54 protein-coding genes, 3 tRNA genes and 1 pseudogene (1 of these 58 running past the window's edge) are annotated in these 57,296 nt (G+C 64.1%); 32 read left to right on the top strand and 26 right to left on the bottom strand.

Features of this window, described 5'->3' with window-relative positions:
* A protein-coding gene (locus E3O47_RS04405) for a hypothetical protein (protein ID WP_134419613.1) crosses the window boundary here: on the top strand, positions 1–296 show its 3' portion. The gene continues 31 nt to the left of window position 1, outside the view; 296 of the gene's 327 nt are visible here — the last part of the coding sequence; its start codon lies beyond the left edge, outside the window; its stop codon occupies positions 294–296.
* A 232-nt stretch (positions 297–528) separates the two neighbouring features.
* Here E3O47_RS04405 and E3O47_RS04400 read toward each other — a convergent pair.
* Positions 529–612, bottom strand: a tRNA-Leu gene (locus tag E3O47_RS04400).
* A 239-nt stretch (positions 613–851) separates the two neighbouring features.
* On the opposite strand from E3O47_RS04400, the gene E3O47_RS04395 reads away from it, so the two are divergent.
* The 7 genes from E3O47_RS04395 to pknB all read left to right on the top strand — a co-directional run bounded on the left by E3O47_RS04395 (position 852) and on the right by pknB (position 9,730).
* Complete coding sequence (locus E3O47_RS04395; RefSeq protein WP_104100621.1) at positions 852–1,601, top strand: DUF3662 and FHA domain-containing protein; 750 nt, start codon at positions 852–854, stop codon at positions 1,599–1,601.
* A complete protein-coding gene (locus E3O47_RS04390; RefSeq protein ID WP_134419611.1) occupies positions 1,598–2,182 on the top strand; it encodes an FHA domain-containing protein in 585 nt (194 codons plus the stop codon). The genes E3O47_RS04395 and E3O47_RS04390 overlap by 4 nt, the downstream gene beginning before the upstream one ends.
* A gap of 4 nt (positions 2,183–2,186) precedes the next feature.
* Complete coding sequence (locus E3O47_RS04385; RefSeq protein ID WP_104100623.1) at positions 2,187–3,416, top strand: PP2C family serine/threonine-protein phosphatase; 1,230 nt, start codon at positions 2,187–2,189, stop codon at positions 3,414–3,416.
* A complete protein-coding gene (locus E3O47_RS04380; protein ID WP_104100624.1) occupies positions 3,400–4,806 on the top strand; it encodes an FtsW/RodA/SpoVE family cell cycle protein in 1,407 nt (468 codons plus the stop codon). Before E3O47_RS04385 ends, E3O47_RS04380 begins: the two co-directional genes overlap by 17 nt.
* A complete protein-coding gene (locus E3O47_RS04375) occupies positions 4,806–6,257 on the top strand; it encodes a penicillin-binding protein 2 (protein ID WP_104100625.1) in 1,452 nt (483 codons plus the stop codon). The genes E3O47_RS04380 and E3O47_RS04375 overlap by 1 nt, the downstream gene beginning before the upstream one ends.
* Entirely contained in the window at positions 6,254–7,957 is a 1,704-nt protein-coding gene (locus E3O47_RS04370; protein WP_104100626.1) for a protein kinase, read from the top strand. Before E3O47_RS04375 ends, E3O47_RS04370 begins: the two co-directional genes overlap by 4 nt.
* 63 nt (positions 7,958–8,020) lie before the next feature.
* Positions 8,021–9,730 carry a Stk1 family PASTA domain-containing Ser/Thr kinase gene (gene pknB / locus E3O47_RS04365; RefSeq protein WP_134401973.1) on the top strand — a complete coding sequence of 570 codons (1,710 nt, stop codon included), beginning with the start codon at positions 8,021–8,023 and terminating at the stop codon, positions 9,728–9,730.
* Between the two features lie 24 nt (positions 9,731–9,754).
* Here the strand turns inward: pknB and E3O47_RS04360 are convergent, their stop codons facing one another.
* Genes E3O47_RS04360 through E3O47_RS04355 form a run of 3 tightly spaced genes read right to left on the bottom strand, consistent with a single transcriptional unit; the run spans position 9,755 to position 11,400 of the window.
* Positions 9,755–10,393 (bottom strand): gamma-glutamyl-gamma-aminobutyrate hydrolase family protein, encoded by a 639-nt coding sequence (locus E3O47_RS04360; RefSeq protein ID WP_104100628.1) that lies wholly within the window; start codon positions 10,391–10,393, stop codon positions 9,755–9,757.
* A complete protein-coding gene (locus E3O47_RS15870) occupies positions 10,390–10,551 on the bottom strand; it encodes a DUF4175 domain-containing protein (protein ID WP_146067669.1) in 162 nt (53 codons plus the stop codon). The genes E3O47_RS04360 and E3O47_RS15870 overlap by 4 nt, the downstream gene beginning before the upstream one ends.
* A gap of 9 nt (positions 10,552–10,560) precedes the next feature.
* The gene (locus E3O47_RS04355) at positions 10,561–11,400 is read right to left on the bottom strand and encodes a class E sortase (RefSeq protein ID WP_134419609.1); all 840 of its coding nucleotides are present in this window, start codon (positions 11,398–11,400) and stop codon (positions 10,561–10,563) included.
* Positions 11,401–11,483: 83 nt separating this feature from the next.
* Here E3O47_RS04355 and E3O47_RS04350 point away from each other — a divergent pair, with 83 nt between their 5' ends.
* The 5 genes from E3O47_RS04350 (at position 11,484) to E3O47_RS04330 (ending at position 15,739) form a co-directional block, all read left to right on the top strand.
* Positions 11,484–11,729 carry a cell division protein CrgA gene (locus tag E3O47_RS04350; RefSeq protein WP_104100630.1) on the top strand — a complete coding sequence of 82 codons (246 nt, stop codon included), beginning with the start codon at positions 11,484–11,486 and terminating at the stop codon, positions 11,727–11,729.
* A gap of 267 nt (positions 11,730–11,996) precedes the next feature.
* Complete coding sequence (locus E3O47_RS04345) at positions 11,997–12,491, top strand: DNA starvation/stationary phase protection protein (RefSeq protein ID WP_104100631.1); 495 nt, start codon at positions 11,997–11,999, stop codon at positions 12,489–12,491.
* 76 nt (positions 12,492–12,567) lie between these two features.
* Complete coding sequence (locus tag E3O47_RS04340; RefSeq protein WP_134401971.1) at positions 12,568–13,644, top strand: acyl-CoA dehydrogenase; 1,077 nt, start codon at positions 12,568–12,570, stop codon at positions 13,642–13,644.
* Positions 13,638–15,023 (top strand): bifunctional PIG-L family deacetylase/class I SAM-dependent methyltransferase, encoded by a 1,386-nt coding sequence (locus E3O47_RS04335; RefSeq protein WP_134419607.1) that lies wholly within the window; start codon positions 13,638–13,640, stop codon positions 15,021–15,023. The genes E3O47_RS04340 and E3O47_RS04335 overlap by 7 nt, the downstream gene beginning before the upstream one ends.
* Positions 15,020–15,739 carry a glycosyltransferase family A protein gene (locus tag E3O47_RS04330; RefSeq protein WP_104100634.1) on the top strand — a complete coding sequence of 240 codons (720 nt, stop codon included), beginning with the start codon at positions 15,020–15,022 and terminating at the stop codon, positions 15,737–15,739. Before E3O47_RS04335 ends, E3O47_RS04330 begins: the two co-directional genes overlap by 4 nt.
* A 355-nt stretch (positions 15,740–16,094) precedes the next feature.
* On the opposite strand, the gene E3O47_RS04325 is transcribed toward E3O47_RS04330, so the two are convergent.
* Together E3O47_RS04325 and E3O47_RS04320 are read right to left on the bottom strand one after the other, a co-directional pair.
* Positions 16,095–16,925: a rhomboid family intramembrane serine protease gene (locus E3O47_RS04325; protein ID WP_104100635.1), complete on the bottom strand. Its 831-nt coding sequence runs from the start codon at positions 16,923–16,925 to the stop codon at positions 16,095–16,097.
* Between the two features lie 12 nt (positions 16,926–16,937).
* Complete coding sequence (locus tag E3O47_RS04320) at positions 16,938–17,477, bottom strand: peptidylprolyl isomerase (RefSeq protein WP_104100636.1); 540 nt, start codon at positions 17,475–17,477, stop codon at positions 16,938–16,940.
* Between the two features lie 125 nt (positions 17,478–17,602).
* On the opposite strand from E3O47_RS04320, the gene E3O47_RS04315 reads away from it, so the two are divergent.
* A complete protein-coding gene (locus E3O47_RS04315) occupies positions 17,603–18,142 on the top strand; it encodes a hypothetical protein (RefSeq protein ID WP_104100637.1) in 540 nt (179 codons plus the stop codon).
* 78 nt (positions 18,143–18,220) lie between these two features.
* Here E3O47_RS04315 and E3O47_RS04310 read toward each other — a convergent pair whose 3' ends face one another.
* The 11 genes from E3O47_RS04310 to dnaA all read right to left on the bottom strand — a co-directional run bounded on the left by E3O47_RS04310 (position 18,221) and on the right by dnaA (position 29,555).
* Positions 18,221–18,550, bottom strand: a complete 330-nt coding sequence (locus tag E3O47_RS04310; protein ID WP_134401969.1) for a hypothetical protein — start codon at positions 18,548–18,550, stop codon at positions 18,221–18,223.
* 106 nt (positions 18,551–18,656) lie between these two features.
* Positions 18,657–18,729, bottom strand: a tRNA-Ala gene (locus E3O47_RS04305).
* Between the two features lie 47 nt (positions 18,730–18,776).
* Positions 18,777–18,850: transfer RNA gene (locus E3O47_RS04300), tRNA-Ile, on the bottom strand.
* Between the two features lie 84 nt (positions 18,851–18,934).
* Entirely contained in the window at positions 18,935–19,342 is a 408-nt protein-coding gene (locus E3O47_RS04295; protein ID WP_104100639.1) for a DUF3566 domain-containing protein, read from the bottom strand.
* Positions 19,335–21,893, bottom strand: a complete 2,559-nt coding sequence (gene gyrA, locus E3O47_RS04290; RefSeq protein ID WP_104100675.1) for a DNA gyrase subunit A — start codon at positions 21,891–21,893, stop codon at positions 19,335–19,337. Before gyrA ends, E3O47_RS04295 begins: the two co-directional genes overlap by 8 nt.
* A gap of 49 nt (positions 21,894–21,942) precedes the next feature.
* On the bottom strand, positions 21,943–23,919 hold the full coding sequence (gene gyrB / locus E3O47_RS04285) for a DNA topoisomerase (ATP-hydrolyzing) subunit B (RefSeq protein ID WP_134419605.1): 1,977 nt from the start codon (positions 23,917–23,919) through the stop codon (positions 21,943–21,945).
* Positions 23,920–24,040: 121 nt separating this feature from the next.
* Complete coding sequence (locus E3O47_RS04280; protein WP_233191367.1) at positions 24,041–24,529, bottom strand: DciA family protein; 489 nt, start codon at positions 24,527–24,529, stop codon at positions 24,041–24,043.
* Positions 24,522–25,709, bottom strand: coding sequence for a DNA replication/repair protein RecF (gene recF, locus E3O47_RS04275; protein WP_134342737.1), 1,188 nt, complete (start codon positions 25,707–25,709; stop codon positions 24,522–24,524). The genes E3O47_RS04280 and recF overlap by 8 nt, the downstream gene beginning before the upstream one ends.
* Before the next feature lie 5 nt (positions 25,710–25,714).
* Positions 25,715–26,602, bottom strand: a complete 888-nt coding sequence (gnd, locus tag E3O47_RS04270; protein ID WP_134419603.1) for a phosphogluconate dehydrogenase (NAD(+)-dependent, decarboxylating) — start codon at positions 26,600–26,602, stop codon at positions 25,715–25,717.
* 22 nt (positions 26,603–26,624) lie between these two features.
* On the bottom strand, positions 26,625–27,773 hold the full coding sequence (gene dnaN, locus E3O47_RS04265; protein WP_104100644.1) for a DNA polymerase III subunit beta: 1,149 nt from the start codon (positions 27,771–27,773) through the stop codon (positions 26,625–26,627).
* 363 nt (positions 27,774–28,136) lie between these two features.
* Positions 28,137–29,555 (bottom strand): chromosomal replication initiator protein DnaA, encoded by a 1,419-nt coding sequence (gene dnaA / locus E3O47_RS04260; protein ID WP_104100645.1) that lies wholly within the window; start codon positions 29,553–29,555, stop codon positions 28,137–28,139.
* 400 nt (positions 29,556–29,955) lie between these two features.
* On the opposite strand from dnaA, the gene rpmH reads away from it, so the two are divergent.
* The 8 genes from rpmH to E3O47_RS04220 all read left to right on the top strand — a co-directional run bounded on the left by rpmH (position 29,956) and on the right by E3O47_RS04220 (position 34,934).
* Positions 29,956–30,093 carry a 50S ribosomal protein L34 gene (rpmH, locus tag E3O47_RS04255; protein ID WP_104100646.1) on the top strand — a complete coding sequence of 46 codons (138 nt, stop codon included), beginning with the start codon at positions 29,956–29,958 and terminating at the stop codon, positions 30,091–30,093.
* 8 nt (positions 30,094–30,101) lie between these two features.
* Entirely contained in the window at positions 30,102–30,491 is a 390-nt protein-coding gene (rnpA, locus tag E3O47_RS04250; protein ID WP_134419601.1) for a ribonuclease P protein component, read from the top strand.
* A 3-nt stretch (positions 30,492–30,494) separates the two neighbouring features.
* Complete coding sequence (yidD, locus tag E3O47_RS04245) at positions 30,495–30,806, top strand: membrane protein insertion efficiency factor YidD (RefSeq protein WP_104170913.1); 312 nt, start codon at positions 30,495–30,497, stop codon at positions 30,804–30,806.
* Between the two features lie 7 nt (positions 30,807–30,813).
* Positions 30,814–31,785, top strand: coding sequence for a membrane protein insertase YidC (gene yidC / locus E3O47_RS04240; RefSeq protein WP_104100649.1), 972 nt, complete (start codon positions 30,814–30,816; stop codon positions 31,783–31,785).
* Between the two features lie 31 nt (positions 31,786–31,816).
* Complete coding sequence (locus tag E3O47_RS04235) at positions 31,817–32,314, top strand: R3H domain-containing nucleic acid-binding protein (protein ID WP_174722133.1); 498 nt, start codon at positions 31,817–31,819, stop codon at positions 32,312–32,314.
* An 11-nt stretch (positions 32,315–32,325) separates the two neighbouring features.
* Positions 32,326–32,958 carry a 16S rRNA (guanine(527)-N(7))-methyltransferase RsmG gene (gene rsmG, locus E3O47_RS04230; protein WP_134419597.1) on the top strand — a complete coding sequence of 211 codons (633 nt, stop codon included), beginning with the start codon at positions 32,326–32,328 and terminating at the stop codon, positions 32,956–32,958.
* An 87-nt stretch (positions 32,959–33,045) separates the two neighbouring features.
* Positions 33,046–33,984: a ParA family protein gene (locus E3O47_RS04225; RefSeq protein ID WP_277870364.1), complete on the top strand. Its 939-nt coding sequence runs from the start codon at positions 33,046–33,048 to the stop codon at positions 33,982–33,984.
* Positions 33,984–34,934 (top strand): ParB/RepB/Spo0J family partition protein, encoded by a 951-nt coding sequence (locus E3O47_RS04220; protein ID WP_134375281.1) that lies wholly within the window; start codon positions 33,984–33,986, stop codon positions 34,932–34,934. The genes E3O47_RS04225 and E3O47_RS04220 overlap by 1 nt, the downstream gene beginning before the upstream one ends.
* A 2,076-nt stretch (positions 34,935–37,010) precedes the next feature.
* Here E3O47_RS04220 and E3O47_RS04215 read toward each other — a convergent pair.
* The 6 genes from E3O47_RS04215 to E3O47_RS04190 all read right to left on the bottom strand — a co-directional run bounded on the left by E3O47_RS04215 (position 37,011) and on the right by E3O47_RS04190 (position 44,892).
* Positions 37,011–37,967 (bottom strand): ATP-grasp domain-containing protein, encoded by a 957-nt coding sequence (locus E3O47_RS04215; protein WP_134342732.1) that lies wholly within the window; start codon positions 37,965–37,967, stop codon positions 37,011–37,013.
* 50 nt (positions 37,968–38,017) lie between these two features.
* Complete coding sequence (locus E3O47_RS04210; protein ID WP_134401965.1) at positions 38,018–39,337, bottom strand: PLP-dependent aminotransferase family protein; 1,320 nt, start codon at positions 39,335–39,337, stop codon at positions 38,018–38,020.
* 118 nt (positions 39,338–39,455) lie between these two features.
* Positions 39,456–39,779 carry a thioredoxin gene (trxA, locus tag E3O47_RS04205; RefSeq protein ID WP_104100656.1) on the bottom strand — a complete coding sequence of 108 codons (324 nt, stop codon included), beginning with the start codon at positions 39,777–39,779 and terminating at the stop codon, positions 39,456–39,458.
* 43 nt (positions 39,780–39,822) lie between these two features.
* Positions 39,823–40,785: a thioredoxin-disulfide reductase gene (gene trxB / locus E3O47_RS04200; RefSeq protein ID WP_104100657.1), complete on the bottom strand. Its 963-nt coding sequence runs from the start codon at positions 40,783–40,785 to the stop codon at positions 39,823–39,825.
* Positions 40,786–40,886: 101 nt separating this feature from the next.
* Positions 40,887–42,506, bottom strand: a complete 1,620-nt coding sequence (locus E3O47_RS04195) for a lipid II flippase MurJ (protein ID WP_347232378.1) — start codon at positions 42,504–42,506, stop codon at positions 40,887–40,889.
* A complete protein-coding gene (locus E3O47_RS04190; RefSeq protein ID WP_134401964.1) occupies positions 42,499–44,892 on the bottom strand; it encodes a DUF6049 family protein in 2,394 nt (797 codons plus the stop codon). The genes E3O47_RS04195 and E3O47_RS04190 overlap by 8 nt, the downstream gene beginning before the upstream one ends.
* A gap of 80 nt (positions 44,893–44,972) precedes the next feature.
* On the opposite strand from E3O47_RS04190, the gene E3O47_RS04185 reads away from it, so the two are divergent.
* The 10 genes and pseudogenes from E3O47_RS04185 to E3O47_RS04140 all read left to right on the top strand — a co-directional run bounded on the left by E3O47_RS04185 (position 44,973) and on the right by E3O47_RS04140 (position 54,907).
* The gene (locus E3O47_RS04185) at positions 44,973–46,403 is read left to right on the top strand and encodes a CCA tRNA nucleotidyltransferase (protein WP_104100659.1); all 1,431 of its coding nucleotides are present in this window, start codon (positions 44,973–44,975) and stop codon (positions 46,401–46,403) included.
* A gap of 226 nt (positions 46,404–46,629) precedes the next feature.
* Positions 46,630–47,634: a hypothetical protein gene (locus tag E3O47_RS04180; protein ID WP_134419595.1), complete on the top strand. Its 1,005-nt coding sequence runs from the start codon at positions 46,630–46,632 to the stop codon at positions 47,632–47,634.
* A 268-nt stretch (positions 47,635–47,902) separates the two neighbouring features.
* Positions 47,903–48,250: pseudogene (gene rpsF, locus E3O47_RS16860) on the top strand (30S ribosomal protein S6); the annotation flags it as partial.
* Between the two features lie 216 nt (positions 48,251–48,466).
* Positions 48,467–48,970: a single-stranded DNA-binding protein gene (locus E3O47_RS04170; RefSeq protein ID WP_104100662.1), complete on the top strand. Its 504-nt coding sequence runs from the start codon at positions 48,467–48,469 to the stop codon at positions 48,968–48,970.
* Between the two features lie 56 nt (positions 48,971–49,026).
* The gene (rpsR, locus tag E3O47_RS04165; RefSeq protein ID WP_035835236.1) at positions 49,027–49,290 is read left to right on the top strand and encodes a 30S ribosomal protein S18; all 264 of its coding nucleotides are present in this window, start codon (positions 49,027–49,029) and stop codon (positions 49,288–49,290) included.
* Positions 49,291–49,298: 8 nt separating this feature from the next.
* Entirely contained in the window at positions 49,299–49,748 is a 450-nt protein-coding gene (rplI, locus tag E3O47_RS04160; RefSeq protein WP_104100663.1) for a 50S ribosomal protein L9, read from the top strand.
* Between the two features lie 443 nt (positions 49,749–50,191).
* On the top strand, positions 50,192–51,583 hold the full coding sequence (gene dnaB / locus E3O47_RS04155) for a replicative DNA helicase (RefSeq protein WP_104100664.1): 1,392 nt from the start codon (positions 50,192–50,194) through the stop codon (positions 51,581–51,583).
* Between the two features lie 299 nt (positions 51,584–51,882).
* A complete protein-coding gene (locus E3O47_RS04150) occupies positions 51,883–52,254 on the top strand; it encodes a hypothetical protein (RefSeq protein WP_134419593.1) in 372 nt (123 codons plus the stop codon).
* Positions 52,247–52,573: an ATP-dependent DNA ligase gene (locus E3O47_RS04145; RefSeq protein ID WP_104100666.1), complete on the top strand. Its 327-nt coding sequence runs from the start codon at positions 52,247–52,249 to the stop codon at positions 52,571–52,573. The genes E3O47_RS04150 and E3O47_RS04145 overlap by 8 nt, the downstream gene beginning before the upstream one ends.
* A gap of 249 nt (positions 52,574–52,822) precedes the next feature.
* Positions 52,823–54,907, top strand: coding sequence for a fructose-specific PTS transporter subunit EIIC (locus E3O47_RS04140; RefSeq protein WP_134419591.1), 2,085 nt, complete (start codon positions 52,823–52,825; stop codon positions 54,905–54,907).
* 204 nt (positions 54,908–55,111) lie between these two features.
* Here E3O47_RS04140 and E3O47_RS04135 read toward each other — a convergent pair whose 3' ends face one another.
* From E3O47_RS04135 to E3O47_RS04125, 3 genes are all read right to left on the bottom strand, one after another.
* On the bottom strand, positions 55,112–55,798 hold the full coding sequence (locus E3O47_RS04135) for a hypothetical protein (protein ID WP_134419589.1): 687 nt from the start codon (positions 55,796–55,798) through the stop codon (positions 55,112–55,114).
* Between the two features lie 399 nt (positions 55,799–56,197).
* On the bottom strand, positions 56,198–56,713 hold the full coding sequence (locus E3O47_RS04130) for a hypothetical protein (protein WP_134419587.1): 516 nt from the start codon (positions 56,711–56,713) through the stop codon (positions 56,198–56,200).
* Positions 56,714–56,852: 139 nt separating this feature from the next.
* On the bottom strand, positions 56,853–57,296 hold a 444-nt coding region (locus E3O47_RS04125), incomplete at its 5' end, for a helix-turn-helix domain-containing protein (RefSeq protein WP_166785318.1).

Here is a 57,296-nt window from a genome sequence, read left to right as displayed (position 1 = left end):
TCACCAGACCCGTCACACCAGCGACCGTCACCATCCCGATGGATGCCGGAGCCCCAGCCGAACGGAATCAGGACCCCCGGTTGGCTGTGAAGCACCTCCAGAAGTTCGCCTTCAATTACCTCGCGGCGACCATCGCCGCCGTGTCATCGAACCTGCGGAAGATATTCGACTTCTTCGTGAAGACCGCCGAACGTGACAGCGGCGAGAGTCTCTCCCGAGGACGCCGACGCAAAGAAGCCACCGGAATACCGTTGAATAAACACAGCGCACTTCCCGCCCTGGCACCGCCGCAGTAGCGGAAACCAACGCCAATTCCGAACGTCACCCCGCGCACCGAACGCTTCAGCTTGCCCACCAGCAGGCTGATTGGCGTTTAAAGCGCAAACCCCCGAGCGGCGAGCGTTAAAACGGCCACCGAACGCGCACTGAGTCGTTAAAAGAAGAAGGCCGGCTGAGCATTTCTGCTCAACCGACCTGTCCACTTGGATTTCATGACAACCATTCCTGGATTTCCTGAAACATCCACTGTGCGCGAGGGGGGACTTGAACCCCCACGTCCTTTCGAACACTGGCACCTGAAGCCAGCGCGTCTGCCAATTCCGCCACTCGCGCGAACTTAGGCAGATTAGCACTTTCCGAGGGCACAACGCCATTCGAGACAGGCAGGCCGCGCGAACACAGGTCTTCGCGGCGTGCCGAACATCCTGAACACGCGCCCGATATGCGCCCGACATGGTGACCCGGACTGGCTCCCGTAGGATGACAACCCTCACCGGGTATTGCCCGGCGGGTGAGTTAACACTTGAGACAAGTAACATGCTCATAGCCGAAAGGATCGGATCGGGAGACCTGTGGGCATTCTGGATAGTTTTGAAAAGGGTCTCGAACGCGCCGTCAACGGTGCGTTCGCCAAGACCTTCAGGTCGGGGCTGCAACCGGTTGAAATCACCTCAGCACTGCGTCGCGAACTCGACACAAAAGCAGCGGTCGTGTCCCGCGATCGCATTCTCGCGCCCAATCGCTTCACGGTGCGAATGAGCCATGCCGACTTCCAGCGCATGTCCGCCCTTGGCCAGACCCTCCTCGACGAACTCACCGAACTCGTGCAGCTGCACGGCCGCGAGCAGCGTTACCAGTTCGCCGGCGGCGTCTCGATCACCCTGTCCGCGGATCGCGGCCTCAGTGAGGGCATGGTCCAGATCGACTCCAGCACGATCAAGGGCAGCGTCGCCTGGATCCCCGTGGTCGAGGTCAACGGCAAGCGCTATCCCCTGACGCAGTCGCACACCGTCATCGGCCGCGGGAGCGACGCCGACATCACCATCGACGACTCCGGCACCTCTCGCCGGCATGTCGAGATCCTCTGGGACGGCTCCCGTGCCCAGGTGCGCGACCTCGGCTCGACAAACGGCTCCCAGCTCAACGGTTCACCGGTCACGCAGGCCATCCTCGAGCCCGATTCAGTCGTCACCATCGGCCGCACCCGCATCGTCTTCCGGGTCATCGCGCAGGCATCCTCTTCCGAGCCGGTGACCGAGCGTCACCGCGACGGCGGCCGCGAACGTCACGACATGGACGGATTCTGGGGACCCACCGCATGAGCGTCAGTGAGCTCACCCTGCTGGTGCTGCGCCTCGGCTTCCTGCTGGTGCTCTGGCTCTTCATCTTCGGCATCGTCTATGCCCTGCGCAGCGACCTGTTCGGCCAGCGCGCCCGCAAGATGCAGGCGGATGCCGCTGGCTCGGCCGGCGCGCCCGCCGCGTTCCCGAGCGCCACGCCCGTGCCGAGCGCCACCCAGCCTCCCGCCGCCGCGGCCTCCGCGCCGACGGAGCAGTTCACGGCTCGGCCTGGCCCGGCGTTCACCGCCGTGGACGACAAGGCCACCAGCCAGAACGCGACCCGCCTCGTGATCACCTCCGGCCCGAAGTCCGGCACTGAGTTCCCGCTCACCGGCGACTCGATCACGATCGGGCGGTCGGGCGACTCGAGCCTCGTCATCCGTGACGACTACACGTCCACCCACCACGCGCGTCTGATGCTCTGGCATGACAAGTGGATGATCCAGGATCTCGATTCGACCAACGGCACCTTCCTGGATGGCAACCGTTTGGCCGTGCCGACCCCGGTCCCCCTGAACACCACCGTCAAGATCGGCGCAACCAGCTTCGAGCTTCGGCGGTAGCTGCATGGCGACAGTCAGTCACAGCGCGGCCGCGTCCCACGTTGGAAAGATTCGGTCCAACAACCAGGACTCCGGCTATTCCGGGCGCCATCTCTTCCTGGTTGCCGACGGCATGGGCGGGCACGCCGGCGGCGACGTCGCTTCGGCGATCGCCACCAAACGCATCATGGATGCTGACCGGGACTTCCAGTCCCCGCAAGACGCCGAGTTCGCCCTGCAGGCGGCGCTGATCGCCGCGAATTCGCAGCTCGCCGAGACCGTGTTCGAGCACGCCGAACTCACCGGCATGGGCACCACCGTCAGCGCGCTGATCGTGCTGGAAGACGAGGTGGCGATCGCGCACATCGGTGACTCGCGCATCTACCTGCTCCGCGAGGGCGAACTCTCCCAGATCACCATCGACCACACCTTCGTACAGCGGCTCGTCGACAGTGGCCGCATCACCGAGGCGGAAGCCATGGTGCATCCGCGCCGCTCGGTGCTCATGCGCGTGCTGGGCGACGTCGAATCGGCGCCGGAGATCGACACCTCCATCCTTGCGACCTTCCCCGGTGACCGCTGGCTGATCTGCTCCGACGGGCTCAGCGGCGTGGTCTCTAATTCGGGCATCGCCGCGGCCCTGCTCAGCCCACTTGACGCCCAGGGCGTGGCCGATCGCCTGGTCAAGGAAAGCCTCGACGGCGGAGCCCCTGACAACGTCACCATCGTCGTCGTCGACATCGGCTCACCCGCCGAACGCATCGACATGCCCACCGTGGTTGGGTCGGCATCCGCTCCCCTCGCCTTCGGCGAGGAGCCCACCCGCGGCCGGGCGCTGCGCATGTCGAGCTTGCGCCTGCACCCCGTGCGTGAAACGCACTTCGAGCCTGACTCCCAGGACTATCTCTCGGAGCTGATCGAGGAAGACAATCGCCGGGCCCGCCGCCGCAAGATCACCTGGCTGGTCGGCATCATCCTGCTGATTCTGGCCATCGTCGGCGCCGGCTTCCTCGGCTACCGGTGGACCCAGTCCCGTTACTACGTGGGGGTGGAAGGCAGCACGGTCGCCATCTTCCAGGGCGTGCAGCAGGACCTCGGCCCCCTCTCCCTGTCCTCCGTCTTCGAGGACACCGACCTGGAGCTGTCCGAACTGCGGGTCTACGACCGGCAGCAGGTCGAAAAAACCATCAGCGCAACCTCCCTCGCGGATGCGTTGCTCATCGTCGAACGGCTCCAAGATGCCAGCGTCCAGTAACCGGTCCACGACGACGGATGCGCCTGCGCGCCCGCCCCGCACAGGTCGCGTGCGCCGACTGCACCTGCCCCAGAAGCTGCGCAACCTCGAGTTGGTCCTGCTGCTCATCGCCTGCGGCATCAACGCGGCCACCGTTGTGCTCGTGCAGCTCGGCGCGCTCGGCCGAATCGACACGACACTGGTGCTGCTCGGCGCCGGCCTGTCGGTGCTGGTTCTGGCCATGCACGTGGTGCTGCGCGTCGTGGCCCGCGAGGCCGACCCGTTCATCCTGCCCATCGCCACCCTGCTCAACGGCCTCGGCATCGCCATGATCTACCGCATCGACCTGGCCAACGAAGAGTCCGGCTGGGCCAGCGCCTCCGTACGCCAGACCGTGTGGAGCGCCCTGGCCATCGGCTGCGCGATCGCGGTCATCCTGATCATCCGCAACCACCGGGTGCTGTTCCGCTACACCTACATCGCCGGGTTCGTCGGTGTGGCACTGTTGCTGCTCCCGCTCGTTCCCGGCCTCGGCCGCGAGGTCAGCGGGGCGCGCGTCTGGATCGGCGTCGGATCCTTCGCCACCTTCCAGCCGGGCGAGATCGCGAAGATCGCCCTGGCCGTCTTCTTCGCCGGCTACCTCGTGCGCAACCGCGACAGCCTCTCCATGGTGGGCAAGAAATTTCTTGGCATGCGTTTCCCGCGCCTGCGCGACCTCGGCCCGATCCTTGTCGTCTGGGCGCTGTCCATGTCCGTGATCATCTTCCAGCGCGACCTCGGAACCGCCCTGCTCTACTTCGGTCTATTCCTGGTCATGCTCTACCTGGCCACCGGCCGCCTCAGCTGGGTGCTGCTGGGCATGTCCCTCTTCCTCGGCGGTGCCCTCATCGCCAGCCAGACCCTGGACTACGTCAACGGCCGGTTCCAGAACTGGCTCGACGCCCTCAACCCGGATGTCTACGGGGCCGACGGCGGCAGCTACCAGCTGGTGCAGGGGCTCTTCGGTCTCGCCAAGGGCGGGCTCATCGGCACGGGCTTGGGCCAGGGGCGTCCAGAGATCACCCCCGTCCCCCAAAGCGACTACATCATCGCCAGCCTCGGCGAGGAACTCGGCCTGGCCGGCATCTTTGCGATCCTCGCGCTCTACCTGCTCCTCGTCGCGCGCGGCTTCCGCATCGGCTTCGCCGGCAATGACGACTTCGGCAAGCTGCTCGGCGTGGGTCTCTCCTTCGTCATCGCCCTGCAGTGCTTCATCGTGATCGGCGGCGTCACCCGTGTGATTCCCCTCACCGGTCTGACCACACCCTTCCTCGCCGCCGGCGGGTCCTCCCTCGTCGCGAACTGGATCATCGTGGCCCTGCTCCTGCGCCTGTCCGACACGGTGCGCAACCAACCCAGGCTGGTGGTCTGATGAATCGTGAACTCAAACGAGTGAGCATCGTGGTCATGCTCATGTTCGTGGCCCTGCTCGTCTCCACGACAATCGTGCAGGTCTTCCAGGCAGACAGCCTGTCCGCGGATGCCCGCAACACCCGCACGCTCTACGACAGCTACTCCGTCGAACGCGGTCCGATCCTCGTCGCGGGCGAGCCGATCGCCCAGTCGATGCCCGCCGACGATGAATACAAGTTTCAGCGCACCTACAGCAACGGGCCGCTCTACGCCCCGATCACCGGGTTCATTCCGCTCAACGGTGCGCCCACCGGGCTGGAGCATTCCCTTAACGGCGAACTCAGCGGAACGTCCGACGCCCAGTTCTTCGACAAGATGAACGCCCTGATCACCGGCCAGAACCCCAAGGGGGCTTCTGTGGAGGTCACGATCGACCCGGTCGCGCAGCAGGCCGCCTGGGATGCCCTCGGCGACCTCACCGGCTCCGTCGTCGTCTCCGAGCCGGCGACCGGTCGCATCCTCGCCCTGGTCTCCAAGCCCAGCTACGACCCGAACCTGCTCACCGTGCACGACAACCAGCAGGTCACCGACAACTATCAGTCGCTGCTGAACGACGACGGTAACCCGCTGCTCAGCCGCGCCACCAAAACCCTCAACCCACCCGGCTCGGTGTTCAAGCTGGTCGTGATGACGGCCGCCTTGGAATCGGGCAAGTTCACCCCGGAGAGCACCTTCCCGAACCCGCCCACGTACCAGCTGCCCGGCTCGTCGGCGGTCGTCATCAACTCCGGCGGCGGCACCTGCGGCGGAGGGGACACCGTCACTCTCGCCACCGCCCTGCGTCTCTCCTGCAACATTCCACTGGCCGAACTAGGTCTGCAGCTGGGCAACAAGGCCATTCGCGACACGGCCGAGAAGTTCGGCTTCAACAGCGACTATTCGATCCCCCTCGACGTGTCTCAAAGCGTGTACCCCACGGTTCTCGACGACGCCCAGACCGCACTCTCGGCCTTCGGCCAGACGGATGTCCGTGCGACGGCCCTGCAGATGGCGATGGTTTCAGCCGCGATCGCCAACGGCGGCCAGCTGATGACGCCCAACCTCGTCGACAAGGTGACCGCACCGGACCTGAGTCCGATTCAGGTCTTCGAGCCGGAAGCAATGAAACGGGTGATGAGCGCCGAAACGGCGGCAACACTGAACCAAATGATGGTCAACGGAGTCCAGGATGGCGCCGCCAGCAATGCAAGAATAGACGGGGTTAAGGTGGCAGGTAAAACGGGCACGGCGGAGAACGCCGAGGACGAGCCTTACACCCTGTGGTTCACCGGATTCGCTCCTGCGGAGGATCCGAAATATGCGATCACCGTTCTCGTTGAAAATGGCGGGGGACTTGGCCAGACAGGGTACGGCAATCTGCTTGCCGCACCTATTGCAAAGGAAGTACTAGAGGCGGTGCTGAACAAATGAGACCCACATCAGGGCTCACCTTCGGGGGACGATACGAGCTGCAGTCCCGGATCGCCATTGGCGGGATGGGCGAGGTTTGGAAGTCGATCGACCTCGTAATCGGTCGCACGGTCGCCATCAAGATTCTCAAGGACGAGTACCTCGGTGACCCTGGGTTCCTCGAGCGGTTCCGCGCCGAGGCCCGTCACGCCGCGCTCGTCAACCACGAAGGCATCGCCAACGTGTTCGACTACGGCGAAGAAGACGGCAGCGCCTTCCTCGTGATGGAACTCGTACCCGGTGAAGCACTGTCCACCATCCTCGAGCGCGAGCATGTCCTCCCCGCGGACAAGGTGCTGGACATCGTCTCCCAGACGGCCGCCGCACTTCACGCCGCGCACGCCGCCGGACTCGTGCACCGCGACATCAAGCCGGGCAACCTGTTGATCACGCCCGAAGGCCGCGTCAAGATCACCGACTTCGGCATTGCCCGCATCGCCGACCAGGTGCCGCTTACCGCGACTGGCCAGGTCATGGGCACCGTGCAGTACCTCTCACCCGAGCAGGCCAGCGGCCGCTCCGCCTCGCCGACCACCGACATCTACTCGCTCGGCATCGTCGCTTACGAAAGCCTCGCCGGCCGCAGGCCGTTCACGGGCGAGTCCCAGGTCGCGATCGCCATGGCGCAGATCAATGAGACCGCCCCCGACCTGCCCGACACGGTGTCGGAGCCGGTGCGCAACCTGGTGATCTCCTGCCTGGCCAAGAACCCCGCGGACCGTCCGGCCTCGGCCGCGCACCTGTCCCGTGCCGCCGCAGCCCTCCGCCGCGGCGACATCGCGGCCGCTGCGGCATCCGTGCCTGCCATCATGAACGGCGTCACGCCCACCTCCGCGACCATGTTGATGCCCGGCGCCGGCGGAATGCAGGCCACGACCGTGCTGCCCACCGGAGCGCCCGCGACGCGTGCCTCCGCGACGGCGGAACCCGAGGAAAAGAAGCGCAGCCCGTGGACCTGGCCGCTGATCGGCCTGATCGGCCTGCTCGCGCTCGTACTCACCGGCACCCTGATCGCCCTGTTCACACAGGACAACACGACGCCGGTGGAGACGCCGACCACGTCGGCACCGGCATCGGTGACTCCGTCCCCGAGCAAAACGCCCACCCCCTCGGCGACCCCCGCGCCATCGCCGACCCCAACGAGCAACACCGTCGAAGTCAGTCTGGCCGACTACCAGGGACTGACCAGCACGGAGGCGCGCGACAAGCTGTCCGGGCTGGGATTCGTAGCGGATGTCCAAGCCGGCAACGCGGCCACCACCCCGGAGCAGATCGCCGACACCGTCTACGACGTGAACCCCACCGGCCCGGTGACGAAGGGTTCCACGATCACGGTCACGGTCTACGCCCCCGCCGTCACCCCCGACGACCCGACCGCGGCGCCCACCGTCGCCCCCGCCTCGGTCGCCGCCGGAGCAGAGGCCACGGTCACCTGGGCTGCACAGTCCTGCCCAAGCGGCCAGACCCTCTCCGGCTATGAGGTCGTGGCCGACGGCGACGCCGTCTCCCCCGGCCCGATCAGCCCGGACGCCACCTCTACGAAGATCACCGCGGGTCCCGACGCCGGCACCTTCACGGTCAAGTTCCGCTACATCTGCGGCCAGGTCGCATCGGCCTACTCGAAGTCCAGCACACCTGTCACCGTCACCCCGGCGGCGTAGCGGAGGCTCAGGAAGGTACGGCTAAAATACGGTGAACTGTGTGCGCGAGCTGGGAGTAATGCTTTGACTGATGAAGGCCGTCTGCTCGCCGGTCGTTACCGGGTGGGTGCGCTCCTCGGGCGAGGTGGAATGTCCGATGTGCACATCGGCACCGATTCCCGGCTCGGCCGCACGGTCGCGATCAAGCTGCTCAAGTCATCGCTTGCCGCCGACCCGGCATTCCGCACCCGCTTCCGCCAGGAGGCGCAGGCGGCCGCCCGTATGGCTCACCCCACCATCGTGCGCGTCTTCGACGCGGGCGAGGAGTCTGTCTCCGAGATCGGCGGCCACGAATCGCAGATCCCGTTCATCGTGATGGAATACGTCGACGGTCGACTGCTCAAGGACATCATCCGCGAGGGCGCGGTTCAGCCCGACGAGGCCGTTCGCATCATCGTCGGCGTTCTGACAGCCCTCGAATACTCTCATCGCGCGGGCGTCGTGCACCGCGATATCAAGCCCGGCAACATCATGATCACCAAGACAGGTCAGGTCAAGGTGATGGACTTCGGCATTGCCCGGGCCATCTCCGACTCCTCGACGACCGTGGCGCAGACCACGGCGATCCTGGGCACCGCCTCCTATTTCTCCCCCGAGCAGGCCAAGGGTGAATCGGTGGATGCCCGCACCGACCTCTACTCCACGGGCGTGGTCCTGTTCGAGATGCTCGCCGGTCGCCCTCCATTCCGCGGTGACTCCGCCGTGGCCGTCGCCTACCAGCACGTCAGCGAAGCCCCGGTCGAACCGAGCTCGATCAACTCCCGGGTGTCCCCCGCACTCGACGCCGTCGTGCTGCATTCCCTGGCGAAGGACCGTTTCACGCGCTACCAGAGTGCCGTGGAGTTCCGCACCGACGTCGAGCTGGCCGGGTCAGGGCAGATTCCGGAGTACCACACGTCCGATGACTCCAGCGGCGGGCTGTTCGCTGCTGCCCCGCTGGCGGCTTCCGGCTCCGAGCTCGCGCTCAAGCAGCTCACCGAAGACGAAACCATGGTGCGCACGCAGCGCCGCCCACCCGTGATCTGGATCTGGGCCGGTATCCTCAGCGTCATCGTCATCGTGCTCTCCGTCATGATCTGGGCCTTCAGCCTCACGCCAAGCGTTGATCTGCCCGACAACTCGCGCCGGGTGCCGTCGCTCACCGGATTCAGCTATGAGAACGCCCAGAATTCACTTCTGGACCGTGACCTGGCCGCGATCCGGGCCGAGGAGGCCAGCGCCACGGTGCCCAAGGACCAGGTGATCCGCACAGACCCTCCGGCAGGCACGATCGCCCAGCCGACCGACCTGATCGAGGTTTATGTCTCCACCGGCGCCCAGCCGGTCGACGTTCCGGATGTCACCAACCTGCCCCTCGCCGACGCCCAGACCGCGGTGACGGACCTCGGCCTCACCGCGGGGTCGGTCACTCGGGAGAACTCTCCGACCATCGCCGCCGGTCTGGTGCTCCGAACCGACCCAGTCGCCGCGACGACGGAAAAAACTGGTGTCACGGTCGATTTCATCGTCTCCAGCGGCCTCGTAGCCCTCCCCGACCTCGAGGGTCAGCTCCTGAGCGCGGCGATCGATATGCTCGCCGCAGCCGACGTGCAGTTGTTCCCCATCCCCACACCCGATGAGACATGTCCCCAGCGGGATGGCTCGCCGGTGACCCAGCAGTCCCTCGCTCCGGGCGACGTGCCCCAGAAGTCCGAGGTTACGCTGGTCTACTGCACTGGCCCGGCTGCCGACTGAGTCCCGGCCCGGCGGCTGACTGCCTCAGCTGAGCTTCAGCAGGGGAGTGAGCCCCTGGGCCGTCTTCCGGGCGCCGGGCAGTCCGGCCAGAGCCAGCCAGTTGGCCACCATCAGGTAGCCGCCCTCGGTCAGCACCGACTCGGGGTGGAACTGCACACCCAAAATGGGGGCGCTCACGTGCCGGAGCCCCATGATCACGCCGCCCTGCGTGCGTGAGGTGACGATCAGGTCGCTCGGCACGGTGCCGTCGACGACGGCGAGCGAGTGATACCGCGTCGCTGAGAACGGCTGCGGCACGCCGGCGTAGAAGTCGCTGCCGTCGTGCGTGATCAGGCTGGTCTTGCCGTGCATGAGTTCTTCGGCGTTGGTGACCGTGGCCCCGAAGGCCTCGGCAATCGCCTGGTGCCCCAGGCAGACGCCGAACAGGGGCTGGCCGGAACCGAGGGCGGCGCGCACGATCGGTACGGAGACGCCGGCGTCGGACGGCTTGCCGGGACCGGGTGAGATGAGCACGCCGTCAAATTCCGCGATGCGGGCCGCGGCCTCCTCCGGCTCGAAGGCATCGTTGCGCAGCACGACCGTTTCGGCTCCGAGCTCCATCAGGTAGCCGTTGAGCGTGTAGACGAAACTGTCGTAGTTATCGATGACGAGGATGCGGGTCATGGGCTTCCTACCGTGACTTCCTGATTGTTGACAATGGAATCCACCCATGGGAACGCCCAGGTGGCAAGCACGAACAACATGGCTGTGAGCAACACGAACACCAGCACGATCCGGAGCCAGACCGGTCCGGGCAGAACCCGCCAGAGAGCAGCGTACATCCGAGCCTCCTAGCCCTGGGCCTGGGCCTGGGCCTGGGCATTGATAACGGTCGCGACTTCGGCCGGCGGGCCGGCAGATGTCGGTTGCCACGCCTCGAGAACACCGTACGCGATGATGCGCTCGGCCGTGGAGAGCAGGGGATTGCAGCTCGTGAGCGTGATGAACCGGTCGACGGGCGCCACATCCGGATTGTGCGGCACCGGCGCGATCACATCGACCGCGGTCGGGGCGACGTACTCGAGGTCGCGGAACCGGTAGGTGTAATAGCCGTCGGCGGTCTGAACGTAGATCGCGTCGCCCAGCTGGAGTTCGTTGATCAGGTGCATGCCACCGCCGTTAGCGCTGCGGTGCGCCGCCAGGGCGAAGTTGCCGACCTCACCGGGCATCTGGGTGTCGGGGTAGTGGCCGATCCCCGACCGGGAGCTGTTGAGCACATTGTTACCGATCCCCTCGGCGATGGACCGGTGATAGTCCGCCCCGAATCGCGGCACGTAGAGCACGGCGAAGGATTGGGCGCTGGGGGGAGCCTCACGGACGACCGGGTCACCGAAGTCGGCCGGGGCCGACTCCCCCGGGTCGGTTGTCTGCGGGGTATCCGCGGCCTGATCGCGACTGGACCGCTCGTCGTCAATCCAGGTCTGGCTGATCTCGGCCGCCGCCTTCGACTGCTGACCGGCCATAATCATGTCATTCCACCAGAGTTGCCAGCCCAGGAATGCGAGCACGAGAACGCCGGCCGTGATGAGCACCTCGCCGATGATCCCCACGGCACTGAGTCGCGGGCGACTCTTGTGGCGGGGGGCGTGGCGGGTCGCCTCTGCGGGAGGCTGATCTGCTCGCTCGGACATGGTCTCAATTCTAATCGGGGAGGTGGGTCCTCTCTGCCGGGCGCCTGCCGGTCGATCCAGCCAAAGACGCTAGAATCGCAGGCATGTCACGCTCGAATCCCCGCAGCAAGCCCGCCCGCACCGAGGTCGCCCGCTCCGGCGAGGCCGGTCCGAACGCCGTGTGGTTCAAGCCGGTGATGTTCGGTTTCATGCTCATCGGGCTGGCCTGGATCATCGTCTTCTACGTGAGCCAGGGAACGCTGCCCGTCGCTGGTTTCGGGTCGTGGAACATTCTGGTCGGTTTCGGGATCGCCTTCGTCGGCTTCCTGATGACCACCCGCTGGCGCTGATCCCGCCCTTATCCGGCCCGGTTGTCACACCTGTCGAGACCCCGTCCCGCACCCCCGCGACGGGATAATGACAACGGTGTAATTATCCCCATGTGGACAAACCTGTGGATAACTTTTCCGGGAGGCGACCGCGGCCGAACCGCTCGCTGAATCCCGGCACTGTGTCTCACATTGTGCACCTGCTAAGGTGCTGTGTGAAACCAAGCGGGGGCACCGGCCGAGACGCGGTCGAGACGTGTTTCCGCTGTGTGAGAAGAGGCGTAACTCATGAAAGCATCAGCAGAACTCGGCTCCAACCTTCAGTCCGTTCTCGTCGACCTGATCGAGCTGCACGTGCAAGGCAAGCAGGCGCACTGGAGCGTCGTGGGCAAGAACTTCCGGGACCTGCACCTCCAGCTCGACGAGATCATCGACGATGCCCGACTATTCACCGACCAGCTGGCCGAGCGGATGCGCGCGCTCGACGCCCTGCCGGACGGCCGAAGCGAGACGGTCACGGCGACCACCCACCTGCCCAAGTTCCCCGCCGGAGAGGTGGACACCTCGGAGACCGTCGGCCTGGTCACCGAACGCCTCGACGCGGCGGTCGACAACATCCGTGCCGTTCACGACGCGGTCGACGAGGAAGACCCGACGAGCGCCGACATCCTGCACGGCTTTATCGAGAAGCTGGAACAGTACGCCTGGATGGTCAGCGCCGAGAACCGCACCCCGCGCAAGGCGCCGGCCAAGGCCCCGACCAGGCCAGCCGGCAGGGCCTGAGTCGGAAGCTGCGCCTCCTGTTTCACGCACCTGCACACGGAGCCTGGTGTGGTCGGTACCAAACCAGGAGGTCGGTTTGACGAGGATAGAAAGTCCGGGACCGACCTGGCTGACCGTGCCCGGGAAACGCACGGCGGAGTCCAGCCTGCGCGACGCCGCAACGGCTGCCTTCGCAGTGAACGGAGACGCGGGGCGGGCCCTGGAGCTCTCCCGCGCGCTCGGCGGCTCCGTTCCCCGACCAGGGTCAGGGCGAACGCTGCGCCTGCTTGAAACCCTGGCTTCCCTGGCCGCCGCGGACCTCACGGCCGCGCGGGTAGCCGAGGCGCACCTGGACGCCCTCGCCATCCTCGACCAGGCCGCCCTGCATCCGGCCGGGCTCGTCGCGGGGGGCAGCCCGGAACCGAGCTGGGGCGTCTTCGCCGCCGAGGCCGCGGGGTCTCGTCTCGAGGCGAGACCGGTCGGCGGCGCACGGTGGCGTCTCGACGGCACGAAACCCTGGTGCTCGCTCGCCGGCTCGCTCAGCCACGCCCTGGTCACGGCGAACACCGCGGCCACCACCCAGCGGCTGTTCGTGGTCGACCTGGCCGACCCCGGCATCACCGTCCGCACGGACGCCTGGGTGAGCCGAGGGCTCCCCGCCGTGCCGAGCGGACCGGTCGAGTTCCGAGGCACTATGGCCCAGCCGGTCGGCGACGACGGCTGGTACCTCCGCAGACCGGGCTTCGCCTGGGGCGGGATCGGCGTCGCGGCCTGCTGGTGGGGTGGCGCCGTGGGTCTGGCCAGGCGGGTCTGGGAGTCCGTACTCGAGCGAGAGCCCGATCAGATCGCGCTCGCGCACCTGGGCGCCCTCGACCTCGCACTGACCGCCGCCGGGACCTCCCTGGCTGCCGCCGCGGCGGCGATCGACGCCGGGGACGCCGTCGGCGACCAGGGCGCACTCCTGGCAGCGCGGGTGCGCGGCCAGGTCGCGCGCACGGTCGACGAGGTGATCACCCGCACGGGCCACGCGCTCGGCCCCGCGCCGCTCGCCTTCGACGCTCGGCACGCTGGGCGCATCGCCGATCTGCAGCTCTACGTTCGCCAGCACCACGCCGAACGGGACGACGCGGCGCTCGGCCGCCGACTACGGGACGCCGGGGTATCCCCGTGGTGAGCTTCAGTCACACGGATGCTGGCACGGCCGAAACCGTGTGGACGGCGGTGCACGGTGATGCGGCCGGCGTGCAGGCACTGCGCATCGACGAATTGCGCCGACTCGTCGTGGTCGCGTCGCATCCCGACGACGAAACGCTCGGTGCCGGCGGGCTGATCGCCCGGGCCGGGGGAGCCGGAGTTCCGGTGACGGTTGTGGTGCTCACCAATGGTGAGGCCTCCCATCCCCGGTCCCGTACGCACGACCCCGGGCGGCTTGCGGAATTGCGCCGGGTTGAGGTGACGGCTGCCGTCACCGCCCTGGCGCCCACGGCCCTGGTGCGCCTGGTCGAGCTCCCCGACGGATCCCTCGCCGAGCGCCCGGAGGAGGCGTCCCGGGCGATTTCCGTTGAACTCGGGGCCGGCGGGCCGGGAACCTGGTTGGTCGCCCCCTGGAGCCTGGACGGCCATCCTGACCATGCGGCGGCGGCCGAGGCCGCCCGCCACGCGGCCCGCGGCCGAGGTGTCAGCCTCTTCGAATACCCGATTTGGGCCTGGCACTGGTCCACCCCGGGGGACCCGATCTGGTCGGACGGCGTGCTGCGAACCCTTGACCTGGCGCCCGAAGACCGTCGGCGTAAATCTAGGGCAATGGCTCTGCATATCAGTCAGGTGCAGCCGCTGTCCGAGCTGCCCGGCGACGAAGCGATCATCCAGGCGGCCTTCGGTGCGCACTTCGAACGCGAGTATGAGATTTTCATCGAGATCGAAACTGAGAAAGAGTCGGGGAATAGAGCGAGTCTGGCCGGGGATTTCTTTGAGGAGTTCTACGCCGGGAACCGTGACCCGTGGAGTTTCGAAACTCGCTGGTACGAGGAGCGCAAGCGGTCACTGACCCTGTCGGCGCTGCCTCGGAAACGCTACCGAGCGGCGCTGGAACTGGGCTGCTCGATCGGCATGCTGACGGCTGGTCTTGCCGACCGGTGCGACACTGTCGCCGCGGTCGACATCGCCGAGCAGCCGCTCCAGGTCGCCCGCGCCCGGCTGGTGTCACGCCCCAGCGTCACTTTCGCACGGCTCACCCTGCCCACCGAGTGGCCGGAGGGCTCCTTCGATCTCATCTTGTTCTCCGAGGTCGGGTACTACTTCTCGGCGGAGGAATTGCGAGCGGTTCTCGGGCGATGCCGCGACAGCCTTGCTGCCGGTGGTGTGCTCGTGGCCTGCCACTGGCGGCATTCCGTGCCGGAATATCCACTGACCGGCGACCAGGTGCACGCAGAACTCGGCAGGCTGGCCGGGTTCGAGCGCACGGTTGAGCATCGGGAACGCGACTTCCTGCTCGAGGTGTTCGAAGCCGCGCCGGCTCGCTCGGTCGCACAACGTGAAGGCCTGGTTCCGTGAGCGGCCGCGGCGCGATCGACAGAATCATCGTCGTGGTACCGGCCCGCAATGAGGAGGAGCTCCTGCCGAGATGCCTGTCGGCATTGGCCGTGGCCGTCGGAGAGGTCGGCGGGGTGGCCGGTCAGGCGCCGCCGGTCATCGACGTCGTGGTCGTGCTCGACCGGTGCAGCGATGGTACAGCCGACGTCGCCTCGGAGTGGCCGATATTCGCGAGCATCCAGACGAACGGTGGCGCCGTCGGCGTTGCCCGCCGCGCCGGGGTGCGGCACCTTGTGCCGACCTCTGACCGGTTCACCTCGGCGACGTGGATCGCGACGACGGATGCCGACTCCGCTGTGCCGCCGAACTGGCTGACCGTTCAGCTCGCATTCGCCCGCAACTCCATCGATCTCGTCCTCGGAACCGTGGTTCCCGACGACGGGTTGTCCGACGGAGGCAGGGAACGGTGGGACGCCCAGCACCGCCTGGTCGAGGGCCACACCTATGTGCACGGTGCGAACCTCGGAGTGCGCGCCGACCGGTATTTGCACGCCGGAGAATTCGCGCGCGTCGACGGGCATGAGGACGTGCGGCTGGTCTCCGCCCTGCGTAGTCTCAGGGTGAGCGAGATTCGCACCGAACTGATCCCCGTTGTTACCTCCGGTCGCCTCGCCGGGCGCACTCCAGAAGGATTCGCCGGCTATCTGCGTGATCAGGCGGCCGAAGCCACTTCCTAGGGGAGTGAGTTCTCATCGTTTGGTTGTGTCGCTCCCGGAAGGTCGCGGGCTGACCGCACTGCGGGCACGCGTTCATCCCCGGCGGAGCGCCGTGCCCGGCGTCGAACCAATTCGACGGAGATTCTGGGTCAAACACCTGTTCCTCAGCTCAAACGGGCTGTTTAGAGAAGAATCTCCGTCGAATTCGTTCGGGCAGAGTAGCTGCAGGCCTCGGGCTCGACAGACACGGCGGTTGGGCCGCACGTACCGCCCGCCCCGCGGTCCCATGCGCGCCTGCGTCGGTATCGGGAACAACCTTCTCCGCCACCCTCCGCGAACCCACATTGCCCCGGGCAATCGGGGCTCACTCGGCGAGCTAGGTCAGGAACATCGCACCGCTGACGACCACCAGAAACGCCCCGAAAGTCGTTATCAGCACGGTCTGCAGCCGCTGCTGCTTGATGCGGCGGGTCTGCACGAAGATCAGCCCGACCACCGCACCAGCGATCAGACCGCCCACGTGCGCCTGCCAGGCCACATTCAGCCCCGGTAGGAATCCGATCACCAGGTTGATGCCGACCAAGATCAAAAGCTGGGTCGCGTTGCCGCCCAGGCGTCGCTGGATGATCAGGAACGCGCCCATCAGGCCGAAGATGGCGCCGGAGGCGCCGACAACGGGAATCCGGGGGTCGGACAGGAACAGGACGCCCAGGGATCCGGCGAGGCCGCTCAGCACGTACAGGGCGAGGAAACGGCCACGACCGAGCATTCCCTCAAGGATCTGACCGAAGATCCAGAGCGTGTACATGTTCAGCAGTACGTGGAAGATGGAGCCGTGCACGAGCACGCTCGTCAGCATGCGCCAGGGCTCAAAGCTCCCGGGAGAGGAGTAAACGCCCGCGTACCAGAGGAGGCTGGTGAAACCAGCACCCAGGATGAACTGCAGCAGGTATATCGCCAGTGTGACGCCGATGATCACTGTGGTCACCGGGTGCGAGGTGCTCTTCAGCCGGGTCAGGATGGCCGGCTTGGTGCGCGGGGCATTCCTGCGCTGTTCGTTCATGCACTCGGGGCAGATCACGCCGACGGCGCCCTGAGTCTGGCAGTCAGGGCAGATTGTGCGGCCGCAGCGCTGGCAGAGGATGTAACTCTGCCTGCCCGGATGCCGGTAGCAGAAGTTAGCGGCGGTTCCGGGCAGGCCTGTCATCGTAGGCGGAGCCTAGACCTGCTCGACGGTGACGCTCTCGATGACGACTTCGGTCTGCGGACGGTCGCGGCCGTCGGTGGGCACGGTCGCGAGCTTGGCGACGATCGCACGGGACTCCTCGTCTTCGACGGCACCGAAGATGGTGTGCTTGCCCTGCAGCCAAGTCGTCGGCACGACGGTGATGAAGAACTGCGAACCGTTGGTTCCGCGTCCGCCCTGGATACCGGCGTTCGCCATTGCGAGCACGTACGGCTGTGTGAAGTCGAGGTCCGAGTTGATTTCATCGTCGAACTGGTAGCCCGGTCCACCGGTGCCCTGGCCGAGCGGGTCGCCGGCCTGGATCATGAAGTCCTTGATGATGCGGTGGAAGACCGTACCGTCGTAGAGAGGTGCGTTGGAGGTTTGACCGGTGGCGGGGTGCTTCCACTCGATCTCGCCGGTTGCGAGACCGACGAAGTTCTTGACGGTCTTCGGCGCGTGATTGCCGAAGAGGTTGACCTTGATCGGTCCGAGGGTGGTATTGAGCGTTGCGACGGCGGTGTGCTTAGACATGGACTCAATTCTTGCACAGCCGGATTAGTGGATTCCGATCAACACCGGCTCCACCCAGAGCCCTCCCAGACGATTGCGTGGCAAGATGGACAGTGTTCGCCACATGACATCGATGGAGGGTCCAGATGAGCCTGTCACGCAAGCGCCGCAAGGAACTTACTCGGCTGCGTAAGAGCGCAGACGAATTATGGAACAACCAGCAGGAAGTGCTCGAGCGTGCCAACGCCATTGCAAGGGAGGCCAGCCGCCAGGCCGGCATCCTCACCCGTGAGGAAGTAGCTCCGCGCGTGCGTGAAAGCTATGAGCACCTTTTGCGCCCTGGAGTGCAGGCCACTCAGGATCTCGCCGAAGGTGTTCGCCACCAGGTCATCGACCGGGTGTTGCCCGGAATCGGCAGCGGAATCGGCACGGCCATCGGCTCGGTGATGAGCGTCGGGGACGTTGCCCGCGACGCCCGCGTTCGTGCGGCACTGAACCGCGTGCGGTTCCAGAAGCCTGTAGTGCTAGAGAACAAGGGTCCTGGCGCCGGCACCTACATCGCACTCGGCGTTGCCCTGGCCGCCGCCGCAGGCGTCGCCTACGCCGTCTGGCAGACCTTCCGCGCCGACGACGAGCTGTGGGTCGCTGAAGATGATCCCGCCGCCGCCACGTCAGTCGAAGACTAGACCGCAGCACCGCAACACCAGGGGAGGGCCCGCATCCAGGGGATGCGGGCCCTCCCCTTTTTTTTTCGGGTTGCCGGCTCAGCCGAGAAGAGTCGTCGAGGCACCCTCGAGTTCTTCGAGCTGCGTCAGAATCGACATGACGACAATCACGTCGATGACCACATTGAACAGCGCAGCGACGATCGAGAGGATCAGCCCGATCTGTGCCAGCTCCCGGCGATTCGAGCGCCGCAGCGCGATAATGCCGAGCACACTCCCTACGATCGCGAGCAACAGGCCGAGAACCGGGAGCCAGCCGCCGGCGAAGGCCACAATGCCCATCCAGAGGGCCGTGATCGCGAGCCTGTCGGCTGTGGGCCGGGAGGGCGGCATTGCGGCGGCTGGTGCGGGGCGGTTGCTGGCTGACATGCGCCTCACCGTACCAAATCGCAGGCTGAAGCTATGCGAAAGTGACTGAGGGCCGATAAATGGAGAACGCCCGGCCCCAAAGAAAGGGGCCGGGCGTTCTTCCTTGTGGAGCCACGGGGAATCGAACCCCGGACCTCCTGCTTGCAAAGCAGGCGCTCTACCAATTGAGCTATGGCCCCGCATGATTACAGGGATTGCATGCCGCGGTGTCAAAACTTTTCTTGCGTGGGGATACCGGGATTTGAACCTGGGACCTCTTCGTTATCAGCGAAGCGCTCTAACCAACTGAGCTATATCCCCCTAATGGGCAGGTTTGAGACTACCCGATTCGGCGGGATTGTCCCAATCGAGCCGCAAAGCGACCCGACCAGCGACATCCGACGACTAGTTGTTGGTGAATCCGACGAGCAAGCCGCCGGTGATTTTCACACTCAGGTTGTACAGAACCGCGTACACGGCTCCCAGCGCAGTGATGACGACCGTGTTCAAGATGGCCACGACGAAGGCGAAGCCCATCACGTTCCCGATGGACAGGATACTGGCCAGATCGGACGAGGCGCCGGCGATATCGGTGTAGAGGTCATCGACCTTGCCGAAGATGCCCGTTCCGTTCAGGATCGTAAAGATCAGGAACGTGGCCACGATCGTGACGATGCCCAGGCACAGAGCGATCAGGAAAGACAGTTTGACAGCCGACCAGAAATCCACGTAGACGAGCTTGAGCCGCACCTGCTTGGTCGCGGCCGGCTTGCGGCTGGATTTCTTGGCGAGCTTTTCGGCGACACTACTCATTTACAGGTTCTTCCTCTCCCAAGGCGTTTTCCGGTTCGGCCGCGAGAATCTCGGCCACCAGATTGCGCTCGGTGTTTTTCGCAATGGCGATGATTCTGTCTTCATCCGCAAACTTAGCGAAAACAACGCCCATTGTGTCCCGTCCCTTGGCCGGGACTTCGGAGACGTCAGAGCGTACCACCTTGCCGCTGGCAAGTACCACGAGCACCTCGTCTTCCTCGTCGACGATCAACGAACCCACCAGGTCGCCACGGTCGTCGTTGAGCTTGGCCACCTTGATGCCCAGGCCGCCTCGGTTCTGGAGGCGGTACTGGTCGGCTGCGGTGCGCTTGGCGTAACCGCCCTCGGTCACGACGAACACATAGCCGTCGCCCGAGACCACGGATGCGTCCAGCAGGCTGTCCTCGCCACGAAAGTGCATTCCGATGACGCCGGAGGTGCTGCGTCCCATCGGGCGCAACGCCTCATCCGACGCCGTGAACCGGATCGACATTCCTTTTTTGGAGACGAGCAGCAGGTCGGAGTCGTTTTCGACCAGCAGGGCCGAGACAAGTTCGTCGCCCTCGCGCAGCTTGATCGCGATGATGCCGCCCGTGCGGTTCGTGTCGTATTCGCGCAGCTCGGTCTTCTTAATCAGGCCGTCGCGGGTCGCAAGCGTCAGGTACTGAGCCACGCCGTAGTCGCGAATGTCCAGGATCTGCGCGATCTCCTCACCCGGCTGCAGCGCCAGTAGGTTGGCGACGTGCTGGCCCTTCGCGTCCCGGCCGGATTCCTGCGCTTCGTAGGCCTTGGCCCGGTAGACGCGTCCGGTGTTCGTGAAGAACAGCAGCCAGTGGTGCGTGGTCGTGACGAAGAAGTGCTCGACCACGTCGTCCGCCCGCAGCTGGGCTCCCTTGACACCCCTGCCGCCGCGGTGCTGATTGCGGTAATTGTCACTGCGCGTGCGCTTGATGTAGCCGCCGCGGGTAACCGTGACCACCATCTCCTCTTCGGGGATGAGGTCCTCGATCGACATGTCACCGTCGAAGCCGAACATGATCTCGGTGCGCCGGTCGTCGCCGAACTTGTCGGTGATCTCGGTGAGCTCATCGCTGATGATGGTGCGCTGACGCTCCGGGCTGGCCAAGATTGACTGGAACTCCACGATCTGCAGTTCCAACTCGGCAGCCTGATCGATGATCTTCTGACGTTCCAGAGCAGCTAGACGTCGCAGCTGCATGGTCAGGATCGCATCGGCCTGGAGCTTGTCCACGTCCAGCAGTTCCATCAGGCCGGTACGAGCGTCGTCGACGGTGGGGGAGCGACGGATGAGGGCGATCACCTCGTCGAGGGCGTCGAGGGCCTTGAGATAGCCGCGCAGGATGTGCGCATCCGCTTCGGCTTTCTTCAGGCGGAACTGGGTGCGCCGCACGATGACCTCGACCTGATGGGCGACCCACGCGTTAATGAAGCCGTCGAGGGACAGGGTGCGCGGCACCCCGTCGACGATGGCCAACATGTTCGCGCCGAAGTTCTCCTGCAGCTGGGTGTGCTTGTAGAGGTTGTTCAGCACGACCTTCGCCACCGCGTCGCGCTTGAGAACGATCACAAGGCGCTGGCCCGTGCGGCCACTGGTTTCGTCACGGATGTCGGCGATGCCGCCGATCTTGCCGTCCTTGACCAGGTCGGCGATCTTGATCGCGAGGTTGTCCGGGTTGACCTGGTAGGGCAGCTCGGTGATCACCAGGCAGGTGCGACCCTGGAGCTCCTCGATGCTCACCACGGCACGCATGGTGATGGAACCACGGCCGGTGCGATAGGCATCCTGGATGCCCTTGATGCCGAGGATCTGAGCGCCGGTGGGGAAGTCGGGGCCCTTGATGCGCTGGATCAGCGCTTCGAGCAGTTCATCGCGGGTCGCGTCGGGGTTCTGCAGGTACCACAGGGCGCCGGCCGCCACCTCGCGCAGGTTGTGCGGCGGGATGTTTGTGGCCATACCCACGGCGATGCCGACCGAGCCGTTGACCAGCAGGTTAGGGAAGCGGGAGGGCAATACGGTGGGCTCGAGTGTGCGGCCGTCGTAGTTGTCCTGGAAATCGACGGTGTCCTCGTCGATGTCGCGCACCATCTCGAGAGCGAGCGGGGCCATCTTCGTTTCGGTGTACCGTGGGGCTGCGGCGCCGTCGTTGCCGGGGGAGCCGAAGTTGCCTTGCCCGAGGGCCAGCGGATAACGAAGGCTCCAAGGCTGCACGAGGCGCACGAGCGCGTCGTAGATCGAGGAGTCACCGTGGGGGTGAAACTGCCCCATCACGTCGCCCACCACGCGAGCACACTTGGAGAACGCCTTGTCCGGACGGTAGCCGCCGTCGAACATAGCGTAGATGACGCGACGGTGCACGGGCTTCATGCCGTCGCGCACGTCGGGCAGCGCGCGCCCGACGATGACGCTCATCGCGTAGTCGAGGTAGGAGCGTTGCATTTCCAGCTGCAGGTCGACCTGATCGATCTTGCCGTGCTGCACGAGGTGCGCAGCCTTGGCCGCGGTGTCTGCTGCCACGGACGCGGCGTCCATGTCGGTCCCGTCGGGGCCCTCGCCCGAGGTGCCGCCGGTGTTGGAGTGGTCAGATGTCAAGGAAACGCACGTCCTTCGCGTTCTTCTGGATGAAGTTACGGCGGGACTCGACGTCTTCGCCCATCAAAGTGGAGAAGATTTCGTCGGCGGCGGCAGCATCGTCGAGGGTGACCTGCAGCAGAGTGCGGGACTCGGGTGCCATCGTGGTTTCCCACAGCTCCTTGTAGTCCATCTCGCCCAGACCCTTGTAGCGCTGGATCCCGTTGTCCTTCGGAATGCGCTTGCCGGCCGCGGCTCCGTCTTCGAGGAGCGCGTCGCGCTCTCGGTCGGAGTAGACGTACTCGTGTGTCGAGTTCGCCCATTTGAGGCGGTACAACGGCGGCTGGGCCAGGTAGACATATCCGAGATCGATAAGTGGCCGCATATACCGGAAGAGCAATGTGAGCAGCAGGGTCGTGATGTGCTGGCCGTCGACATCGGCGTCGGCCATCAAAACGATCTTGTGGTACCGCACCTTGTCGGGGTTGAACTCTTCGCCCATGCCGGCGCCGAAGGCCGTGATCATGGCCTGAACCTCGGCGTTGCCGAGGGCACGGTCGAGCCGGGCCTTCTCCACGTTCAGGATCTTGCCCCGCAGGGGCAGAATCGCCTGGAACTCGGGGTTGCGGCCCTGCACGGCGGATCCGCCGGCCGAGTCACCCTCCACGATGAAGATCTCGGAAAGCGATGGGTCCTTGCTCTGGCAGTCCTTAAGCTTGCCGGGCATGCCGCCACCCTCGAGGAGTCCCTTGCGCCGGGCGGTCTCTCGCGCTTTGCGGGCGGCCATCCGTGCGTTCGAAGCTTGAAGCGCCTTGCGGATAATTTCCCGCGCCGGGTTGGGGTTGCGGTTGAACCAGTCGGATAGCTGGTCGTTGGCGACCTTCTGCACGAAGGACTTCGCCTCGGTGTTGCCCAGCTTGGTCTTCGTCTGTCCCTCGAACTGCGGTTCGGCGAGCTTGATCGAGACCACGGCGGTCAGGCCCTCGCGCACGTCGTCACCAGTGAGGTTGTCGTCTTTTTCCTTCAGGATGCCCTTTTCCCGGGCGTATTTGTTGACGAGGGTGGTGAGCGCGGCGCGGAAGCCCTCCTCGTGGGTGCCTCCCTCGTGGGTGTTGATCGTGTTCGCGTAGGTGTGCACGCTCTCGGTGTAGGCGGTGGTCCACTGCATGGCCACTTCAAGCGCCATCTTGCGTTCGTGATCTTCCCACTCGAACGAGATGATCTCGTCGTTGACCAGGTCGGCTTTCTTGGCCCGGTTGAGATATTCGACGTAGTCGACAAGGCCGTTCTCGTAGAGGAAGGTCCTGGTGACCGGCGTGCCCTCGTCGTCGAGGTTCTGCGGGCGCTCGTCGGTGAGCGTGAGGCTGAGTCCCTTATTCAGGAAGCCCATCTGCTGGAAGCGGGCTCGCAGAGTCTCGAAGTCGAAGTCCGTGGTCTCAAAGGTCTCCGAACTTGGCCAGAACGTGATGGTGGTGCCGGTTGCATCCGACGGCTCGTCCATGGTGAGGGGAGCGTTGGGCACGCCGTCGTGGAAGCTCTGGCGCCAGACGTGACCCTGACGGCGTACCTCCACCTCGAGGCGGCTGGACAGCGCGTTGACAACCGAGCTGCCCACGCCGTGCAGACCGCCGGACACCGCGTACCCTCCGCCGCCGAACTTGCCTCCGGCGTGCAGCACGGTGAGCACGACCTCGACGGTCGAGCGGCCCTCCGCCTTGTGAATGTCGACCGGAATTCCTCGGCCGTTGTCGGCGACGCGAACCGCGCCATCCGTCAGGATCTTAATGTCGATGGTGTCGCAATAACCGGCGAGGGCCTCGTCGACTGAGTTGTCCACGATCTCGTAGACGAGGTGATGCAGACCGCGAGGTCCGGTGGACCCGATATACATTCCGGGTCGTTTACGAACGGCTTCAAGTCCCTCGAGAACTTGGATATCGTCTGCGCCGTATCCGTGCTCCGGCTCGATCTGTGGGTCAACTGACATCTGTAATGGGGCTCCTGACCGTCGCGCGGGCGACCCTTTAGCCTACCAAAGACGCCAAGCACTGCGGGCCAAATCGGGCATCTGCGGCGTTTAATGCACCGTGTTGACCTGTTTTGTCCAGTTACCCATAGGTATCGCGTGGACCGCGCCCTGGAATTGATCTGGGACCCTTTTTCCAAGAGGGGGCGTTAGGTCCTTGAAAACGGATCGACTCGATGCCTGCGTCCGGATACTTCACGGCGATATGCGTCATTATCTCCACCCGCATCATGCGCAGCTGCGTCGCCCAGGCCGTCGACTCGCACTGCACCGTCAAAACGCCCTCGTCGATTCCAACCGGGGTCGAGTGTTTCGACGTCTCCTCGCCGGCCAGCAGGGCCCAGGAAGCAAGCAGCTCCGATTGGGCCAGTGGTGAATTCCAACCCAGCTGCAGCGTGAGCGATTTGATCGTATCGCTCAGTCCCCGAGGATCCCGGCCCGCACCGAACGGAACGCTCGAGCCGATTTCGGCTCCAGGACGCCGTCGGGCGCGGCTGCGCTTGGCGTTTGGGTCACCGAATACATCCTTGAAGCGCAGGTAGACCCGGGAGGCCTCGCTCGGCTCAGCCATCGACGACCGCCCCGGCATGGATGTGGATGGTGTGCTCGGTGAGTTCTTCCGGCACGTCTTCGAGCACCGCCGCGGTGATCAGGACCTGTTCGAAACCGGTGACGGCGGCGGCCAGACGTCTCCGGCGGCTCAGATCCAGTTCGGCGAAGACGTCGTCGAGGATCAGGACCGGGTCGCCCGTCGTTGAGTCCCGGCGCAGCAGCTCCGCCGAGGCGAGTTTCAGGGCGAGGGCGAACGACCACGACTCACCATGGCTGGCATAGCCCTTGGCGGGCAGTGCATTGAGCGCGAAGACCAGGTCGTCCCGATGCGGTCCGACCAGGGTCATACCCCGGTCGAGCTCCTTGCGACGAAGGGCGGCCAGTGCCGTGCGAAACGAGTCCCCGGTGGTCGATCCTGTCGAAACCGAGGCTGACGAAACCGAACCGGTGGGAACCGAGCCCGTCGAGGCCATCGCCTCCATCGCTGCATCCTCGTCTGCACCCAGGATGCTGAGCGATGGAACCAGCATCGGCCCATGGTCTTCCCCCGCGACCGCCCGGTACGCAGCACCCAGGGGTGGCCCGAGCAGGCGAACGAGTTCGGCCCGCTCGTCGATGATCTCGGAGCCGAGAGCAACGAGGCGATCGTCCCAGATCTCGAGTGTTCCAAGCTGGGTGGTGCGCACCCCCGAGGCCCGCGCCGACTTCAGAAGCGTATTCCGCTGGCGCAGCACCCGGTCGTAGTCGGCCAGAACCCCGCTAAGCCGGGGGGTGCGCAGCACGAGCAATTGGTCGAGGAATCGCCGGCGCCCGGACGGGTCACCCCGAACCAGCGCCAGGTCTTCAGGGGCGAAGAGCACGCTGGAGAAAAAACGTGGGAGTTCTCGAGTCTTGATCACCGACCGGTTGACTTGGGCCCGGTTCAAGCCCGAGCGGTTGATCTGCACCTCGGTCAGGATCTCGCGGCCGTTGAACTCGAGCTTGGCCCGGATGATGCCGGCGTCGCGACCGGCCCTGATCATGGCGGACGTGTTGGAGACCCGGTGCGAACTGAGGGTACTGAGGAATCCCAGGGCCTCGACGAGATTGGTCTTTCCCTGCCCATTCCGGCCCACGATCAGATTGGGTCCCGGCGCGAACGGCACCTCGACCTGCGCATAGTTGCGAAAGTCGGTCAGAGAAAGGTGTTGGACCCGCACTCGGGTCAGTCGGTTGTTTTGACGGCGTGGCCGCCGAACTGATTGCGCAGGGCCGCGACAGCCTTCATCGCGGGGGAGTCGTCCTGCCGGGACACGAACCGCGCGAAGATGGCCGCGCTGATCGTCGGTACGGGTACCGCGTTATTGATGGCCTCTTCGATGGCCCAGCGGCCCTCACCGGAGTCCTCAACGAAACCCTCGATGTTCTGAAGTTCCGGGTCGTCGTCCAGGGCTCGCACGAGAAGTTCAAGCAGCCAGGACCGCACCACGGTGCCGCGCTGCCAGGCCTTGAACACGCCGGGAACGTCGGTGATCAGGTCACTGCGCTTCTCCAGCAGTTCATAGCCCTCGGCGTATGACTGCATGAGGGCATATTCGATTCCGTTGTGCACCATCTTCGCGTAATGCCCGGCGCCGACCGCTCCGGCATGCACGAAACTCTCGTCGCGTGGGCCCTCGGGACGCAGAGCGTCGAAGACGGGCATGGCGCGCTCGACCTGCGCGGCGGCGCCACCGACCATCAGCCCGAATCCATTGGTCAGCCCCCACACGCCCCCGGAAACCCCGGCGTCGACGTAATGCACGCCCGATGCCGCCAGAAGGGCGGCATGGGCGAAGTCATCGGTGAAGCGCGAGTTTCCACCGTCGATGACAAGGTCGCCGGCGCTAAGCTCATTGGCCAATTCGGCGATCACAGCATCCGTCGCGGCACCGGCCGGGACCATTACCCAAACAAGCCGCGGAGCCGGCAGCGCGGCAATCAGCTCAGCGGTGCCGGCAACGTCCGAAATCTCGGGGTTCCGGTCGAAACCAGTGACCTCGACGCCATTGGCCCGCAGACGGTCGCGCATGTTCGCGCCCATTTTCCCCAGGCCGATGATGCCGATGTGCATGGCTGTTCCTTTCGAGATTGGTCTAGCGCAACAGCAGGTTGGGCTGGAGCAGGTACTTGTAGCTGTCGGCGCCCGGCTGATCCCGAGAGGTCTGGCTGGTGATCAGAACCGGGCCCGGCTTGTTAGGATTCTCGGTCTTCGTGAAAGAGATTCGCACAAATTCCGAGTGCACCGCGCCCAGGCCGTCCAGCAAAAACTGAGGTTTCAACGAAACGATCGTGTCCGTGCCGGACAGGATCGCGTCGATCGTCTCCGATGCCTGGGCCTGCTCCGATCCGACCGCCTCGAGGGTGAGACCGTCGGCGGTGAAGGTGAACCTCAGGGCTGCTTCGCGCTCGAGGACGAGCTGCACTCGACGGGTCGCCTCGATCAGGTCCGCCGTGTTCATGACCGCGTAGTTGTCCACGTTATCGGGGAACAGGCGCCGCACGGGTGGATAGTTTCCCTTGATCAGAAGGGAGGTGACGGTTTTCTTATCGGCGGTGAAGGCGATGAGCTCGCGGTCGTCGGTGTGAGTGATCGCGATAGAAATCGTGCCGCTGTGACCGAACGTCTTGCCGACCTCCTGCAGAGTGCGGGCCGGAACCAGGGCCGTGATGGTGTCGGTGGTCGTGGTGCTGCCTTTATCCCAATCGATCTCGCGCACGGCAACACGGTACCGGTCCGTGGCCACGAGGCTGAGGCTGTTTTCCGTGACTTGCAGCTGTACGCCGGTGATCACGGGGGTGACATCGTCACGGGAGGCAGCCACGGCCACCTGGGCGACAGCGGCCGAGAACTCTTCGGCGGGCACGAGACCGGACTGCGCACTGACCTGCGGGATGCTCGGGTATTCCTCAACCGGCATGGAGAGCAACGTGAAACTCGCACTGCCACAACTGACCGTGATCCGGGATTCGTTGGTCGAGAACCGCACCGGTGCGTTGGGCATCCGACTGGCGATGTCGGCGAGGAGTCGTCCCGAGACGAGAACTTTGCCGACTTCTTCGACGTCGGCGGCGATCTCAGTTTGCGCGGAAACCTCGTAGTCGAACGAGGAGAGGATCAGCCCGGTTGCCGTCGCCTCAATCAGCACACCGCTCAAAATCGGCAGCGTCGTCCGCTGGGGAAGGAGCTTGACAGCGAAAGAGACGGCTTCACTGAAGACGTCCCGGTTGGCCTGAAATCTCACGAAGTCACTCCTGTTCGGTTAGAGACCTGGATACGGCCTCAATGGTAGCCGTGTTTCACGGAGCAAATTTTTGCAACCGTCGAGCACTCAAGGTTGTCGGATGGAGAGAAAGAGAAGTTAATTGTTAATCTTCTTAACCGGTGTGGAAACTGTGGATAACTTGTGGGATGCCGCCACGCGACTGGGAACTACAAACTTGTAACTTGTTGGCAGCCTGTGAGTGCCCAGCACACTTCGGTGTCGTGCCGGTTTGGCAAGGAGGGAAGTTTGCACAACCGGGTGCTGAGTTTCTACAGGTTGTGCCCAGTTGTGTAAACAATTTCCACAGGGTTATCCACAGGTGTGAAAACTGAAGAAATACCGCTATTTGTAACGGTGGTTCTGCTTGATGCGATTCGTGAGCTCGGTCACCTGGTTGTAGATCGACCGGCGTTCCTTCATCAGCTCGCTGATCTTTTTATTCGCGTACATCACCGTGGTGTGGTCGCGGTTGCCGAACAATTGGCCGATCTTGGGCAAGGAGAGGTTGGTCAGCTCACGGCACAGGTACATCGCGATCTGGCGCGCCGTGGCGATCGCCTGCGACCGGGATGACCCGTAGAGGTCATCCACGGAGAGCTTGAAGTAGTCGGCGGTGTTGGTGATGATATCGACCGGCGCGATCACGTTGTCCTCATCGAGGGTGATCAGGTCCTTCAACACCGTCTGGACCAGGTCCATATCGACCGGGGTGCGGTTGAGACTCGCGAAGGCCGTCACCCGGATTAGGGTTCCCTCGAGTTCACGGATGTTCGAGGAGACCTTCGAGGCCATAAACTCGAGAATATCGTGCGGGACCTGTAGTTTCTCGCTCTGCGCCTTCTTGCGTAGGATCGCAATTCGCGTTTCCAGGTCGGGTGCCTGGACATCCGTGATCAGGCCCCACTCGAAGCGTGACCGCATTCGGTCCTCAAAACCGGTGAGGTGCTTGGGCGGGAGGTCGCTCGTGATGACCACCTGCTTGTTGTGATCGTGCAGGGTGTTGAAGGTGTGGAAGAAGGCTTCTTGCGTTTCCGCCTTGCCCTGCAGAAATTGGATGTCGTCGATCATCAGGATGTCGATATTGCGGTAACGCGACTGGAATGCGGAACCACGGTTGTTGGCGATCGAGTTGATGAAGTCGTTTGTGAATTCCTCTGAGCTGACATAACGCACCCGGATGCCGGGGTACAGGCTCATCGCGTAGTGGCCGATGGCGTGCAGGAGGTGGGTTTTACCGAGGCCGGACGACCCATAGACGAAGAGAGGGTTGTAGGCCTTCGCCGGCGCCTCCGCTACCGCGACCGCCGCGGCGTGTGCGAAGCGATTGGACTGGCCGATCACGAAGTTGTCGAAGCTGTACTTCGAGTTCAACCGGGTGTCATGGGGCCGCTCGGGCGAGCTGCTCTCGAACACCGATTGCGGTGCGGCTGGGGTTTCCACATCGGGGGGAGAACTCGATTCGTGCACCGGCCGGATGGATTCCTTCTCCAGCTCGGGATTGACGACCACATAGAAGGTGGACACCGCGGACGCCTCATCCAAGTGGCCCATCGCCGTCAGGAGCGGCACTCGCATGCGCTGATTGAGCATGCTGGCCGTGAACTCGTTGGGGACCTCGAGGTAGAACGTGCCGGCGGCGATACCCTTGGGTTCGACCAGGTTGAGAAAGCCGTACAGCATGGGCGTGATGCTGTCGTCGGATTCCAGGCTGGTCAGGACAGACCGCCAGGTCTCCGTGATGGGCTGTTCTTCGGTGGCCATGGTTTCTCCGCTTTTCTCTCATTGTTGCCTTCTACAACGACGGAGATCGAGGATTGGGCTCGTCTCTGAACGCATAATCCAGCCAAAGCATCCACAAGGTTATCCACCGCCTGTGGGCAAATAAGCCCCAATTCACAGGGTTTGTTGAAAACCTGTGGATAACTTGTCCTCACGGTAGTCAATCACCGCCAGTCCGGCCAAATTCGTTCGCATTTCGTGCGCGTGTCGATGCTCGAAATGGGTGCGATTGTGTGTACAACCGATGATTTCGGGAGGTCGAGTTTGACCATCACCGGCCAAAGCCGTAGTTTTAATCAGTTGACCCCAGCCCGAGGGCTACCTCACTCTTTCCCGGCCGCTCAGTTTGGCCTACGGAGATTTAACACGTGGAGACAAAACAATGAGCAAGAGAACGTTTCAGCCGAACAATCGCCGTCGCGCCAAGGTGCACGGCTTCCGCCTTCGCATGAAGACCCGTGCCGGCCGCGCGATTCTGGGTGCTCGCCGTCGCAAGGGTCGCATCGAACTCTCCGCTTAAGTACTCTCGTGCTCGCGGGGGCCAATCGCATCACCGCCGGTGACGACTACAAGTCGGTCGTGCGCCGGGGTGCGCGGATCGTCGGCCCGCACCTGGTGACGTATCTGCGCCGGAATCCGGAGGAGGCTCCGGCACGGTTCGGTTTCATTGTGGCGAAAAACGTGGGTGACGCCGTGCGGCGCAATCGAGTCCGACGTCGTTTGAAGGCGGCGAGCTACGCTGTGCTGATCTCTGCGCGGCCCGGCACGGATGTCGTCATCCGCGCTCTGCCGTCAGCAGCGGATGCGCCGTGGTCGACCCTGCAGGCGGAACTGTCCGTGGCGCTGGAGAAGTTTCAGCGCATTTCGGTTACATCCGTTGCCGGTAAGGCCCCGGCAGCGATCCGATCGGATCGCTGACTGATGAACAGGTTCTTGACTACGCTCATACTCCTCCCACGCAATGCGGGGGTTCTCGTACTGCGTGCGTACCGAGCCGTGATTTCCCCGCTCTACGGCGATGTTTGCCGGTACTACCCCTCCTGTTCGGCGTATGCACTCGGCACCGTTCAGGAATACGGACTCGTCGTGGGATCAGCCCGAGCCGCGCTGCGGCTGGGCCGATGCCATCCGTGGGCCGAAGGCGGGATCGATGACGTTCCCCTCAGGCGGAAGCGTCGCGTCATCGTGACGTCGTTTGGTTTTGTTATCGCAGCGAGCCACGGAAAGGGCTGACGCAAAGATGGACCTCCTAGGTACGATTCTCTGGCCGCTGAAATGGGTCGTCGAGGCTCTACTCGTCGCATTCCACTCCCTCTTCTCCGTCATGGGGATGAACTACGACGACGGCCTCACATGGGTGCTCTCGATCGTCGGACTCGTGATTGTCGTCAGGGCCGCCCTGATTCCCATCTTCGTGCGGCAGATCAAGAGCCAGCGCAAGATGCTGGAGGTCGCGCCGCAACTCAAGAAGATTCAGGACAAGTACAAGGGCAAGAAAGACCAGTTTTCGCGCGAGGCCATGTCCCGCGAGACCATGGAGCTCTACAAGCGCACAGGCACCAACCCGCTGAGCTCCTGCCTGCCTCTGTTGCTGCAGATGCCGATCTTCTTCGCCCTGTTCTCCGTATTGAATGACGCGCAACGCAGTCAGGCTGGAGTTGGCCCGCTCAACGACGATCTCGCGAAGAGCTTCGGAAACGCCACCCTCTTCGGCGACGCGCCGCTGCATGACTCGTTCGCGTCTCAGTGGACGAAAATGGTCGCTGGTCAGGACTTCAATGCCGTCGTTATGTGGATCGCGGCCATCATGGTGGTCCTGATGACCGCCTCACAGTTCATCACCCAGCTACAGATCGTCTCCAAGAACATGTCGCCGGAAACCAAGGCAAGCCCCATGTTCAAGCAGCAGCGCATCATGCTCTACCTGCTTCCCCTTGTCTTTGCCTTCTCCGGTGTTGCCTTCCCCCTCGGCGTCATGTTCTACTGGCTCACCTCGAACATCTGGACCATGATCCAGCAGTTCCTGGTCATCCGGAATATGCCCACGCCCGGCAGCGAGGCCGCCAAGGCGCGCGAAGAGCGACTGGCCCGAAAGGGTAAACTCATCGCCACGGATGGTGACGTGATTGTGGTCGAAGAACCCAAGAAGCCTCAGCGTCAGCAGCCGGTCGCAAAGAATCGTGCCAAAAAGCAATCCGGCCCTAAAAAATAAGAAGAGACCCAACGTGACTGAGAACACTGACGTGATCGCCGCACCTGGACCGGCGGACGATTCCCCCACGCTCGGCCAGCTCGAGCAGGAGGGGGACATCGCCGCGGACTACATCGAGGAATTCCTCGATATCTGCGACCTCGACGGGGACATCGACATTGACGCGCGTAATGGGCGGGCATACCTGTCCGTCAATTCCTCGGATGTCGCAAACCTGCGTTTGCTCTCCAAGCCGGAAACCGTCAATGCCTTGCAGGAATTGACGCGACTGGCCGTGCAGAACAAGACCGGAGCTTTCTCGCGGTTGATCCTGGATATCGGCGGCTCGCGCGACGCCCGGCAGGCCGAGTTAGCCTCGCTGGTGTCCCGCGCCGTGGAACGCATCCAGGCGGGTGCCGCCGAGGCATCACTGCCGCCGATGTCCTCCTACGAGCGCAAGCTCGTGCATGACCTGGTGTCGGAGGTGGGTTTCGTCTCTGAGTCCAAGGGCGAGGGCCGGGACCGTCACACGGTCATCTCCGCCGCGTAGTACATCGAAATATTGTGACTCACACTCTCGAGGCGGAGCCAGCCGTTGCCGCGGATCTCTTCGGTGGCCAGATCGAGGGTGCCCGCGCCTTCGTGGCCAGTCTGGCTGCGCAGGGCGAGGAACTGGGCCTGATCGGCCCGGTGGAAGTACCACGGCTATGGAGTCGACATATCCTCAACTGTGCGATCGTGGCGCCGCTGCTCCGACCCGGACTCGTCGGCGATGTCGGTTCCGGGGCCGGGTTACCCGGCTTGGTGCTGGCGATCGCCCGGCCGGACGTGACGTTCGTACTCATCGAGCCCATGGAGCGCCGGGTCGCGTGGTTGACCGGCCAAGTGGCCGCGCTCGGCCTGACCAATGCGACCGTACTCCGGGCTCGGGCGGAAGACGTTCGGCTGCCCGGGCGGCTTGACCAGGTGACCGCCCGTGCGGTCAGTGCCTTCCGCACCCTGATCCCTCTCACGGCCCCCCTTCTGAATCCCGGCGGTGAGTTGGTGCTGATGAAGGGCACGGGCGCCGCGGCGGAGGTCGAAGCCGCGGCGAAGGCCATCCGTAAGTTCCAGCTCAGCAATGTCGAGGTGATCACCCTCGGCGAGGGCGTGCTGCAGGATGTGACTCGAGTCATAAGGGCTACAGTGGATTAGTCCCTGGTGTCTGCTCTTATCAGTGCTGAGGTACAACCGGAGTCCCTGTGGGGGTGGCTCATCAATCGTCGAACGCGAAGGTTTCACGTGAAACAACCTGGTGAAGACCAGCAATCAAGCAAGGCGGCCGCGGTGTTTGACGATACGACCCCGCTTGCGCGTGAGATTTCTGACCTGACGCGGCGCCGACAGCGGATTGCCTCCGAGACGCTGCCGAGGCCGGAGAAGACGCGCGTCATCACCATCTCGAACCAGAAGGGTGGCGTCGGCAAGACCACGACCGCGGTCAACTTGTCGGCCGCTCTGGCCCGTCAGGGCGCGCGCGTTCTGGTGATCGACTTGGACCCCCAGGGCAACGCGTCTACAGCCTTGGGCGTCGAACATCGCGCGGAAACACCCAGCGTCTACGATGTCATCGTCAACGACGAGGAAATGGCTGCGGTCGTTCAGACCAGCCCGGAGTTCGGCTCGCTGTTCTGTGTGCCGGCCACCATCCACCTCGCGGGTGCAGAAATAGAGCTCGTCTCCCTGGTCGCCCGTGAGCAGCGTCTCAACCGTGCCCTCGAATCGCACCTGAAAACGATGGATGACCCCTACGATTACGTTTTCATCGACTGCCCCCCATCTCTGGGACTCTTGACGATCAACGCGTTTGTCGCGGCCCGCGAGGTGCTGATTCCGATTCAGTGTGAGTACTACGCGCTCGAAGGTCTCAGCCAGCTGCTTAAGAATATCGAATTGATCGAGAAGCACTTGAACCCGGATCTCGGGGTGTCCACGATTCTGCTCACGATGTACGACAGCCGCACCAACCTGGCGAACCACGTGGCCCAGGATGTGCGTGAACACTTCCCCAAGCAGGTTCTGAACACCCTTATACCGCGTTCCGTGCGTGTCTCTGAGGCGCCGAGCTACGGTCAGAGCGTTATCAGTTACGACCTCAACTCTGCCGGATCACTCTCATACCTCGAAGCAGCAGCAGAGATCGCCCATCGGGGCGCCCCCAAGACAGGAGTCGCGCTCTAATGGCTAAAAGGACTGGGCTTGGCCGGGGGATCGGTGCACTCATCCCCATTCAGGACGACCCGACTCAGGCGCGTCCAGTCGATGTGTTCTTCCCCTACGCCAATGCGGTGCGCTCGGACGAGACCGAGGGACTTCTCCCGGTTCCGGGTGCGCGGCTCGCGCACCTCAATCCCAGCGACATCGTGCCGAACCACGTCCAGCCGCGGAGCACCTTCGATGAGTCCGACCTGGCCGAGCTGGTACACAGCATCCAGGAAGTCGGCGTGCTGCAGCCCATCGTGGTTCGTTCCATCGTGGAGCAGCCCGGCAAATACGAACTAGTGATGGGGGAGCGTCGGCTTCGTGCCACGAAGGTGGCCGGACTGACCACCATTCCGGCGATCATCCGTGAAACGGCGGATGCCGACATGTTGCGTGACGCGCTGCTGGAGAACCTGCATCGCGCACAGCTGAACCCGCTCGAGGAGGCGTCCGCCTACCAGCAGTTGCTGGCCGATTTCGGCATCACCCAGGAGGAGCTCGCACAGAAGATCGGTCGGTCGCGGCCGCAGATCACCAACACCATCCGTTTGCTGAAGCTCCCCGAGGCCGTGCAGATGCGCGTTGCCGCCGGTGTTCTGTCCGCCGGGCACGCGCGCGCGATCCTCTCCGTCGGGGATCCGGCGGGCATGGTCAAGCTGGCCGATAAAATCGTCAACGAGGATCTCTCCGTGCGGGCAGCAGAGGCCGCGGCCGCGATGCAGCCACGTGTCGATTCCGCCAAGCCAACGGGCGGACGTCGTCAGGGACACCTCGACGAGATCGCGGAACGCCTCGGTGACCGACTCGACACCCGCGTAAAGATCCATTTAGGCGCAAGAAAAGGCCAGATCATGGTCGATTTTGCCACGATCGGTGATCTCAATCGCATTCTCGACGTCCTCGGTGAACCCGGTTTCGGAGCCAGCTAGCCTCACCCGAGTGTCGAGCGCCCCGCTGATCGACCGCTCGGTGGTCGACCGGCCGGTGACCGATCACCCCGTGGTCGAGTGGGTCGACACCCGCCCACCCCATTAGTGTTTCACGTGAAACATGAGCATCGGCCCTCACCCGTGCGTCGAACCGGGCCGCGGTGTTCGAGCCTGTCCAGACTTCTGTCCCCTCACCTTTTCCGGTGGTGGAGCCTGTCGAGACCCGAGACCCGAGACCCGCGACCCGACATCTTGGTCGCACGTCCATCCAGATACGCTGGTCCTCCCGCGCATGCGGGCCTGCGATTCGTCAAACCGACCTCCGGTCATCGCCAGCTGAGTCTCCGGGGCGATCAAATCAGCCATGAACTGCACATTAGACGTCATCAGGAAGCAACCTAAGCGCTCAGGTGGCAGAACAGAAATCCGCGTTACGGCCCTTATGAGGCCTAAATTCTGCGTTTCAGAGATCGTGCACTCAAGAAGCGCACTGACCAGCCCACCCTGGATTCACTGCTTGAGTCACGGCGCTCATTTCGAGTGAGCAGCCGGCATCCGCGGTCAGATTCTTGCCTGCAGAGAATGGAGCGATCCAGTGTGCACGGGTTGCGACAGGCTCGACGACCGTCGCCCCCCGTCCCGTTCCGGTGGTCAAGCGTGGCGGGACTGGTTCTCGTCGATCCGCTTCGGTGGTCGGGTTCGTCACGTGCCGGGCTCCTCGGGTCCTTCCGCGTGACCGAGCATGACGCGGGTCAACCTGGTAAATCATGAGTGTTGCGCGGGTGAGGTCAATCACTGGAGCCACCCTCGGCCCCCGTCAACTGATGACTTGTTCCCCACGGCTCGTGGGTTTGGTCCTGCCGTTTGTGCAACACGACGGGGAGTCGCCTGCCCCGTGCGCTGCGCAAACCCAGCAGGACCTGGGTGAGGCAGTATCGGCATCCCCTCGTCCCTGATCGACATTGCCGAAATCCAACCGCGTCGAGCGCAAGAACCCCGACAGGCAGACCCGAAGACACGACGTCCAGATCGGGCGGGTCGCCATGCGAACGGGTTCCAGGGCACTGCGTGGGCGAAGAATATCGTTTCCCCGTCCCGACATGGTCATGTTTCACGTGAAACACATGCCGGGTTCGGATCTGGTCTCTAAAAGTTCGACACTGGAGCAGTTCCGCAGCGTCAACACCTCCGCGCACCTGCGCCGGTTCCCATTCCGGTCTTGACAGGATCGACCGCCGAAATGAGTGTGTTCGTGAGATCGGGGATCGTCAGCGGATGCATCCGCCCACGGCATGGCATCTGTCACAGTCGCGAGTTCGATCCGCTACCTAGGCCGATATGGTCGCGATGTTGCCTGTCTGGATTGCGCCTAATCCCGGGCACACGGTGCGGCGGAACGGTGAGAATGTCCTGCCTTGCGCGCGGAGTGCCGACTCCCTGGAGGCACGGCGGTTCGTCTGCGGTCTGGTCTCATTCCGTTAGCTTGCGTCACATCCGTCGAATCCGCGAAGGCGCCACACTGCCAAAGGGGAGGGGTAGGGGAGAGGGCCAGTCAGTCCGAGCTTGCTCACCCGTGGTTGTTCTCGGGCCTGCTCGTACGTGGAGACTCGGTGGTTTAGCGTCTACTGCGGTCAGCGAGTGGATGTGTCGTGAGCGTTTCACGTGAAACGTTGGATCCCGCGGATGACGGTCGGTGAGCGGACGGTGGCAAGTGTGGCCGGGGCTGTCCCTCGCGAGAGCATCGTCGATCAAGTAGTGTTCATCGACGCAGAGGAGCGACACCGAGCGTCGGGTGCGTGTGTACTCGTCACCATCTCCGACGGTGTAATGAAAGAGTCTGCGACCTAACTTCCAGGTGCAGCCAACGACGTCGGTGCCGTCCGGGCATTCGGGCAGGTACGGGGGGCAAGGCGCCCATGCCGGCAGGGCGGGCGGTGTGGGCGCGGGGTGGGTGCTCGATAGCCTTCACCAGCGTGAGGGGGGGGCTGGTCGGCGTGGTCTCGATGAGTTCGTCCACCGACGGGCTCGAGTGGCGACAGAACCATGTTTCACGTGAAACACGGCCCACGGCGCGGACTACGAGCCGGCGATGGCGGCTCGGGCGAGGGCGTCGTAGACGGCGCCGAGAGACTGACCGGAAGCCTCGATGCACTGGGGCACCAGGGATGTCTCGGTCAGACCCGGAAGCACGTTCGCTTCCAGGAACCAGGGAACGCCATCCGAGTCCACGATCAGGTCGATGCGGGAGATGTGGCGCAGGCCGAGCAGTTCATGGATGGCGACCGCGGTTTGTGCCACCAGTTCCGCAATCTCCGCGTGGATCCGGGCCGGTGTGTAGAACAGCGTCTCTCCCGCGTTGTAGCGGGCCTCGAAGCTGTAGACGCCGTCAATGGGCACGATCTCCACGGCGGGCAGTGCAATGGGGCCGTCTCCGATGTCGATGACCGTGACCGCGAGTTCGGTACCCTCGACCTTCTCCTCCACCAGGGCGACCGTGGCGTAGGTGTAGGCGTCGACCATGGCACGTGGCAGTCCGGCGGGGGAGTCGATGATGTTGACCCCCTGGGCCGAGCCACCCTCGGCCGGTTTCACCACGAGCGGCGTGGGCATGGCCGTCAGGAGGTGCTCGAGGACGCTGGCGGCACCGAGATCGCGGAACGTTTCGGTGGACAGAGCGATTGCGTCGGGGGTGGCGTAGCCGGCCCGGCGCACGAGCTCCTTGGCGATCGGCTTCGACCAGGCCAGACGGGCCGGTCCAGCTAGCGAGCCCACGTGGGGTATCCCGGTGGTCTCCAGCAGGGCCAGGAGTGCACCGTCCTCACCGGTGGCGCCGTGCACGACCGGCCAGATCACATCGGGTTTCCGGATGGTCAGATCGGCGAGCAGGCCGGCCTGCGGGTCCAGAACGGTGACGGTATGGCCCAAGCTCGTCAGTGCATCCGCGACCCGGCGACCCGAGCGCAGTGAGATGTCCCGCTCGTGCGAGATCCCGCCCGCGAGAACAACGATGTCAAGTGCCAAAAAATCGCTCATGGTCAGGGTTTTTCCTTGCTTTGGCTGGTGTGGATACCGACGGAGACGAACTACGAAATGTCGGGGGGTGGGGAGTTGAAGCGGCCTTCTGCGCGCAACGGGTTCAGGGAACCGGTGCCGGCGAAGGTCTCGAGCAGGTCGAGCTCATCACGGAGGACGGATGCGAGGCGACGGATTCCGACCCGGATGTGATCCGGCGTCGGGTAGCAGAACGAGAGGCGCATGTTGCGCCGCCCGTCGCCGTCGGCGAAGAAGGCGGTGCCGGGCGTGTACGCCACGAGTTCCTTGACCGCCCGCGGCAGCATGGCCTTGGAGTCCAGTCCCTCTGGAAGAGTGACCCAGACGTAGAACCCTCCGTTCGGATTGGTCCAGGTGAGGCCGGGCAGGTACTCTTCCAGGGCGTCCAGCAGTGCGTTCTTTCGCTCGTGGTAGACCCCGCGGAAGGTGTTGATCTGGCCCTTCCAATCGGACGTCGCCAGGTACTCGGAAATCACCAGCTGGCTGAACGAGCTGGGGGAGAGCACCGCGGCCTCGTTGGCAAGCACCAGTTTCTCCCGGATGGCGTGCGGGGCCAGCGCCCAACCGACCCGGAAGCCCGGGGCGAGGGTCTTGGAAAACGTGCCTAGGTAGACGACTCCGTCCTCTTCGAGCGAGCGCATCGCATCCGGTGCCGGCTGGTCGAAGTAGAGCAGTCCGTAGGGGTTATCTTCCAACACCAGGATGTCGTTCGCCCGGGCCATCTCGAGGATCTCGAGGCGACGGGCCCAGCTCAGGGTCACTCCGGCCGGGTTGTGGAAGTTCGGGATCGTATACAGGAACTTGATGGTCTTGCCGGCGGCCTTGAGGCGCTGGATGTGCTGGCGGAGCGCTTCAGGGATCAGGCCGTGCTCGTCCATGGGCACGTGTTCTACCTCGGCCTGATACGACTTGAAGATGACCATGGCCGTGACGTAGCTGGGGCCCTCCGAGAGCACCACGTCGCCCGGGTCGAGAAAAAGTTTACTGACCAATTCGAGGGCATGTTGCGACCCCGTTGTCACGACGACATCGTCGGCGTGCGCACGGATGCCTTCAAGCCCCATCACCTCGAGTATCTGCTCCCTCAGAACGGGAACGCCCTGACCAGAGCCGTATTGGAGAGCGACGGGGCCCTGCTGGCGCATGACCCGGTCCATGGCGTTGATAACCAGGTCGGGCGGTAGGGCAGCCACGTAGGGCATGCCGCCGGCCAGTGAGACGACTTCGGGGCGGGAGGCCACCGCGAAGAGAGCCCTGACCTCGGAGGCGCGCAACCCCGCGGCTCGCTCGGCGTAGTGGTGGTACCACGGGTCGAGGTTGTTGCCGGTCTGGGGGGAGCGCTTCGCTGTCACGTCACTTCCGATCTGGTGAGGTTTCAATCGTATGCGGTCGGTACCATCCGGCCCGAATCCCGAAAAACCCGCCCGGCGTGAGCCGGACGGGTCAGGGCCTCGGTAGAGGCAGGGACGGTTAGGCCAGGTAGGCGGCCAAATCTTTCTCAAGGGCGACCTTCGGCTTGGCGCCGATGACGGTCTTGACGACCTCGCCCTTCTGGAACACCTTCATCGCCGGGATGGAGGTGATCTGGTACTTGGCGGCCAGCGCCGGGAAGTCGTCGACGTTCAGCTTGACGATGTCGAGCTTGTCAGCGTTCTCGCTGGCAATCTGGTCGAGGATCGGGCTGACGGCGCGACACGGGCCACACCATTCCGCCCAGAAGTCCACCAGAACGGTTTTTTCGTTGTTGATGACTTCCTGGTCGAAGGTGACGTCGGTGACGGCGCGTGCAGACATGTGGTTACTCCTTGATTGCGGGTTATGTGACTTCGGTGAGGGGTTACGCGAGTGCGGGTTCGCCGGCGCTGGCCAGCAGGTTCTCGGGAAGCGAGGCCAGGTAGTGCTCCGCGTCGAGTGCGGCGACGGTTCCGGATGCCGCTGCGGTCACCGCCTGGCGATAGGTCGGGTCGATCACGTCCCCGGCGGCGAAAACACCGGTCTGGCTGGTTTTCGAGCTGCGACCGGCGACGGCGATGGTGCCCTCCGGGGTCAAATCGAGCTTGGTGTGCACGAGGTGCGTGCGCGGGTCGTTGCCGATGGCCACGAAGATTCCGCCGAGGGGGAGCAAGGTTTCATCACCCGAGACGGTGTTGCGCAGGACCAAGCCGTCGACGGCATCCGTGCCGGTGATGCCGACGACCTGGGAATTCCAGAGGAATTCAATCTTGGGGTTGGCGAACGCACGCTCCTGCATGATTTTGGAGGCCCGCAGGGTGTCCTTGCGGTGCACGACGTAGACCTTGCTGGCGAAGCGGGTGAGGAAGGTGGCCTCTTCCATCGCGGAGTCGCCGCCTCCGATCACGGCGATCGTCTTCTCCTTGAAGAAGAAGCCGTCGCAGGTGGCGCACCAGGACACGCCGCGGCCGGACAGGCGCTCTTCGTCGTCCAGGCCCAGCTTGCGGTAGGCGGAACCCGTGGCAAAAATCACGGAGAGAGCTTCGTGCTTCTCGCCGCTGCCCAGCGTGATGGTTTTGGTGTCGCCGGAAAGCTCGAGCTCGGTGACGTCGTCATAGACGACCTCGGTGCCGAACCGCTCGGCCTGCTCCTGCATCTTGGACATCAGTTCCGGTCCCTGGATGCCGTCGGGGAAGCCCGGGTAGTTCTCCACCTCGGTTGTGTTCATCAGTTCGCCGCCGGCCTCGACCGAACTGGCGATCAGAAGCGGCTTCAGGTTCGCCCGGGCGGCATAGATCGCGGCCGTGAAACCGGCCGGTCCGGAGCCTATGATGATGATCTGACGCACGCGTAGACTCCTTCAGATTGTGGGGGCAGCGATCTCGATTGCCTCGCTTCCGGATACAACACATCCTAATCGGATGCTATTCCACGCCGGCTGGGGACCGGTCAACGACGACGGATGCGGTCGATCACCGGGTCGATGAAGCCGCGCAGCTCAGCGGTGCGCATGAGCAGCAGCAGGCCGAAGTAGACGCCTGACATGGCGAGGCCGATGACGATCATGGTGAGAACGGCCTGGAGCTTCCCGGACAGGGCGAATCCAGCCTCCTGGGTGCCACCAAGCACGAGCAGGAGGAGAACGCCGGCCGTGATCGCGGGCACGGCGGCGACTAAGTACTTCACGAGGCTGCGCAGGATGCGCCGCCCGTCGATGCCGCCGAGGCGCCCACGGAGCAGCCCTGCCGCCAGCAGGGCCTGCGCAATGCCGGACACGGTGACCGTGAGCGCGACGCCCGCGGCGATCCAGGCGCTGGGCAGGAGCGAGCAGGCAAGGACGCCGATGATGACCAGCGTCACCTGGAACAGGGTGAAGTAGAACGGCGTACGGGTGTCGCCGAGCGCGTAGAAGGTGCGTTGTACGACGAACAGGACGCAGAACGCAACGAGGCCGAGCACGTAGGCGACGATGACGTTGCCGATGCTCTGTACCTGTTCGTAGGGGGCGACGAAGACCCGGGCGAACGGGTAGGCGCAGACCGCGATGACGGCGGAGGCGAGCACGATGATCAGGGTGGTGCCGCGGATGGCGGAGGAGGCATCCGTTCTGACCAGGGCCAGCTTGCCCACCGAGGCGTGCTCGCTCATCCGGGTGAAGTAGGCGGTGGTGACTGAGACGGTGATCACCGAATGCGGGAGCATGAAGATGAGCCAGGCCGTGTTGAGTGCGGCGACCGAGGCGTCGGAGTCGCCGGCTAGGGTGACCACCCGGGTTTCGACGACGCCGGCCAGGGTGGTCAGCAGGAGCATCCCGAAGGTCCAGCTCGCCATCCGGCCGGCCACGCCGAGCCCGACGCCGCGGAAGCGGAAGTCGGGGCGGAAGCGCAGACCGATGCGGTGCCAGAAATAGAACAGCACGACGGCCTGCAGCACGACGCCGAGCGTGGCGCTCCCGGCGAGGACGGCGATCATCGCGGGCGTGAACTCGGTGGCCAGCCGGGTCCCGTTCGGGTCGGCTCCGTAGAACGCCGAGAAGGTGAGTAGGCCCGCGATGGCCACGACGTTGTTGACCACGGGAACCCAGGTGAACGGGCCGAAGGACTTGCGGGCGTTCAGAACCTCTCCGAGGACCGTATACAGGCCGTAGAAAAAGATTTGTGGCAGGCACCAGAAGGCGAACGCCGTGGCGAGGGCCAGCGATTCCGGCTTCATGTTGGACCCGTAGAGCAGGGTCAACAGCGGAGCAAGCGCGGTGGCTGCGATGGTGGTCGCGGCGAGGATGACCAGGGCCAGCGTGAGGAGTTTGTTGATGTACGCCGTGCCACCGTCGGCGTGCAGGCTGGCGCGCACGATCTGCGGCACCAGGACGGCCGTCAGCACCCCACCGGCCACGATGACGTAGACCGTGTTCGGAAGCTGATTCGCCACGGCGAACGCGTTGGTGCTCTGACCGACTTGGCCGATCACCCCCGCCAGCACAATCAGCTTCACGAAGCCGAGGATGCGAGAAACAATGGTTCCGGAGGCGAGGAATGCGCTCGCCCGGCCGATGCTGTCGGTCTTAGGCACGGGGCTCCGTCGGGGCATCGGCCGCGCTGGTGGGGGTCAGCGGGCCGGGCGCAGCGCCGGCGGCCCCGGATTCGGGATCTTCTTCTGGGGGTGCTTCGGCTTCAGGGACTGTGGCCGGTTCTGCCTCTGGCTCGGGGGCGTCCGCAGTCTCAGTTTCGGCACGTTCCCGTCGGCGTCGCAGAATGTTGCGCCACACCCCGAACCCGAAGAACAGCACCACGAACGCGGCGAACAGGAGGGATCCGAGGCCTTCCCAGTCTGCGCGCACGTTGATCGGGATGAGGGCGGGCTGCGAGATGACCGTTCCCGCCGGAGTGAGCAGGGTCACGCGCAGGGTGACGGCGCCGTTTCCCACTGCGGCCGTCACCGGGATGGTCACGGTGCGGGCGGATTGGGCTTCGATGGTGGACTCCACCGCCTCGCCGACCAGGAGGCGCCCGTTGGAGGGAACGACCTGCACCATCACCGTCACGGCCTGGCTCAGGGCGTTGTCCAGGGTCACCGGAATGTCGACCTGGCTGCCGACCACGTTGATGGGGCCCTTGGTCGCGACCGTGATGGAGCCCACAAGCGCCGAGGAGTTCGCGAGGCTGGTGCCGACGGCATCCGCCCAACTGGCCTCCTGGGATGCCCAGGAATTGGATAGCAGAGCCATCAGGTCCAGGCGCTGCGTGCCTGTGACGATCGCCGGGTCGGACAGTACGGAGGAAAAGTCGGTGATTGTCTTCTCGGCCTCGAAGAGCTCGGCGGCCAGGGCCACGCGATCCTCCGGCTCGGCCTGGCTGTCAAACTCGACCTCTTCGGCTGGAACGGATGCCCGCACCTCCGGCAGGGTGGACGGCGCGTACCACCGCAACCCGGCCAGCGCGTCGATGGTCTCGGTGAGTCGGTCTGCGTTGGGCGGCCACCCGCGGTCGAAAGTGGCCAGGAGGGTGCGCGCGGTTCCGGGGCGCTCGGCCGAGACGACCGCCAGCTGCGAGCTGACCTGGGACATGGCTTCGCGCCACGCGTCATCCGTTGTCGCGGCCGCGGCGGTGCGCAGGGCGGCGGCCAACGAATCATCGACGACCAGACCCAAACCGTGGCCGGTGCCGAGATCAAGGGATGCATTCGGGGTGAAGTCGCCGGCGGCCCCAGATGCGTTCGATCCGCCCAAAATGGTTGTGTTGAGGCCACTGGCCGCGAATACGTCCAGGTCTGCACTCGCAACGTCACCCTCGGCCGGCCAGCCGATGTCAGTGGCGCTATATTCCCAAGCAAGCAACTTTTCCGTGGTGGGTGGTGTGCCATCGCTGGGGGGTGCGGGCTGGTCCGTTGACGGCGCCGGTGTCTCGGTGCCAGGCGGGAGGGCAGGGTCGGAGTTCGGCGTCGCGGACTGGTCCGTCGCGGCGAACAAGGCAGGGTCGATCGCCTGGCCGAACGTGTTGGGCGTCAGCAGCGGCCCGGCGCCGGCTTGAGCCTGCAGGGCAAGGTCGGCATCGGCATAGCTGAGCGGGAATATATCGTTCGGAGCCTCGTCCAGCCGGTTCAGCCACGCGATTGCGCTGGGCGGTGCCGCCGAACCGAGGATTCGGATGGAAACAATGATCAGCGGGTCGATGGCAATGGTGACCGGGCGGCCGACGACGCCGTCGAGCTGGCGGCTCAGAACACCGGTCGGCGCCGTAAACGTTTCCAGTGCCTTTGACGTAATCAGGCCCGTCGACTGCGCGGGGACGGTGATCGGCATGATCACCGACATGTTGACGGGGGTGACCTCTTCGTCGGAATACCAGACGAAGGTGCCTCTGCCCTCTGCCCGCACCCTGTCGTCTGTACTCAGGGTGGCGGCAATGCCGCGGGCACCCCACGCGTTGCCGCTGGTGAGGCCCACGGAGCCGGCCGGCACGGTCAAGGTGAAGATCTCGGTGCTGTCCGGCTGAATGGACGCCATCGTGGGCTCGCTCAGCATGAGATCGCCGGGTTTGCTGTTCTTCTCCGGATCCAGCCAGCTGTTGAGGGCGTTGCGGTTGATCAGTGCCCGTTCCGCGAGGAAGAGGTTGATGGTGCCCGGTGAGATGGTGTCAAGGGTCGCGTTCTCGACGGTGACAGTGACCGTGAGGTCCTGGCCAGCCTGGAGGGGCGCCAGTGTCGCGGGCGACACGCGCAGGTTCACCGCATTGGCCGTTACGGCGGCGATGGTCTTCGCTGTCGGGGCCGCTGGGGCAGATGCAGATGTGATTTCAGACGCGGTTGCGGATGCGGGCAGACCGGCGGAGGCGACCGGCAGAACCCCGGCCAGCAGGCCGATCAGAACGGCGCCGATCGGCCTCTTCGTGCGTGACCAGAGGCCGCGCATCGCTCCGGGGAGCGCGGGCCGACGCTTGAGAACAGACTCGGCCACCATGTAGGGGATTCTACGGCTTCGACGCGGGGGTAACGCCGCACCGGGGCAGCCGGCGTAGCTCAAGCAACTAACATGGGGTCATGCAAAGCGTTGCGACAGCCCTCAAGCGGCTGGGCGACCTGGCTGCCACCCCGACCGTTTCCCGATTGGCGACCGCGTTCCAGACGGCTGGACACGAACTGGCCCTCGTCGGCGGACCGGTCCGCGACGCCTTCCTCGACCGGCCGTTCAACGACCTCGATTTCACGACGGATGCCACGCCGGACCAAATCCTGCACCTCGTGAAGCCAATCTCGGATGCCCACTGGGATATCGGCCGCGCCTTCGGAACAATCGGCGCCCAAATCGCCGGCGAAAAGGTGGAGATCACGACTTACCGGTCGGAGAGCTACGACGGCCAGACGCGCAAGCCCGAGGTGGTTTTCGGCCACCGCCTGGAGGATGACCTGCTACGCCGCGATTTCACGGTGAACGCACTGGCTCTGCGCCTTCCGGGGCTGACTCTGGTCGACCCCGCGAACGGCATCGACGACCTCCTGGCCGGCGTTCTGCGCACGCCGATTTCCCCGGAGATCTCGTTCGGTGACGACCCGCTGCGCATGATGCGGGCGGCCCGGTTCGCCGCCCAGCTCGGATTCGCCCTCCACGCCGACACCGCGGAAGCGATGGAAGCGATGGCGGACCGCATTCGTAATATCTCGGCCGAACGCATCGGCGACGAGCTCTCGAAGCTGCTGTGTGCGGACAACCCGCATGCCGGGCTCGAGCTGCTGGTGGACTCCGGGCTCTGCAGCCGGGTGCTGCCGGAGATCCCCGCCCTGCGCCTCGAAGTCGACGAGCACCACCACCACAAGGATGTCTACCAGCACACCCTGACGGTGCTGGACCAGGCCATCGGCTACGAGAAGTCTCGCGGCAGCTTCGACGGCCCCGACCTGATCGTGCGCCTGGCGGCGCTGCTGCACGACATCGGCAAGCCCGCGACTCGCAAGCTCGAGCCGGGCGGCGTGGTCAGTTTCCACCACCACGACCTGGTCGGCGCGAAGCTGGCGAAGAAGCGGCTACGAGCCCTCCGTTTCGACAACGACACGACGGCCGCCGTGGCACGCCTGATCGAACTGCACCTGCGTTTTTTCGGCTACACCGAGGGTGCCTGGACGGACTCCGCGGTGCGGCGCTACGTGCGGGACGCGGGGGACCAGCTCGAACGACTGCACATCTTGACTCGTGCGGACGTCACCACCCGTAACCGCCGCAAGGCGGACCGGCTCGGCTTCGCCTACGACGACCTGGAACAGCGCATCGAGGAGCTGAACGAACAGGAAGAGATGGCGGCGGTGCGCCCCGATCTCGACGGTGAGCAGATCATGGCCGTCCTCGGAGTGGGTCCGGGCCGTGACGTCGGCGAGGCCTACCGGTACCTGCTCGAGCAGCGGCTGGATGATGGGCCGCTCGGCGAAGACGAGGCCACCCGCCGCCTTATCGCCTGGTGGGCCGAGCGCGCACAGTAGGCCCTCCCGGCGCCTTCCGGGCCCGTCTATTCGCCGAGGCTCGCCGTTTGTGCCGAGAGTCGCCGCACGGGTGACGACTCTCGGCACAAACGGCGAGCGTCGAGACCCGGTGGCACTTCGCGAGCGGATGTGTCACCATCCCTCCACAGGACCTCCGCCGCCGATCTTGGCCACAGGAGCCGCCCTTGCGATCGGAGCCAGTAGGCCGCACCACCAGCATGGCGCTATGAATCTCTACTCCCCGCATGACTGGCGGCCTTTGTATCTCGGCCGTGACGCTCGGTTTCTCGGCAGCGATGGGCGTCCTGTTCAACGGCCGGTCGGATCCGGTCAAGCCGTTCGCCTACGACGTGGCGTTGCCGTTGACGCGACCGGCTGGGACACCATCAGCGATCGTGATCGGTACTTCTTGCGTTTGCGCGCCGTGGAGGCCACCAGAAAGTCCCAGCCCGTCTACTCTTATGAATCGGCTGCTGTTTTGTGGGGACTGCCCATCGTCGGCAGATGGCCCGACGAGGTCCACCTCATGGCTGCCGGTGAAACCGGCGTGCATTCGAAGAACGGGGTCACCTGGCATCACGACCGATTGCCCGACGAAGACGTCGTGGAGATCGAAGGGATGCTGGTCACGGGTCTGCTGCGTACGCTGATCGATGTTGCACGAACGGCAGGATTCCTGTCGGCAGTCGCCACGCTCGAGTACGGAACGAAACCTAAATTCATCCTGCCGAACGGCATGGCTGCGCTCGGGATCGACCGCGACATTCTGCTTGATCGACTCGACTCCGACGGACCAACCCGTGGGGCACGAGCCGCTCGGATCGCCATTGTCTTCTGCGACAGTCGATCCGGTTCGGTGGGCGAGTCCCTCAGCCGAGGACAGATTCACCTGTGCGGATTCCCGCCCCCCGAATTGCAGGTGTCCTTCGTGCACGAGGACGGGCAGGAAGACATCACGGACTTCCGGTGGGTTCAGAAACAGGGGAACCGCACACTTCGCCTCCTCGGCGAATTCGACGGCAAAGTCAAGTACACGCGGGACGCCTTCATGAATGGGCGTACCAGTGAAGAAGCCCTGTGGTCAGAAAAGCTTCGCGAGGACCGGCTTCGCGGGACGGGGCACGGAATGGCGCGCTGGATCTGGGCCGTAGCGCTGCGCCGGGAGAGCCTGAAACGGCTCCTGCTCGCCGCCGGACTGCGTCCCGAACCAGGGAAATGCCCCAACAGGTGAAGCGACCGTCGCCGTTCGTGCCCAGAATCTCCGATAGAACGGCGATGGTCGGCACAGTCGGCGATACTCGCGACAGCGTTGACGGACTCGGCGGCGACGAGGGCGCCAAACGGGTGAACGGGCGGAGGCGGTGGCGGAGGGCCGCCGTTTCCGGTAGCCTTGGCAGGTTGTCTGTGCGCCGGATTCCCGGCCTCCGCTTACAACACATGCACAACCCTCCTGCTGCAGAGATTCTGCAGCCGTTTAGTCCGAAGGAGGTGGGTTAGTCATGCATCAGTACGAGTTGATGGTTATCCTCGATCCCGAGATCGATGAGCGCACCGTAGCTCCCAGCCTTGACAAGTTCCTCAACGTTGTTCGCAACGATGGTGGAACCATTGACAAGGTTGACGTTTGGGGTCGCCGCCGTCTCGCTTACGAGATCAACAAGAAGTCCGAAGGCATCTACGCCGTTGTCGACTTCACCGCCAACGCTTCTGCCACGGCCGAGCTCGACCGCCAGCTGAAGCTGTCGGAAGCCGTCATGCGCACCAAAGTGCTTCGCGCAGAAGAAGGCATTGCCCAGGTCGCCGTCGCGAGCAAGCTCGCCGCCGAGAAGGCCGCCCGCAAGGCAGCCAACCCGAAGGTAATCGCTGCGAAGGCTGAAGCCGCTGCTGCCGCCCCGACCGCCAAGGTCGCCGCGTCCGTGAAGCCCGCATCGGCAGCTGCTGCCGCCGCGGTCAAGGCTGCTCCGGCCAAGGTCGAAGCCCCGGTTGTCGACGCTCCTGCCACGGCAGAAGCTGTTGCTCCCGCGCCGGCCGCGTCCGCCGACAAGGCAAGCGACAAGTAGCCCGTGGCCGGCGAGACCGTAATTACCGTGGTGGGCAACCTGACCAGCGACCCGGAGCTGCGGTACACGCAGAACGGGCTGGCGGTTGCCAACTTCACCATCGCATCCACTCCGCGCAATTTCGATCGCGCGACCAGTGAGTGGAAAGATGGCGAGTCGCTCTTCCTGCGCGCGAGCGTTTGGCGTGAATTCGCCGAGCACGTAGCTGGTTCACTGACCAAGGGTACCCGTGTCATCGCTTCCGGGCGTCTCAAGCAGCGTTCGTATGAGACGAAGGAAGGCGAGAAGCGAACGAGCATGGAGCTCGAGATCGATGAAATCGGTCCTTCGCTGAAATACGCCACCGCTCAGCTCACTCGCGCGCAGTCATCGTCTTCTCCTCGAGGCGGTGGCTCACCTGCCGTTGCCTCGAACGACGAGCCCTGGGCTGCCAGCGCCCCCGCCGCGAACACCGGTGGAGATGTCTGGAACACTCCGGGAAACTTCAGCGACGAGACACCCTTCTAAGCCGAGCCTTACAGGCTGTTGGCTGAAAAACACTTCTTTGAGAAAGTAAGGAAATCATGGCTGGAAAGTCGAGCGGCGACCGCCGCAAGCCGCTCCGCGGTGCTAAGGGTGGCAAGAATGCCGCTCCCGCGAAGTCGATCCGGGTTGGTGTCATCGATTACAAAGATGTCCCCACCCTCCGCAAGTTCATCTCCGAGCGTGGAAAGATCCGCGCCCGTCGTATCACCGGTGTTTCCGTTCAGGAGCAGCGTCTTATCGCCCGCGCCGTCAAGAACGCTCGCGAAATGGCGCTGCTGCCCTACGCCGGTTCAGGCAGGTAGGACACCTCATGTCAAAAATCATTCTGACGCACGAGGTCTCCGGCCTCGGTGCACCCGGTGACATCGTCGAGGTCAAGAACGGGTACGCCCGCAACTACCTCTACCCGCAGGGATTTGCTGTTTCCTGGACTCGCGGTGGCGAGAAGCAGATTCAGCAGATCAAGGCCGCTCGCGTAGCCCGCGAGCACGCCACCCTCGAAGAGGCGCAGGCTCTCAAGGCTGCACTCGAGAACGCCAAGGTCAAGCTGGTCGTCAAGGCCGGCGAAGGCGGACGCCTTTTCGGCTCCGTCAAGACCACGGATGTTGCGGATGCAGTTGCCGCAGCGGGTCTCGGTGCCCTCGACAGGCGCAAAATCGAGCTCAGCCCGATCAAGATGACGGGTGAACACCAGGCAACGGTTCGTCTTCGTGACGAACTGAGTGCGACCATCACACTGCTGGTGGTAGCTGCCAAGTAAGCTCTACAGCTTTACACCCGTGTGGCGGTGGGTTCCGAAAGGAACCCACCGCCACACCTGTTTAAGCGATGTCACACACCCAATCGGGGGTGATTTTAGTCCCAGAACATGAGGCGCTGTACACAGGTTTTCCCACACCTCGACAAGATTCAACACGTACTTTAGATAGGTTTTCCACACCACATTGTGAATAGAATTAATACCTGATCAAGCTGCATTTATGTGATAAAAAACTTAAGTTGTCCACAGTTGATTCCACAGCTTGTGCACAAGACACGCGGCGTTTCGCCCAGATTCTCCACAGGCTTATCCACAGGGCGGTTTGTTCTCTGCCGAGCCGGGTCCGTATGGTGGGCACGCGGCCGCAATCGAGGTGTGCACAGTGCCCGGCAGCGATGTCGGTGGGCCCTGATAGAACTGCACCACGAGTAAAGGAGGCACGAGTGTCGATCTCTCACTTGGGTCTGGCGGACAAGCGCGGGGCAGACTCACGCGGCGGACTGGAAGCCCGGCACACCGAGCGCACGCTCCCGCACGACCTCTTGGCCGAGCAGAGCGCGCTCGGCGGCATGATGCTGAGCAAGGATGCCGTCGCCGACGTCGTCGAGACCGTGCGCGCCGCAGACTTTTACATCCCCAAGCACGAGATCATCTTCGACGCGATTCTGTCGCTCTACGCGCAGGGCGAGCCGACCGACGTTATCGCCGTCACCGACGAGCTCACCAAGCTAGGCGAGCTGTCCCGGGCCGGCGGCGCGGACTACCTGCACACGCTCACGAGCCTCGTGCCGACCGCGGCCAACGCCGGTTTCTACTCTTCGATCGTCGCCGAACGCGCTCTCCTCCGGCGCCTCGTCGAGGTCGGCACCCGCATCGCCCAGATGGGTTACTCCGGTGAGGGCGAGGTGCTGGATCTGGTCAATACCGCCCAGGCCGAGGTCTATGCCGTCACGGGTGGCAGCGAAACCGAAGACTATGTGCCGCTGACCGACGCGGTCACAGCCGCGATCGAGGAGATCGAGGCTGCCAAGCTCAAAGACGGTCAGATGACCGGTGTTCCCACCGGCTTCGCCGATATGGACGAGCTCACCAACGGCTTCCATCCCGGCCAGCTGATCATCGTGGCGGCGCGTCCGGCGCTGGGTAAGTCCACGCTCGCCCTCGACTTCGCCCGGGCAGCCTCCATCAAGCACGACATGCCCAGCATTTTCTTCTCCCTGGAAATGGGCCGCAGCGAAATCGCGATGCGTCTGCTCGCGGCCGAAGCATCCGTGCCCTTGCAGAGCATGCGCAAGGGCGCCGTCGACGCGCGCGACTGGACCACCATTGCCGCCACCCGCGGTCGCATCAACGACGCCCCGCTCTACATCGACGACAGCCCCAACATGACCCTGGTCGAGATCCGGGCCAAGTGCCGCCGGCTGAAGCAACGGGTCGGCCTCAAGATGGTCATCATCGACTACCTGCAGCTGATGACGTCGGGCAAGAAAGTCGAGTCGCGCCAGCAGGAGGTCAGTGAGTTCTCCCGCGCGCTCAAGTTGATGGCCAAGGAACTACAGGTTCCCGTTATTGCCCTCTCCCAGCTCAACCGTGGTCCCGAACAGCGCGCGGACAAGATGCCGGCCATCTCAGACCTGCGCGAGTCCGGTTCGCTCGAGCAGGACGCCGACATGGTCATCCTGCTGCACCGCGAGAGCGCGTACGAGAAGGACAATCCGCGCGCCGGCGAGGCGGACCTGATCGTCGCCAAGCACCGTAACGGCCCCACGCGCACCGTCACGGTCGCGTTCCACGGCCACTACTCCCGCTTCGCCGATATGGTGCCGGGCGCCTGACACCCTTTAGGTTCCTGATCTACATGTCATAATCCTGATCTTGTTGTCCATCGCTTGTCAGTGATGACAACTAGCAAACCTCGAAAGTCGAAACAGCTTGGCGTGACTCGCCCACCGCGTCAGTCAGTAGCGGCCCTGTGGATGGACTGGAGCGCCGCACGGCTTCGACCTTCACTCGCGGGAATCGCCAGGGCCCGCCGGCGTCGGGGCAGCCTTTCGCGAGGCCAGCCTTCTCCCGCTGGCCTGCGCCGGTGGACCATCGGCGTGCGCGGGGCACAACAATCAGCTAGCATCACCGCATGAAGCGCATAACATATATCGGCGGCTCCATTGTCACGAGCAACAGCATCACATCAGCGCTTCTCGACTACGTCACCTCAGTGGCCGATAGCGACAATAGTGTGGCTGTGGATGTCACCGTGTTCGACGAGAACGACGAGACATCCGTGCACACGCTAACTCTCAGCCCAACCAGTCAATTCGACGTCGTCGATGTCGACGTCGAAGGGATGACGGAGGAAGATGAGGCGACGCGTTTCCCGTTACCTGAAATGCCGATGATCGGTATTACCGGCACCGTCGAAACCACAGGCGACGCTGGTCAGACGGCCAAGGACTTTAACCTTGTCGCTAACGAAATCGACAACGGACTTGGGAGCATTCATGGGTAAATTTATCTACGGGACTCCGTCGATCACCGTCGATTTCGACGACCGGGTGCTCGCTCACCTCAAGATCGTCATTTTGTCCAAGGTGCGCCGAGGGGAAAGTTTCACGTTTTCGTGGGAATACTCGGCGGCATCAGGACACGGTCACAGCACCATTTGGATCCACCCAACGATTCCGCTTCAATTCGACTTTTTCGGCAATAGGGAACCACTCCTAAACCGTGCTTGGGTCGAGGAATTGGTGCGTCTGTCAAACACACCAGGCGGCCTGCGGGTAACGCCGGAACCGGCCGAGTTGGAGACGCCCGCACGCGATCGATAATTGCCTGACTACTCCACCCTGGCTCCCGGCGTGAAGCCTGCCAGCGGGGTCAGGGCCAATGGATGCGTGACGTCGTGTCGATGGCCCGGATTGCGACGGACGCACTCGCCCTCAGGGGCTCCATCAGGTCAAAGGGCTAAGGCACGCACCCACTTTCGGGGCAGTGATAAACTTAGCTAAATTTATGAACTTGGGCTGTGGTGTCCGCGGAAGTTCCGGTCGGCCTCGCCCCGGAAGGACGGCTTAGCCATGTCCCAACCTCTCTTCGAAGCGAGCACGGTGCCACCGAGACTCTTGATTCTCGGGATCACCGCCTGCCCCACGGGCATAGCGCACACCTACATGGCGGCCGAGAAGCTCGAGAGCGCAGCGGCTGAGTTGGGCTACGAGATGAAGGTCGAGACGCACGGCTCGGTCGGCGTCGAAGGCACCTTCAGCCAGGACGACATCGACCGTTCGGACGCAATCGTGATCGCGGCCGACACCAAGATCGATGCCTCGCGCTTCGTGGGCAAGCGGATCGTCTCCGTCGGGGTCGCCGACGGCATTCACCGCCCCGCCGCCCTGATCCGGGACGCCCTCGCCGCCGAGCCGTCCACCGTCGGCGACAGTTCCAGCCGGGACGCCACGCCCTCGAGCAGCGGCAAGGCCGACTTCGGAAGCACCCTGTACCGCGCACTGATGAACGGCGTGTCGTACATGATCCCGTTCGTTGTGGTCGGCGGGCTCCTGATCGCCATCTCGCTCTCCTTCGGCGGCGAGGCGACCCCGAATGGGCTCGTCATCCCGGAGGGCAGTTTCTGGCTGACGCTCAACCAGATCGGCGGACTCGGTTTCACCCTGATGGTGCCGATCCTCTCTGGCTTCATCGCCTACGCCATCGCCGACCGGCCCGGGCTCGCACCGGGCATGATCTGTGGCTGGATCGCCACGACCGGGGCCTTCTACAATTCCGAATCAGGCGCCGGCTTTATTGGCGGCATCATCACCGGTTTCCTGGTCGGCTTCGTCGCCCTCGGCATCAAGAAAATTCCCGTACACCGCTTTATCAAGCCGATCATGCCGATCCTCGTGATCCCCGTGCTCACCACCGTGATCGTCGGCGGCGCCTTCGTGCTCGCCCTCGGCCAGCCGATCAGCTGGGTCTTCTCCAGCATGACCACGTTCCTCACCGGCCTGCAGGGTGGCAGCGCGATCGTGCTTGGCCTGATTCTCGGCGCCATGGTCGCCTTCGACATGGGCGGCCCGATCAACAAGACCGCATTCCTCTTTGGTGGAGCATTGATCGCGGAGGGGAACTCAGCCCCGATGGGCATGGTCGCCGCCGCGATCGCCGTCCCGCCGCTCGGGATGGGCTTGGCCACCCTGATCCGCGGCCGCTACTTTTCCAAACCAGAGCGTGAAGCCGGCATCGCCGCACTGTTCCTGGGATTCTTCGGCATCACCGAGGGCGCGATTCCGCTCGCCGCGGCCAAGCCGCTGCAGGTCATCCCGGCGAACATGATCGGTGGCGCCATGGCCGGAGGCATTGCCGCCCTGTTCGGGGTCACCAACTCCGTACCGCACGGTGGCCCAATCGTCGCCGTCTTCGGTGCGGTCTCCGGGGTGCCGATGTACTTCGCGGCCTTGCTCACCGGCGCCGTCGTCACCGCCCTCGTTTCGGTGCTGCTGCTCGGCATTTCCGCGCGCAAGTCGACCCGCCACGCTGCAGCGACGGGTGCGGCCACGGGCACCGCCGCCGGGGCTTCCGGTCCTGTCCCCGCGCCCACGGGCCCATCGGACGCGGATGCCGGCACGGTCGGCTCGGTCGCGTCCGAGTCCGAATCGTCGCCTATGCCCCCGGCGAAGAAGACGGTGCTCGACTATATCGACGAACGCACGATCGTGCTCGACGTCGAAGAGACCGACCGGGATGCGATGATCAGCACCCTCGCCGGCCTGATGAGCAAGACCGGCCGCGTCACCGACGAGACCCTGGTGACCCAGGCCGCCCTCGCCCGCGAGAAGCACGGCACGACGGGCATCGGCGACGGCATCGCGATCCCCCACGCAAAGTCGGACGGTGTAACCGCCCCGGTACTCGCCTTCGCCCGCAGCACGCAAGGCATCGACTGGAACTCAGCCGACGGCTCCAAGGCCACGCTGATCTTCATGATCGCCGTCCCGGAGGCGGAGGCCGGAACCGAGCACCTGAAGGTACTCGCCCAGCTATCCCGCGCCCTGATAAAGCCCACCTTCCGCGACGCCCTCCAGGCCGCCACGACCCCCGCGCACGTACTCGAGGCGCTGGCCCTGCAAGTCGGCGCGAAGACGGTCGCACCCGACGCGTTCTAGGAGCCTGCCGATGGTACGCATCGGCAAACCCGAGCGCTTAGTCTCCAGCAGACCAGAAACGCCGCGGCTTCGGGTCGAAAACTCAACGATTTCGGCCTGCCAGGCTGGGTGTCACGAAGGAACGTCTAGCGGGGCACTGGCTGATGTTTTCGTTTACCGAATTTGTTGTCGGGAACCGCGACTGATTCAGGTCGCTGCGGTCGGTCAGGCGATGCTCGTATAGCGGGAGCAGGCATCGAGCACCTTGTTGGCATCATGAGTTCCTGCGCGATTGATGCCTTGCGGACCGAAAATCGGAAACGGTAGATCTAGCCGGCGCCCATCGACAGTCTGAAAAATGCGGAGGGCCAGAACCGCGACGCTGATATTTCCTATTTCGACCATGTGTCGGCCGGGATGGGCGTAATCAATGTCGTTCCAGGGCAGGGCCATTCGAGGGACATCGGTTCGTCCGCGACCCCACAGCTCGATTCCTTTCGGTCCGAGCGTGACCACGAAGTGCTGGCGCAGTCGCGGTCGGTCGGTCCCAATCGTCTTCAGGGCGTCGATGAGTGCCGGGGTGCGCTGCGTCATGAAGACAAAGGCGTCGGGTCGAACCGCCTTTGCCGCTCGCAACTTGGCGCGCTGGAATACGGCGGTGCCCAAGAAAATCAGGGCGACAAGCACTCCAAGCCCCACCAGCCCGATCCGGCCTGTTTGTTGGAACGACATTCGATCGGCGAACTGGCCATCTGCGCCAACCAACAGGTCGCTGAGGACCACGGCGATGAACCCGATCGCGATGATTGCAAGGCCCCAGATCCCGATCTTCATTGGCAGCGAGGTGGGCACGTCGACGAACCGCACGGCATTGCCGAGCGACGACGTGTTGACGACCGCTCCAGAGGTCATGAGCCGGGCCTACCCATGGGGTGACCCGGAGCGGTAGCAACAACAGGGGTCGGAAATCACACGCCCTTAGGGCTGGTGATGCGGTCATGACGCGGCAGCATTGCTGCTCACCAAGGTGATGAGGGCAGCGGTGAGATTGCGTCCGGCAACCCTTGAGACACTAGGCACCGCCCAATTCGCCAATTGCAGTCAGATTCATGTGTGGGGTGTCTCGTAACCTCGGTGTGTCGAAACACATGAGATGTAAGACGACTCGAAGCCCGATAATGCGACATCGAGCTTCACAGGGCGCCGCCATTTATCTCCAAACTCCACAGAAACCCTGCCAGATAGGGTTCAAGTTCGATCTTCTTGGCACTGACACGCAAGGGTCTCAGACCCTGCTCATTAAAGGATTCGTCACCCCTCCGCCCGGCGTGAGTGCTCCTTGGGTAGTTCGAGGCCGTGTTTGGCAATTACGGCCTCCGCTTGCTCTTTGTAATCAACCCGTATGAAGCGCCTCGAGAAGGCCCATTTGATCCACGGCTCCTGGCTGTCGTGAAAACTCGCGTGTGCCGCGAACTCGCTGAAGTCACTGCCAGCTGCGCGGAGGTGATCGCCGTTGGGCCGTTCAGACTCCAGCTCTGACCAAACTAAGCCAGCAAAGTAGGCCACGAAGAAGCTCGCCGCTCCCACCTGCCAGGAATGTCTGGCTATGAATTGCGAGGGCAACCGCGCTGTCGCGTCGAAAAGCCCGTCGACCGCTGGCGCGAGCCTTTCAATTTGGCGTCGTTTCACCGCGCTCGTGTTTGGGTGATGAGTTATGTATTCGTCGGGAAGCAATGCCGGAGCGAGCATCGCTGCCTTCTGAAATGCGAAGATGACCTCATCGATCTGCTGGCGATCACGGATGAGCCGTGATTTTTTGGCCTCCAATCGGGCGTAGCAAAGTACTCTACGACGAGAGTCGTGATGAGAGCGACGAGCACGGGAACGTCGATTTTGCTGAAGGCGTCGGCTATTTCATTCGGGATCATGGGCAAATCTTTTGCATCGGGTTCGTCGATCTTGCGTTCTACTCGTCTGCACTTGGAGCAGGGTCAGCCCGTCGTGGAGGCAGAATGCGGTACAGGCTCGATTTCGTGATGCCGGTCTTAGAAACAATGTCGGGGATTGTGTGCCCCGCGTTGCGCAGGTGATCAGCGTAGGCGAGTTTTGTGGGATCCACGACGCTGGGGCGCCCGATGCGCCGGCCCTTGCTCATCGCAACTGCACGGGCATGGGCGGCACGTTCGAGCGAATAGATGCGCTCCATCTGTCCGAATAAGGCGAGCATGACTACGGCTAGCTGCGACATCGAATCATCCGGATTGGCGGAGTCGACCCGAATCGGATCGGCTAGGTTTCGTTTGGCGAGTAGCGCTTGATGGTAGCGCCAGTCCATGCAGGTGGTAGCGCGGTTCTGGCGAGGTGGTAGCGGCCCGGGCTGCGTGCCCGGGCCGCTGAACGTCACTCCCAG

Origin of the sequence: Cryobacterium sp. TMT2-17-1, assembly GCF_004402765.1 — a bacterium.
Taxonomy (GTDB): domain Bacteria; phylum Actinomycetota; class Actinomycetes; order Actinomycetales; family Microbacteriaceae; genus Cryobacterium; species Cryobacterium sandaracinum.
This window is presented reverse-complemented; position numbering and strand designations above follow the sequence as displayed.

Excerpts from the sequence above, each read along its gene's own strand:
- dnaA (WP_104100645.1), bottom strand. The coding sequence starts at position 29,555 with ATGGCCACCGAAGAACAGCCCATCACGGAGACCTGGCGGTCTGTCCTG.
- E3O47_RS04140 (WP_134419591.1), top strand. The coding sequence starts at position 52,823 with ATGTCCCAACCTCTCTTCGAAGCGAGCACGGTGCCACCGAGACTCTTG.
- E3O47_RS04315 (WP_104100637.1), top strand. The coding sequence starts at position 17,603 with ATGAGCCTGTCACGCAAGCGCCGCAAGGAACTTACTCGGCTGCGTAAG.
- E3O47_RS04345 (WP_104100631.1), top strand. The coding sequence starts at position 11,997 with ATGAAAGCATCAGCAGAACTCGGCTCCAACCTTCAGTCCGTTCTCGTC.
- E3O47_RS04350 (WP_104100630.1), top strand. The coding sequence starts at position 11,484 with ATGTCACGCTCGAATCCCCGCAGCAAGCCCGCCCGCACCGAGGTCGCC.
- E3O47_RS04190 (WP_134401964.1), bottom strand. The coding sequence starts at position 44,892 with ATGGTGGCCGAGTCTGTTCTCAAGCGTCGGCCCGCGCTCCCCGGAGCG.
- E3O47_RS04145 (WP_104100666.1), top strand. The coding sequence starts at position 52,247 with ATGGGTAAATTTATCTACGGGACTCCGTCGATCACCGTCGATTTCGAC.
- E3O47_RS04150 (WP_134419593.1), top strand. The coding sequence starts at position 51,883 with ATGAAGCGCATAACATATATCGGCGGCTCCATTGTCACGAGCAACAGC.
- E3O47_RS04375 (WP_104100625.1), top strand. The coding sequence starts at position 4,806 with ATGAATCGTGAACTCAAACGAGTGAGCATCGTGGTCATGCTCATGTTC.
- rpsR (WP_035835236.1), top strand. The coding sequence starts at position 49,027 with ATGGCTGGAAAGTCGAGCGGCGACCGCCGCAAGCCGCTCCGCGGTGCT.
- gnd (WP_134419603.1), bottom strand. The coding sequence starts at position 26,602 with ATGCACATCGGCATCATCGGCCTGGGGAAAATGGGCGCGAACATGCGC.
- E3O47_RS04380 (WP_104100624.1), top strand. The coding sequence starts at position 3,400 with ATGCCAGCGTCCAGTAACCGGTCCACGACGACGGATGCGCCTGCGCGC.
- E3O47_RS04185 (WP_104100659.1), top strand. The coding sequence starts at position 44,973 with ATGCAAAGCGTTGCGACAGCCCTCAAGCGGCTGGGCGACCTGGCTGCC.
- trxA (WP_104100656.1), bottom strand. The coding sequence starts at position 39,779 with ATGTCTGCACGCGCCGTCACCGACGTCACCTTCGACCAGGAAGTCATC.
- E3O47_RS04310 (WP_134401969.1), bottom strand. The coding sequence starts at position 18,550 with ATGTCAGCCAGCAACCGCCCCGCACCAGCCGCCGCAATGCCGCCCTCC.
- E3O47_RS15870 (WP_146067669.1), bottom strand. The coding sequence starts at position 10,551 with ATGTACGCTGCTCTCTGGCGGGTTCTGCCCGGACCGGTCTGGCTCCGG.
- rplI (WP_104100663.1), top strand. The coding sequence starts at position 49,299 with ATGTCAAAAATCATTCTGACGCACGAGGTCTCCGGCCTCGGTGCACCC.
- E3O47_RS04325 (WP_104100635.1), bottom strand. The coding sequence starts at position 16,925 with ATGACAGGCCTGCCCGGAACCGCCGCTAACTTCTGCTACCGGCATCCG.
- E3O47_RS04135 (WP_134419589.1), bottom strand. The coding sequence starts at position 55,798 with ATGACCTCTGGAGCGGTCGTCAACACGTCGTCGCTCGGCAATGCCGTG.
- rpmH (WP_104100646.1), top strand. The coding sequence starts at position 29,956 with ATGAGCAAGAGAACGTTTCAGCCGAACAATCGCCGTCGCGCCAAGGTG.
- E3O47_RS04215 (WP_134342732.1), bottom strand. The coding sequence starts at position 37,967 with ATGAGCGATTTTTTGGCACTTGACATCGTTGTTCTCGCGGGCGGGATC.
- yidD (WP_104170913.1), top strand. The coding sequence starts at position 30,495 with ATGAACAGGTTCTTGACTACGCTCATACTCCTCCCACGCAATGCGGGG.
- E3O47_RS04220 (WP_134375281.1), top strand. The coding sequence starts at position 33,984 with ATGGCTAAAAGGACTGGGCTTGGCCGGGGGATCGGTGCACTCATCCCC.
- E3O47_RS04385 (WP_104100623.1), top strand. The coding sequence starts at position 2,187 with ATGGCGACAGTCAGTCACAGCGCGGCCGCGTCCCACGTTGGAAAGATT.
- E3O47_RS04390 (WP_134419611.1), top strand. The coding sequence starts at position 1,598 with ATGAGCGTCAGTGAGCTCACCCTGCTGGTGCTGCGCCTCGGCTTCCTG.
- gyrB (WP_134419605.1), bottom strand. The coding sequence starts at position 23,919 with ATGTCAGTTGACCCACAGATCGAGCCGGAGCACGGATACGGCGCAGAC.
- E3O47_RS04180 (WP_134419595.1), top strand. The coding sequence starts at position 46,630 with ATGAATCTCTACTCCCCGCATGACTGGCGGCCTTTGTATCTCGGCCGT.
- E3O47_RS04355 (WP_134419609.1), bottom strand. The coding sequence starts at position 11,400 with ATGTCCGAGCGAGCAGATCAGCCTCCCGCAGAGGCGACCCGCCACGCC.
- E3O47_RS04370 (WP_104100626.1), top strand. The coding sequence starts at position 6,254 with ATGAGACCCACATCAGGGCTCACCTTCGGGGGACGATACGAGCTGCAG.
- E3O47_RS04320 (WP_104100636.1), bottom strand. The coding sequence starts at position 17,477 with ATGTCTAAGCACACCGCCGTCGCAACGCTCAATACCACCCTCGGACCG.
- yidC (WP_104100649.1), top strand. The coding sequence starts at position 30,814 with ATGGACCTCCTAGGTACGATTCTCTGGCCGCTGAAATGGGTCGTCGAG.
- E3O47_RS04295 (WP_104100639.1), bottom strand. The coding sequence starts at position 19,342 with ATGAGTAGTGTCGCCGAAAAGCTCGCCAAGAAATCCAGCCGCAAGCCG.
- gyrA (WP_104100675.1), bottom strand. The coding sequence starts at position 21,893 with ATGGACGCCGCGTCCGTGGCAGCAGACACCGCGGCCAAGGCTGCGCAC.
- E3O47_RS04280 (WP_233191367.1), bottom strand. The coding sequence starts at position 24,529 with ATGGCTGAGCCGAGCGAGGCCTCCCGGGTCTACCTGCGCTTCAAGGAT.
- E3O47_RS04360 (WP_104100628.1), bottom strand. The coding sequence starts at position 10,393 with ATGACCCGCATCCTCGTCATCGATAACTACGACAGTTTCGTCTACACG.